Below are 41,620 nucleotides of genomic sequence, written 5' to 3'. Positions count from 1 at the left end.
GATCTCAGGAACGCGGCTGGAGCGCGACCGGGCAACGCGGCAGACTGCTTGGCCAGGCGAGCCGCCGGCCGACACCGTCGAAGACGAGATCATCGGCGACCGCGATGAGGACTTCGTGCAGTTCGTCGTCGACGATGTCGCGCGTCGCCGCGATGCCGAGGCATCGTTCTACTCTCGCGCTGAATCTAGTTGATATCGCCAAGCCTTGGCTCTTGCGAAGGGCGCAAAAGGGATTGCTTCGCTGTCGCAGTTGACGCTCCTGAGCGAGAATGTTCAAAGGGCGGGGTAAACGCGACACCTTCGGGCTCGTAACCCGCAGATCCCAGTATCCGTGCGGACGTGCCCGCTCAGCGTCCGTCTTACGGGCAGCGGATGAGCCCACGCGCGACGGCAGGATGTCTTCAGCAGCGTTGGAGCCGTTGGCACTTGGGAGACGCAAAGATGATCTTGTACTCGTGTCCATTGGACACAGGGTGGTCACACTCGTAGAGTGACAAATGCGCGGCGTGAAGTAGCTGCGCGATCGTGCAGGCTCTCGACGCCGAGACGCACACGACTTGGAGATTGGGGCACCGCATGACTCAGTCACGTGGCCATGCCGGGCTATGGCAAGTACTGGGGGCGGTCCTGGCCTTCCTTGCCAAGGGCGTCGGTGCCGGGCTGTCCTCGATCGCCACCATGACTATTGGAGGCCGAGCTGCCCCAGGCGACCTGCCAACATCGCCGCCGCCGAAAGAGTTTCGACCTTAAACGACCAGCACCGCCTCAGCGGGTTCGGTCTGTGAGATGTCTTCTGAGAATCCGATATGCGGGCCAACCGCTTGCTCGGCAACCAGGACGCTGACGGATAGTTTGTGAACATGACAGAGTACCGACGCCCCACGTTTCCGGTGGAGATCTACCGCGATGAGCAGGGCCGCCCGATTTACTACGGCAATCGATGGGGAGGAGAGTCTCCACCCGAAGACTCGTATTCCCGTCTCAGCAATCCGCAGCGTTTCGCGCCTCTGCACGCCGTCGCCGACGCCCTCATCGATTGGCTGCAGGACACCTTCGACGTGACCGTCGAGCAAACCCCGAGCGCCGCCAGTGATCTTCTGCACATGCCAGATCATGTTGTCCGCGCAGTACGCGTCGTGCCTCGCGACCGGACAGCGGCCCCCCTGACATTTGTCCTCACACCGTTCCCGGGGGTCTACCTTCACGCAGGTGTGCTCCACGACTTCCACTTTCCCGTGTGCGGCTGTGACGCCTGCGATGACGATGTCTTGAATCTGGCGGAAGAGCTTGAATGGACCGTGCGCACCGTCGTTTCAGGCGGCTATTCTGAACGATTCGATCCGGGTCGGGGCGACTGGATTCATAACCCCCCCGAGGAGCCAGAGGCCGGGATGCGAGCCGGATGCAGCCGCACCGCGGACCGGCCCGAGGACCGGGTCAGGTGCGCGCGAAGCGCGCTACCGGCGGCCGGAGAGTGGTCAGCTTGGCCATTGGTGCCGAAGGGCGAAGCCGACGCAGCCGGCTGATCGCGCGAGCTTGCTGTGCCGGTGAGCGTTCCCTTGTGACCGCCCAGGAATTCACGCCGATTTCGTGTGAACGCAGCCAGGCTCCCACCACAAGAGAGTCGCTTCGATCTCCCGGATGTCAAAACGTTCGACGTTGGCGTTTAGAGGATCAAGGGATTCTTTACGAAGGCGGAGCCAGCCGCTGCAGCACCGTCGCCGGCTCGGATTTTACGGCGCGGTCAGGCTCCGCGTAGTGCGCCTTTGTCGTTGACGTCGACGTGTGTCCGAGTACATCGGCCGCAGCCTGCAAACCCAGTTGGTTGGCGAGCAGCGTCGCCCCCGTTCGGCGGAAGGCGTGGGGGGTTATCCCCATGCCTTCGAGGCCAGCGTTCCGGAGAATCTGGCGGAATGTGCGCCGGACGTTGTGCGGCGCGAGTGGCTTGCCGTTCCGCGTGAAGAACAGCAAATGTTCTCCGTCCTCCGCCTCGATCAGTGTTAGACGTCGTCGTATCACCTCTGCCGCGAATTGCGGCACGGCGACGACCCGGTTCGACTCATGCGTTTTGGGATGCGCCTGACGAAGCACGCCGGCGCCACCTTGCACGACGAGCGTGCCGCGGATGTGCACCCAAGGCGGGTCGGCGGTCATATCTATGTCGCACTTTCGAAGCGCAAGCGCCTCGCCGATGCGCGTCGCCGTGCCGAGCATCACCTCGATCAGGTCCCGCACCTGCCCGTCGGGTTTGGGCCCCATCCTGCCCTCCGCTGTGCGCCAGTCGCGGGCCGCGAGGCGGATTGCTGCTACCTGATCCGGCGTGAGCGCTTTCGGGGTGTGCTGGGGCTTCTTCATCCGCGAGGTTTCCTTCACGGGATTGCGCGCGATGATTCCCCGCCGCACCGCAAACCCCAGCACCATGCTGAGGATCGTGCGGGAGTGCTTGGCTCGTGTGTACGAGATCGCGCGCTGCACCTTCAGGAAAAGCTCAATGCGGCCGACGGTCACCTCGCGAACCGTGAAGTGCTCGAAAAAGGGAAGCACGAGCCCGCGCAGCTCGTACTCGTAGACGGTTTTTGTACCGTTCGCGCGGTCGACGTCGAGCATCAGGTCCTCCAGCCAGGCCTCGGCCAGCATTCTGAACGGCGAGCCCGCGTTCACTGAGTCACCGACGTTACCGACGCGCATACGCGCGGCCAGCTCGACCTTGAGCGCGGTGTCCGCCGCGTTGCGACTCGAGCCGGTCGCGGTGACTTGCCTCGACTGACCGTCCCAGTCGCGGAAACGAGCCGTCGCCCGAAAACGCCCTGCACCGACCTCGGTCGTCTTTATCGCGCCGAACGTATTGATGGGCAGTCGTGGTCGGCCGGCCATCAGTGCTGGCCCCCGCGGCCGCCCATAAACGGTACGGGCTCGTGAAGACCATCCAGCCACCGAAGAACATCGGAGACGCGGTAGCGGATCTCCCGTCCGACTCGAATGCCGGATGGGCCGCGGCCATCGGTGCGCAGGTCGTAGATCGCCTGCACGTGCACGCCGAGATACTTGGCGAGCTCGCTCGTCGTGAGTACGGGCTCCAAACCGAGCCCCGAGAGACTTGTAGCATCCATACCCCGTAGGTGCCCAAGGTCACACCAGGTGAATCGAACTGGGTCGCGTACCTTCTCTCCGAGCGCCCACACGGGGCGGGCGCCACGGAATAAGCGTTGAATAAACGTTGAGTGAATCAAGTCTTGCCCCTTCGGTGAGGACAAGAAACCCTGGTCAGACGATTTTTTCGGTGCCCCCGGTAGGAATCGAACCTACGACAATCGGATTAGAAGGCCGGTGCTCTATCCACTGAGCTACGGGGGCGTTACCGCTCAAGGTTACCAACCCCTGCGTTGAACTCCCACCAGCCGATCGGCTGACCGGCCGTCAGCGCCCAGAGCTCAGGTCGGCGAGGTCGTCCATGATGGAATGACCGGGAACGGCGGGCACTGTCGCGCCGTTTTTTACCAAACCTGCGATTTCCCGGCCCAGTTGCTGGGTCGGGAATCCCCTGGCCGGTCCGGCGGTCGACGGTAACTGGGCCAGCAGGTGCACGGCAGCAGCCTCGACCGCCCGGGCAGCGGCGCCGTCACCCAGGTGGGCGAGGCACATGGCCGTGGATAGTACTGCCCCGATCGGGTTGGCCCAGCCGCGCCCAGCAATGTCGGGCGCGGAGCCGTGAATTGCTTCGAACATGCTCGGTCCGGAGCCGTCGAGATTCAGGTTTACACTCGCGGCAACGCCCAGCCCCCCTGAATCAAGGCGCCCAGATCGGTGATGATGTCACCGAACAGGTTGTCGGACACGACCACGTTTAAGCGCTCCGGCGTCGTCGGCAGGTCGAAGCACATGGCGTCAACGTGCACGTCGTCCACGGGAACTGCGGAAAAGCGAGCGCTCAACTCGCCGACCGTGGACTGCCAGAGCGTGCCGGCCTCGACCAGGATGTTCTTTTCGTGGCACAGGGTCAGTGTGCCGCCCCGACGCTCGGCCAGTCGAAACGCGAATTCAACCACCCGCTCCACGCCCGTGCGGGTAGTGACCGATTCCTGCACGGTCACAGCGTGCGGCGTGCCGGCGTGCCCCGTCGATCCACCCCCCCAGGTACGAACCCTCGGTGTTATCCCGAACAATCACGAGGTCGCAACGTTCCGGGGAGAGGCCGGCAGTGGGCGTCGCCACGCCGGGATACAGCTTGACCGGTCGCAGGTTCACGGCCTGGTGAACGGTGCGTCGCATCTCCAGGATGAAGCCGCGTTCCAGAATGCCCGGTGCAACGGCGGGGTCGCCCATGGCGCCGAACAGAATCGCGTCGTGGCAGCGGAGCCGTTCCTGCAGTGCGGGCGTCCAGAGTTCGCCGGTGGCCAGGTAGTGCTGGGCACCGGCCGAAATCTCGGTGAGTTCGGTGCTGAAGCCGAACGCCGACTCCGCCGCAGCCAGCACCTCGATGGGGGCATCGATCACTTCGGGACCGATTCCGTCGCCGCGGATCACGGCCAGCCGGTGGACTCTCACGGTACTCGTCATGGCGCTCTCCCTGGTGGTCGGATGAGCGTCGCGGCAGGTCATTGACCTCACGATCGCCACTCGAGATTCTAGATAGGATACTGGTCAGACCAGTAAAAACAAGAGTATTTCATTCAGTGCCCAGGACAGAAAGCGGTCACCGTGGTTGCGTTCCCGATTCCTTACCCGGCCGGGCTTCCCGTCGGCGAGCGCTGGCTGGACTGCTCGGAGCAGCAGGAGATACTGTTTCCCTTCGACGGCTCCCCGTTGCGATGTCCCCGGTCGGCTCGGTGGCGCACGCCATACTCGCAGTGGATGCGGCCGCCTCGGTACGCGCGGACCTCGCCGGGCTGAGCACGGGCATCCGCCGTACCCTGCTCGTCGGCATCCACGATGCCCTCTTCGAGCGAACCGCCCAATTCGAACAGCTCCTGGTGCTGGAGACTGGCAAGCCGCTCGTCGACTGCCGCACCGAAGTCGCCCGCGCCCTCACGACCTGGTCGGCGAGCGCTGAGGAAGTCGCCCACCAGCACGGCGAAACCGTTCCGCTCGACCTGCAGTAATCCGGCGTGGGAATGATCGGGTATTGGACGCGGCGGCCAGCCGGAATCGTCGTCGGCATCACCGGCTTCAACTACCCCCTACTGCTGGCCAGCCACAAGCTCGCCCCCGCTCTTGCGGCGGGGTGCCCGATCATCATCAAGCCAGCACCGAACACTCCACTCACAACGCTGTGGGCGGTCGACCTGATTCGCGAGGTGCTGCGCGAACACGGAGTGTCGCCCTATACCGTTCAGCTCGTCACGGGAGACAACGCGGTCGGCGAGGCCCTGGTGCGCGATCCGCGCGTGGCCGTGGTCTCCTTCACCGGTTCCGCAGCCGTCGGACACCAGATTGCCCGCGACGCGGCACCGCGCAAGGTGGTGCTCGAACTCGGCGCCAATACCGCCCTGATCGTCGGAAGCGACGCCGACGTTGAATCGGCCGTCGACGCGGTGATTCGCGGCGCTTTCTATGCCAACGGCCAGGCCTGTATCTCGGTTCAGCGCATTCTGGTGCACGATGCGATTGCCGATGAATTCGAGCACATGCTGCTCGCTCGCCTCCCCGAGGTGCTGGTCGGTGATCCCCGCCACGACAGCACCCGGGTGGCCCCTCTCATCACTGAGGCGTCGACGGCGCGCATCCTGGCGTGGATCACCGCCGCCCGGCCAGCGGGGCCCGAGTTCTCACCGGCGGCCATCTGGTCGACCGCAGCATCGCCCCGACCGTGCTGACGGATGTTCCACACGACGCCCTGGTCTGGTGCGAGGAAATCTTTGGACCGGTTGTCGTGTTGCAGCGCGTCTTAGACCTGGCTTCGGCGATCGAGCTGGTCAATCGATCGCGCTACGGCCTGCAGGCCGCAATCTTCTCGGGTTCCCTGCAACGAGCGTTTCGCTCCATCAACGAGCTGGATGTCGGCGGCGTCGTGGTCAACGAGATTCCCGGTTTTCGCTCCGACATCATGCCCTACGGCGGCGTCAAGCACTCCGGCAAGGGCCGGGAAGGGCCCCGGTTCGCCATCGAAGAGTTCACCGTGACCCGCATGGCTATGACCCGCCCGTAGCTGGCAGAGAAAGAAACATCGTGGACTATACCCAACTGTTCCAGTTTTCAAGTCGCCGTGTACTCGTGATGGGCGCCGGCAGCGGCATCGGCCGGGAGAGCGCCCTCGCCCTACACGCCCACGGCGCCACGGTCATCTGCGCCGACCGAGACGCGAACAGCGCTGCAGCCACCGCCGCTCAGCTCGGCGCCGGAGCCAGCTCGCTGCAGCTCGACGTACTCGACCCGGAAGCCGTGCGGGCCGCCGCCCGCGACCTCGATGATTTGGCCGCCCTCGTCTTCACCGCCGCCACTAACGTGAGCAAGCGCATCGCGGACTACACCCTCGACGAGTTCGATCGCGTCGTGAACCTCAACCTGCGGGCGGCCTTCGTGCTCATTCAGGCCTTTGCGCCAACCATGACGGCCAACGGCGGCGGCAGCATCATCGGCTTCGCCTCGATTCGCGCGGTCACGGTCGAACCCGGCCAGGGGGTCTACGCCGCGACCAAGGCCGGTCTGGTGCAGTTGCTGCGCACGGCCGCCGCCGAAAACGGGCCGGCCGGGGTTCGGGTGAACGCGATCTCCCCCGGCGTGGTGGAAACCCCGCTGACGGCCCAGATCAAGAACGACCCCGAGTGGTACAACGCCTACGCAGCCAAGAGTGCACTGGGCCGCTGGTCGACACCGAGCGAACTGGCCGGTGCCGTGGTCTACCTCGCCTCGGACGCGTCGCGGTTCGTCACCGGATCGGTGCTCACCGTCGACGGCGGCTGGACAGCCGTCGACGGCCGCTTCAACCCGCCAAACACCTAGCGCACGAGTCGGTTGGTGCCTCAGCCGATTCGGTCTGGTGCCAGTCGAGCCCGTCAGGGCGTCGTGCGGTCAGTGGGCCGGCTCGTGCACCGGTGAAAGGGCCAGACCGGTTCGGCCGCCGCCGGCCGCGTCTGCTCGTACCAGTGCGTGGCCCGCAGTACCGCCAGATCCTCGAAGCGGCGCCCGGCGATGTGCAGCCCGATAGGGCGCCCGTCGGCGGTGAACCCACAGTTCACCGAGCTGGCCGGCTGCTCAGAGAAGTTGTACGGCGCGGTGAACGCGATGTGATCGAGCGAGGTGGCCGCGTCATCGGTCGGCATCGGCCATTCCGCCGGAAACGCGGCGACCGGCGATACGGGTGAGAGGACCAGGTCGTAGGGTGCGGTGACCGCGACGGTCCTCGCGCGGAGGTCCTGGATGCTCTGATAGCAGCGCACCACCTCGGTACCCGACACCCCTGAACCGGCCAGTACCCAGTCCCGAATGAAGTCGAGCACCATCGCCTGCCGGGCCGGTTCGAGCTGCTCATAGTCGGCGAGGGAGCGCACCCGCAGAAACAGATCGAGATCGGCCAGGTATTTCTCCGTCATCAATGGAGCGATCTCTTCGACGATCGCGCCGGCCGCCTCGAAGAGTTGCACCGCCTGCAGAACGGATGCCGCGATCTCCGGATCGGTCACCATCCCGGCGCCGCCGGCCAGATGAAACCCCACGCGCAGTCCGACCACACCGGCTCCGGCGTAGTGCACGTCGGTCCAGTCCAGGTTCTGCTCTCCCAGGCTGGTGTAGTCGCGCAGATCTGGCCGGGTGAGCACACCCATGAGCAGGGCCGCGTCATCCACTGTTCTGGTGAGTGGCCCGGCCACTCGGCCCATGTAGGGCGGGTCGACGGCGATGCGGCCGAAACTCGGTTTGAGCGTAACGAGCCCGAGCCAGGTGGCCGGCAGCCGCAGGGACCCACCGATGTCGGAGCCGATGTGCAGCGGGCCGATTCCGGCGGCGGCAGCAGCGCCCGCCCCGGCGCTCGACCCGCCGACCGTCCACGCCGGGTTCCACGGGCTGCGGGTGATTCCGTGCAGGCTCGACACGCCGGAGGAGAGCATGCCATAGTCCGGCATGACCGTGACACCGAAGATGACGCCGCCAGCCTCCCGAATGCGGGCAGCGCTCGGCCCGTCGGTGGGCGCGACGGGCGCGTCGAATTTGGCGGCGGTGCCGGAGGGTTGGCCGAAGCCACGAACAGCCACGTTTTCCTTGATGCTGGTCGGCACGCCGTCGATCGTCCCAAGCGGAGTTCCGGCGGTCCAGCGGCGTTCGCTGGCTGCGGCCGCTTCGAGCGCTCCAATCCGGTCGAGGCCCCAGAAACAGTTCAGCTCGGGCTGCAGTTGCTCGGCCTTGTCGAGGACCGCGGCCGTTACATCCACCGGGGAGAGGTCACCACTGGCGTAGCGTGCAACGAGCTCCGTCGCCGGCAGGTATTCGATGGGCACGGTCTCGGTCATGGCGGCAAGTCCAATGGGGCGGGTGCGGTGGGGCGGGCGGCATCAGGCGGTGACGCGACGGGCCAGCTCGTCCAGTGACGGCGTCGCGCTGACCAGCTGGCGCGTATACGGGTGCAGGGGGTGGTCGTAGACGTTGTCGGTGGGTCCGCATTCGACAATGCGTCCGTCGGAGATGACGGCCACGGTGTCGCACAGGTGACGAATGACTCCGAGGTCATGGGAGACAAACACGAGCGTGAGCTGATATTCGTCGACCAGGTCGGCGAGCACGTTCAGCACCTGTGCCCGCACCGACACGTCGAGGGCGCTGACCGCTTCGTCCGCCACCAGAACTCGCGGCCGGGTGATGAGCGCCCGCGCAATCGAGATGCGTTGCCGTTGGCCGCCGGAGAACTGGTGCGGATGCCGGTCCATCACGTCGGCGTCGAGCCCGACGGCGGCCAGCTGCGCTTCAACCCGGGCTCGGGCCTCGGCCCGACTGACGTGACGCAAGGGTTCGGCGACGATGTCGCGCACCGTCATGCGCGGGTCCAGTGACCCCATCGGGTCCTGAAACACGATCTGCACCTGACTGCGAAAATCACGCAATTGCCGTTCCGCGGCGATATCGATTCGTTGACCGAGTACGTCGATCGTGCCGGAACTCGGCTGGTCCAGGGCGCAGAGGATGCGCATGAGCGTGGATTTACCGGAACCGGATTCGCCCACGACGCCGAACCGTTGCCCCTCGGCCACATCGAAGGACACGTCGCGCAGGCCGTGCACGATCGGTGCTGGGGAGAACAGGCCGCCGCCGCGCCGACGGTACTGCCGGCTCAGGTCGCGCACGCGAATGACGGGTGCACCGGCCACCTCGTTAAAAATCACCGGCGGGCCGCCGGGTTCGAGCCGCTGGTGTGCGGCCCGGTGAGCCGGCAGCATCGGCGGCGGCGCATCCGCTTCGACCCGGCGGGGTGCCGCTGCGGCGGCGGGTACGAACGGGGTCGCGACGACGGGCATCGACACGGTGTGAAGCCGGCCACGGTCGTCGACCCAGGAGAGATCGGACGCCGCGATGAGGTTTTTGGTATACGGATGCTGCGGCGCGGTCAACACGCGTCCGACCGGTCCATCCTCGACAATGTTGCCCTGGTACATGACCAGCACCCGCTGGCATACCTCCGCGACCACCGCGATGTCGTGGGTGATCAACATGAGCGCGGTGCCGCGGTCGGCCACGAGGTTTCCGATCAGTTTTAGTACCCCGGCCTGCACGGTGACGTCGAGCGCCGTGGTCGGTTCGTCGCAGAGCAACAGCTGGGGGTCGTTGGCCATCGCCATGGCGAGCATGACACGCTGGCGTTGCCCGCCGGAGAGCTGGTGCGGAAACGCGAGGGCCGCCTCGGTGGGGTTGGGCAGTTTGACCTGCGCCAGCAGGTCGACGGCGCGTTCCCGGGCCTGGCGCCGACCCTTCTCGGTGCGGTGCACCATCATAATTTCGGCCACCTGGGCTCCGACCCGCATGAGCGGATTCAGGGCGGTCATCGGCTCTTGAAACACCATCGCCATGGTGCTGCCACGTAACTGATTCAGGCGACGCTCGGCCGCGGTGAGCAGATCGGTATCGAGACCGTTCAGGCGCACGGTGCCGGTGGCCCTGAGAGTTTCCGGCAGCAGCCCCATGACGGATATCGCGGTGAGCGACTTTCCCGAGCCTGATTCCCCGATCAGGCCGACGCGTTCGCCGGCCGCGATGTCGAAACTGATGCCGTGCAGCAGCTCGACGAAGGGCGAACCGACCCGCAGGTCTCGCACGCTGAGAGTCGATGTTGGTGTGATCGAGGTCATCGTTTCACCTGCATTTTGGGGTCGAAGCGATCGCGGAGGCCGTCACCGAGCAGGTTGAAGCCGAGCACCGCGATGGCAATGGCGATTCCCGGCCACACGATCAGCAGCGGCTCGATGAACAAGTAGCCCTGGGCATCCTGCAGCATGCGCCCCCAGGACGGTGTGGGGGGTGGCGTGCCGAGACCCAAGTATGAGAGGGCGGCCTCGGCCAGGACCGCGATGCCGAACGAGACCGAGGCCTGCACGATGAGCATGCCGCTGATGTTGGGCAGAATGTGCCGCACTCCGATGAACACGCCGCTCTTGCCCGAGGCGCGGGCCGCCTGCACGAATTCACGGCTCATGATCTGCATGGTTCCGCTGCGGGCGATGAGCGCGAATGCGGGTGCCGTTCCGATTCCGAGTGCCACCATCGCGGTGACCGTGCCGGCCCCGAAGATGGCGCCGAAGATGATCGCGAGCAGCAGGGCGGGAAAGGCGAGTGATATGTCGTTGCCGCGCATCATGAACTGGTCCCGTCGGCCCGGGTTCATGCCGGCGACGATGCCGAAGGGCACACCAAGCACGGCCGCGATGCCGACCGCGACGGTTCCCACGAGCAGCGAGATTTGGGCACCGCGCAGGATGGAACTGAACACGTCTCGCCCGAAGCTGTCGGTGCCCAGGAGGTGTTCCGAGCCGGGTGGCCGCAGGATGGAATCTGAGAAGACCCCCTCCGGGTCGAACGGCGTCCACCACAGCGAGACGACGGCAGCCAGCACGACGAGGCCGATGAGTACGAGGCCGGCCCCCAGCGTTGCCCTGCCATTCCCGCGGCTGGCCGTTCGGCGAGGCCGTGGCCCGGTCGCGGCGAGAGCCTGGGGATCGATAGCGCTCATGAGGCACTCCGAAGCCGGGGATCGATCAGCGTGAAGGCGAGATCGACGAGAAAGTTCAGCACCAGCACGAACACGACGAGCACGAGCACGATGCCCTGCACGGCGGGCAGGTCACGCAGGGCGACCTTGTCGAGCAGCAGGCTGCCGAGGCCGGGAATGCTGAACACCCGCTCGATCACGACGGCGCCGACCAGGAGGGTGGCGATCTGCAGACCGAGCACGGTCATCACCGGAACGGCAGCGTTCCGCAGTCCGTGCCGGAACAGCGCCCGTCCCGCGCCGAGGCCCTTGGCCCGGGCGGTGCGGATGAAGTCTTCCCGCATGACTTCCAGGACTGACGATCGCACGTAGCGGCTGAGTACGGCGCCCTGCACGCTGCCGAGGGCGATTGCGGGCAGGATGAGGTGCTCAAGGAATCCCCCGAAGTCGTCACCCGGGTCGACCCAGCCGCCCGCCGGGAGCCAGCGCAGCGTCACGGCGAAGACGGTGACGAGCAGCATACCGGCCAAAAAGCCGGGCACGGCAACACCGATCTGGCTGATGCCCGACAAAATCACGCCGTCGGGCTTTCGATGCCTGACCGCGGTCAGGATTCCGAACGGGATCGCGAAGAGCAGGGCCAGCACGACGCTGGTCAGCACGAGAATCACCGTGATGCCGAGGGCATCCGCTATGTCGGGGCCGATCGCCTGACGCGACACGGTGGAGGTACCGAAGTCACCGACGAGTACGTGCCCAAACCAGTCCAGATAGCGCACGACCGCGGGTCGGTCGAGTCCCATGGCCGTGGCCTGCTCGGCAACATCCGCTTCAGTGGCCTGAACCCCCAGGGCGATGCGTGCAGCGTTGCCGGGCAGGATCGACAGCATCAGGAATGTCACGATCGAGGCCACGACGACCGTGGTGGCGAACACGCCGATGCGTCGTAGAACCACAAGCGCCATAACGGGACTTTCCTCTGACTGATTTACGGTTGGTACGACGCTCGACACTGGCGCGCCAACCGCTTGAACAACAACAACCGTACGCGCGCCGGCTCCGACTTCCCTATCGTGCGATGGTCGACAGATCCAGCGCGAGGCTCGGGGTGTTCTTGGGAACGCCGAGCAGGTCGGCGTCGGCAAGGGAGATGGCCGGCTGAAGGTAGAGCCAATCGGCGGCGGCTTCATCGGCCATGGTGGTCGTGGCCTCCTTCATCAGTTCGATGTAAGCGGTCGGGTCGGCGGCATCCGCTTCAGCGAACGTCGCCATCACCTCGGGAGAGTCGTAACCCGCGTAGTAGGTGGGCGCGGCGAAAGCCGTCACGTCGCGCGGCTCGCTGTGCATGATGAGCGACATGTCGTAGTCGTGGTTGGAGAAGACCTCATCGAGCCAGACAGCTGGAAATTCGAGGGCCGTCACGTTGGCGGTGATGCCCACCTTGGATAACTGGTCCTTGACGACCTGAGCGCCGGCCACGGCGTAGGGAAGGTTGGGTATTTTGAACGACACGGTCAGGTCGCTGACGCCGGCCGCGTCGAGAAGCTCGGTGGCCTTGTCGGGGTCGTGCGGGTAGAGATCGGCCAGGCTGGCGTCGTACCAGGGGTCGGTCGGCGCCACCATGGAGCCGATCAGCAGACCGTAGCCGCTGTTCGCCGTGTCCATCACGGCCTGACGGTCGATCGCGTACATGACGGCCTGCCGCACACGAACGTCGCTGAACGCATCGCTGGCGTTGTTCATCGACAAGGTGACCTCACCGGTGCTGGCGCCCTCCAGCACCTGGAAGTCGGCGTTGGACTTGAACTGGTCGACAAGCTGGAACTGCGAGATACCCGAGATGAGGTTGATATCGCCGCTGAGCAGGGCGTTGGTCTGCGCGGTCGCATCGGTGAAGTAGCGCAGCGTCACATCCGTCATATACGGGGCCTCGCCCCAGTAGTCGGCGTTGGCTGAGAGAACGAGGCTTTCTCCGGTTTTGAAGGAGCTGACCGTATACGGTCCGGTACCGACCGCAGCGGTGGCGAGGTCGGCGATACCGGATTCGGTGAACATGGTGCCGACCGGACCGCTCATGTTGAACAGCCAGCTGTTGCTCGGCTTCGACAGGGTAATGCGAGCCTCGGTGTCACTGACGGCCTCGATAGCGGCAATCGGGTCGAGGTAGGCGGGACCGTTGGCGGTCCAGTTATCCTTGACACGTTCGAGACTGAACTTGACGCTGTCGGCGGTGAACGGTGACCCGTCGGAGAAGGTCACGCCCGCGTTGAGTTGAAAGTCGTAGACCAGCCCGTCGTCGCTGACCGTCCACGACTTGGCGAGCAGGGGAATGACCGTACCGTCGTTGTCGAGTTTCACCAGCCCCTCGTAGACGTTGTAGAGGAGCGCCTGCGGGATCGCGGCACCGGCGGTCGTGGTGTAGTCGAGGTTGCCGGGAGTAGCCAGCAGGCCCACGGTCAACGAGGTGTCGGGTTCTCCCTCGACGTTTGTTGACCCGGTGGAACAGCCGACCAGGGCCATGGATGCAACCATGACCGTGGCGAAGCTGGCGATCATTCTTCGCCGGGTGCGTGCCCTCATAGGAACGTGCCCCTCTGGTTCGGCTGGCCCGACGAAGATCGGCCAGAAATGCTGTCAGAAAGTGTGTGAGAAATACTGCGGAAATGTACTGTCCACACCGATGAAATATATGGTCAGACCAGTACACTCTGTACCAATGTCAGCTTTACATGCAGATCTCAGATCGTCAAGATCGACCCCGATATTGACACTGGGTCGCAACCTCGAGGAAGTGCAGATGACCCACAAAGCCGCATTTACCGCCGTCAAAACCGTGAAAGCCTACGAACGCGTCGTCGAGCAGATCGAAGGCGCCATCAGCACGCGGGAACTGCGCCCCGGCGATCGCCTGCCGAGCGAGCGCGAACTGATGCTGACTTTCGAGGTGAGCCGGTCGACCATTCGTGAGGCCTTGCGCGTTCTCGAGAGCACCGGACTGGTACGCTCGCGCCCTGGAGATCCGCGCGGACCCGAAGTTCTGCAAGCCTCGCCGGCCATCCTGACCAAAACCGTCAACCGTCTCGTGCGCCTGGAAACCATCGCCCTGGAAGAGCTTGTGGAGTTTCGCATCATGTTGGAGGGCGCCGCCTGCACCCTGGCCGCGCAGCACCGCACCGAGGACCAGCTGCAGACGATGCGTGCCGCCGTTGACGCGATGCGGGCTGAAGTGAAGCACGGACCGATCGCGTTTAGCCGAGCGGATGTCGCCTTTCACGTGAGTGTGTGGGAGGCCAGCCACAATCAACTCATTCAGATCTGCGGCGAGGCGGCCCGCGGCGCCCTCATCGACATGGTCGCCGAGGAACTCGATCGTGCGCCCAACTCCCAGGCCAAGATGGAACTGTCTCTGGCCCACGATCGCGAGATCCTGGGCGCGATCTCGGCGGGCGACGGACCAACCGCCGGACGGTTGGCCCGGTCCTTCGTCATCGAGTACTACGGCGACATCATGTCGCTGAAGAACCGGGCTGCGCTGGGTGCCGCTGACGACGTGGCTCTGTCGTAAACCCCGGTTCAGAGCGCTTTGGCGGCGGCGACGAGCACCTGCGTTAAAGTGGGAACGCCGGCCGCACGAAACACTTCGGTGCCGGCACCGTTGGTAATGATGACCGTTGGGGTGTTGCGGATGAGCAGCGCCTCGGCCTGCTCGGGTTCGCCGGCAACGTCGATTTCGCGCACCGTCGCGCCGGGGACTAACCGTTTCGCCTCGGAGAGGACCGCTCGCGTCTGCATGCACGGTTCGCAGAATGCCGAAGAATACAGTGTGAATTCCATCAAAGCCTCACAGGTCGTGCGTTGAAAATGGTCTCCCTCAAGTTTACAGGCCGTGTGGGAGGCCACCGGTAGACTCAACGTATGACGAACAGCACGACTGGTACAGCACCGACGACCGCTCCCACGACCGCCCCCACGATCTCCGCGACGTCGAAGAGTCCCGACCGCCTGGTCTGGATCGACTGCGAAATGACCGGGCTCGACCTGGACCGCGACGAGCTCGTCGAGATCGCTGTCGTCATCACCGACTACGATCTCAATGTGCTCGATCCCGGCCTGGACATCATCATTAAGCCCAACGACTCGGCCCTCGAGAATATGGGCGAATTCGTACGCAATATGCACACGTCCTCGGGTCTGATCACCGAGATCCCGAACGGCGTCAGCGCCGCCGAGGCAGAGTTTCAGGCTCTCGAATACGTACTGAAGTTCATTCCAGCCGAGCAGAAAGCCCCGCTCGCCGGCAACTCCATTGGCACCGATCGTGCCTTCCTCACCCGCTACATGCCGCGCCTCGACAACCAGCTGCACTACCGCAACGTCGACGTGTCATCGATCAAAGAGCTCGCCCGACGCTGGTACCCACGGGTATACTTCAACGCTCCGGCCAAAGACGGTGGACACCGTGCCCTGGCCGACATTCTCGAGTCGATCCGCGAGCTCGCGTACTACCGACAGACCGTCTTCGTGGCGGACCCCGGGCCGACCAGCGACGAAGCCAAGTCGCACGCCGCGGAAGTCGTGCACTTATTCACCTCCGAGGTGTAATAGGATTGCCAAGTTGCCCCGCATTGTAGACGCGGGGATGCATGGTGGGTATAGCTCAGTTGGCAGAGCGCCTGGTTGTGGTCCAGGAGGTCGCGGGTTCAATCCCCGTTACTCACCCCAATGACAGTCCGCGTGTCCGGCTCCGGCCGCCGTCGGGTCGTCGAGAGTAGGCCGCGATGTTAGACCTGGACGCATCCGAATTTGAGCGACTCGTCGTGGGCGAGCTGGATCTGCTGCCCGATGACATGGTCGACGGGCTCGACAATGTGATCTTCGTGGTCGAAGACCGTCCCGACGACGGCACCCTCGATATTCTGGGCCTGTATGACGGCGTCGCACTCACCGAGCGCGGTCAATACGGCTTTGGCGAGATGCCCGATCGCATTGTGCTGTATCGGGAGCCGCTACTGGCCATCTGTACTAGTCTCGACGACCTGCACGATGAAATTCACATCACCCTGGTTCATGAAATCGCCCATTTCTACGGCATTGATGACGACAGGCTGCACGAACTCGGCTGGAGCTGACCTCGAGCGGTCTAGCCTTGGAGCATGAGTTCCTTCCGTCCCGGCCGTTTCGTCGGCATCCTGGTCGGAACCGTGGTGATTCTCGGAATCGGCGTGTACGGCCCCGCGACATTGCTGGGGCCCCTGCCTGCCGTCACCACCACGACGGTCACTCCCGCCGCGAGTGCCGCCGCACCCACTCCCCCGGCGCTCTCGGCACATGGCGCGAGCGCCATCGCCGTACTCGCTGTCACGACGAGCGATGCTTCCGGCACGACCTCAAACGGCACGACCGGCTCGTCTTCAGCCAGCACGGATTCAACCAGCACCGCGGTTCCGGCGCCGATCGCGGTGGCTGGCACCGCCGAGGCGCTGCCGATGGCATCCATTGCCAAGGTCGTGACCGCACTCGTTGTCCTCGATGCGAAACCAATTGTGGCGGGCGAGACCGGCCCGATTGTCACCCTCACTGCGGCCGATTTTCAGAGCTATCTCGACTATGACAAGGTCGGTGCCCGCTCGGTTGCGGTCTTTGCCGACGAGCAGTGGACTGAGCTGGAGCTGTTGCAGGCGCTATTGCTCGGGTCGAGCAACAATCACGCCGACAGTGTGGCCCGTTGGGCGTTTGGCTCGGTCGACGCCTACGTTGTCGCCGCCAACGCCTGGCTGGCCGACAACGGGCTGACCGGCACCGCTGTCGTTGACGCCACCGGGCTCCACGATGCGAGCGCCGGCACTGCAACGGACCTGGCTCACCTCGCGGGCCTCGCCGCGACCAACCCGGTCGTGTCTGCGATGCTGAGCAGTCCCGCATCCGCTTTGGCAGACCGTCGTGGCGTCGAGAACACCACCTCGTATCTGCCGGAGGAAGGCGTCACGGGCATTTCGCGCAGTTACACGGATGCCGCCGGTATCTGTTTTCTGTTCACCGCGGAGGTCAGTGACGGCGCCTCGAGCTTCACGTTCTCTGGCGCCTTTATCGGTGAACCGACCTACGACGCGCTCACGGCCGACCTGACCGCCCTCATGGCAAGCGCGCGGGCCGGGGTCGGCCCGCTTCCGGTGCTCGCTGCCGGCGATGCCTACGCGACCTTTAAATCAGCGTGGGGTGATGAGGCTACGGCCGTTGTCGGAGTGTCGCGCACTCGTTATGGTTGGCAGGCCGCCGCCCCGGAGGCCGCGACGGTGACACTGAAGAGTTTCACCACGGCCCGCAAGGGCGCAAACGTCGGCCAGGTGCAGCTCACCGTCACTGGCGAGAAGCTCTCGGCCGCACTGAAACTTGACGGGGGCATCGCCGACCCTGGCCCGGGCTGGCGACTGTTGCATCCGATTGTCATGATCACAGCCCTGTTCAGGCAGTAACTCCGACTACAGCGGCTCGACCTCGGTGTCGATCGGGTCGCTCTCACCCTGGTCGAAGGCGTAGCGCACGCGGCGTTGCCCGTTCATGTCTCGTTGGTCTACCTCGTCGTACCAGAAGACTGATTCCAGACCGGCGACGGCCGCCACCATACTAATGCGGGGCGCGTGTTTTCCGCCCACGAGCACCCGGGAATCGATCTGACCCTCCAGGGGTCCGTCAATGAACTCGGCAATATATGTCTCGTTTGCCGAGTCGGCCCCGGTCTGGTCTGCACTTGTCATGCCAACAAACCTAGTCCTCTCCCACGCCTTTTCACGGCAGGTGCGGAACGCAATAGGGCCGCGGCACATTGACGAACCCGCGCTGACGGGCCACGATGGCTCCGTCTGCGGGCAGTATCCCGGCTGCCGCGATGTCGGCAAACAAATTGGAGATCACTGATGCTCTCGCACTTCTCAGTACCCGCAGGAGCGTCTCGCCCACCACGGCTGCGATCGCTCGTCGTTGCTGCGAGCACCGCCGCACTCGTCGTCGCGTCTCTCGCTGGCACTGCTGGCGTGGCCTCGGCTGCGCCTCCGCCGAGCAGCGCGCACAGCGCTGTGACGTCCAACCCTGATTTCACGGCCAACACCGGTTTTGTGCGGCAGCTGTCCACCAGGTCCGGTGACTCGGCCCAGCGCCAGATTCCCGTCGGGCCGACGACTACGAAGATTGAAATCTCGGTGGCACAGATGCCCCCCGCGAACGTCACCTGCAGTTTCCGTGCAGACGGAAGCTCACTCGCCCGACGCACCTGGACACCGGCACAGTGGTCAGCATCCGGAACACGCTCCCTCACGTTTGCGGCCGGATCAGTGAGCATGTCTTCTGGGGCACCCTACTACTTGGTCTGCAACTCTGGCTCGGTCGAGTCGACGTATGGGCGTGCGGAATGGTCGTTCACGGCGACAGCCGGTGCCCCCCCGACTGTTCGGGTGAGCAACGCCGACCGGACGCTCGTGGCCGCGACCGTCACTCGTCTCTACGATGCTGATGAAAGTGCGGGGACCACCGTGCAGGCTGGACTGCGCTTTCGTGTGATCGGTGCGCCGGGAACGTGGCCGGTTCCGAGCGGGTCAGAAACCGTTGTCTCCTTCGTCAGTCTCACCAGCAGCGATCTGCGCGCCGATTCCGCGTTCGTCGGCTCGGCGACGGTATCGTCGAACGGTTCGTCACTGAGCTTCGTCATTCCGACCGACCTCGGCGCGCTGTTCTACGACGGTGAAGATGTGCTGGTCCGGGTGTCGGCCGACCGAACCTCGCCAGGCTCGTTAACGACTCCCGAGCGCACCATCGCGTCCGAGTGGCGCACGACGGTCAAGATCACGTCGACCGGCGTGAACACGACGACGCGCGTGAACCTCAGCAGCAGCGTCGCGCTTTCGACCCAGCGGGTCAGGGCCACGGCCACCGTGGTCACCACGGTTCCCATTGCGCCAGAAGTCCCATTGGCCGAAGTCACGTTCAAGGTCGATGGTCGAGCGGTCGGCACCAAGTCGTTCGTGATCGGGGGTACCAAACCCTCTATCCTGCTACCCCTACTCGCCCCTGGTCCACATCGAGTGACCGCAGAATACTCCGGTGGTTTCAACTCGAAACCCTCTACCAGCCCGGCCGTCACGCTGGTCGTCAAGTAAGCGCCGGATCGGCCCCCAGGTGAATGGTTGTCCACTGTCTGGGGGTCTCCCGCACGACATAGGCCTTCCACTGCTCCTGCCATTCGTCCCAGTGCGGTCGATACATTTCGCCGTCCCGGTCGAGGGCACGACGTTTACGCAGCGTGTCGTCGGCGTCGATCCAGACGCTCACATCACTCATGGCCTCATGGGCGGAAGCCAGCGCGCCGCAGCCTTCCACGATGAGCGGACCCTCCGGCTCGACCCGGTTCCACTCGGCCGACTCGCGTTCGTCTCACTGACTCCAGAACCGGATCTGGCTTCTTGGTATTTATTGCGCCATAGTGGGGCCACCGAGCTCTTCCGTGCTCGCCATCGATCGGCGTGTGATGCAACGACGCAACATGATCTTTGTCTTGTCCACAGCTGTTGCGGTCGCGCTGACTGTCGAGTGCGGCCGAGGCCTGTAGGCCGGGTAACGGATGACCGTCACGGAGATCATAGCCAGCCTCGGCCCCCTTATCCTATTCGTCCTCATCGTATTTCTTGGCGTCGACTTATCGAAGCAATTTCCTAAGAAAAAGGGGCGCAGACCGGAACGGTGGCGAGTGCTCTTGCTGGTGTGCTTGGTTGTCGCGACGGTGCCTGTACTTGCAAGTCTTATGGGCTAGGGATCTTGCATCGTGAGTCTCAGAAGAATGCCGGGCCAACGCAGCAGTTCCGGCACATTCCAGAACTTTCCACTGGAACTGATTGGTGAGAACGTGGGTGGCCCCAGCCGGGCCTTCACCCGCACCCCGGATGGGCAAGCCCTCAGCACCCGGCTCAGCGGCGGGTCCCGATACTATTACGCCCAGGACAGCCTCGGCTCGGTCGTGGGCGTGTTCGACAGAACCGGCGTGTATCTCGGCGGCTACTCCGACAGCCCCTACGGAGAAACCCGAGCCGTCAGCACCGGAAGCGCCCTGACCACCAACCATCTCCGCTACATCAGCGGCTACGACGACACCGGATCAGGACTCTACAAACTCGGAGCCCGCTACTACGACCCCAGCATCGGCCGATTCACCCAATACGACCCCTCCGGACAAGAAGCCAACCCCTACGCCTACGCCGGCTGCTACCCCATCAACGCCAAAGATCCGTCCGGGCTAGCCTGCGCTGACAATGCTCTGGCCGCGGGGCCGTCTTTGGGAACATCGCGTATGTAGCGGGTGGTATGGGACTCGTTGCCGGAGGGGTCGCTACCGCCTTTACGGGAGGGGCCAGTCTCGCGGCCGGAATCTTCGGAGCAGCAGGGGTAGTGGCTTTTGCCGCGGGGGCGCCTGCGCTACTGATCAGCAACCTATGCCCCTAGGGGCAGGAGAAGGTGAAGCATGCCTCGGAGGCAACTGTTCTTCTATTTCATTGCCCTCGGTGGTGTCGTCTTTGCAGTTTTCATTTCATCCCTCCTGCGCAGGATTCGCGGGTTTCAGCAGCCGGGGGCCGACTGGTCACTCGTGCTCGGGGCTGCGGTGGTCTTACTGGCTGCGGTGATAATCATCCGAAACCGACCGTCAAAGTGGTGACAATTTATTCGGGACGGATGGCAAATTTGATGAGCGCGATCTCCTACTCCTCACACGGTGAAGCCCGATCCACCGGCACCGACCACCTACTCACCGCCGCCGGATGCGAACCCATGAATGCGTCGGACAGTAGGGGGGATAGCGCGTGGCCCTAAACCGAACTTTGTAGGAGGATGAGGATGATTTGGAAGATCTTGTCCGTGGCGGTGTCTGCGGCCATGTCACTCTTGGGCCTATTTATCGGCATCACATCATCGGACGCTGGAAACATCCGCTACGGTTACGTCATCGCGATCATCGGGGGTATTAGTACTCTGCTCTATTCGGTTCAACTTGTCCAGGCCCGGAGAAGGGCAAAGAATAATACTCCAAAGGCCTGATGGCGACGGCGACGCGGTCAGCACACGATTCGCGGGCGGGTCGAAGTACTACTACGCGCTCGACTTCTACGATGGGACGTGCTCATGAATCTGGGACTTTCAAGTATTGGATTTGTAGTGATGCTTGCGGGAACCGTGATGTTTTTGATTGGACAGAGACATCGAAGACGCGAGACAAATCTTAATGTTCTGAGCGCATTTGGAATTATCCTGTTTGTATTAGGGATAGCAACTCTCCAGTTAGGGTTTATCGGACGAAAGTGATTCGGCCGGGACACGCTGGTATAACCCAGCCACGGGGAGCTTGGACCCAACAAGACTTGGCTGCCACGGGGATTACGGACAGCGCTGGTGCAATTGACGCGTGCTCTGGAAGTAGTGGCATTCGTGGGACTCGCGACCCTCTTTCTTACGGTGATCGCAATGACCACGACAATCGGCCGAGAATGACGCTCTAGATTTTTCAATCCGATTCTGATTGTGGGTTTGATTAGCGCCTTAGCGGTGGTATTTTAGATTTTCAGCTGCTGCGTCAATAAAAGGTGCCGTCTAATGAAACAGGAAAATGTATGGATCTGGATTATCAGTATTGCTTTGTTCATACTGGTCGCCGCCGCTGGATTCTTGGGCAAGAATTTGGTCCTAGGAATATTGGCACTCGTCATAGGCGCAGGGTGGTCGATCTACTGGTTCAGAACAAGATTAACAAAGCACTGACCTTTGCCCTGTGTGGTATGAATTGCGGTGCTAAAGCGTCAACCTTTCGTGACCCTCCAGGTGATAGCGTCCAGCTCGGTCACGCGGTGAGGAGAATGGTTGCCCATCGGCGGGGGGTCTCCCGCACGACATAGGCCTTCCACTGCTCCTGCCATTCGTCCCAGTGCGGTCGATACATTTCGCCATCCCGGTCGAGGGCACGGCGTTTGCGGAGCGTGTCGTCGGCGTCGATCCACACGCGCACATCACTCACGGCCTCATGGGCGGAAGCCAGCGCGCCGCAGCCTTCCACGATGAGCGGACGCTCCGGCTCGACCCGGTTCCACTCGGCCGACTCCCCGCGGGCCCAGTCGTAGCGCTGCCACTGCCCGGGTTGGCCGGCGTGACGCGGCACCAGCAGCCGGGCGTGCACCTGCTCGATGGCGGCATCCAACCCCTGCCAGCCCGGGTAGATGTCGTCGAGGCGCACCAGCGTCGGGCGCTGCGGGCCCGGCCAGGTGGCGACGAGCTCGTCAGCAAGCGTACTCTTGCCGGCACCGCTCGGGCCGTCGATGAGTACCACCGCATTCGGTCCGGCAGCAACTACCTCCTGCAGCACGGGTGTCAGCAGGACCGTGACGTGTGGTGCTGGCCCTGCATCGGGGTTCGGCACGACTCGCTGCTGCAGGTTGCTATTAGGCAAGAATGAATCTCCAGGTCTCGGCCCACACTGCGACGCCGATGGCAGTGCCGGCAATCAAGAATCCGATGCCGACGAGAACGGCATCGGCCGCTCGAACCCGGGACGGCCGGGCCCAGGTGCGCGGTTCCTCGCTGCCGAAGCCACGCGCTTCCATGGCCGTGGCGAGTTTGCTGCCTCGACGCACCGAGATCACGAGCAGGGAGAAGGCCGGGCCAAAGAACCGCCGCGTGGCACCGCGCACCCCGCCACCATCGCCGACCCCTCGGGCTCGTCGTGCGAGGGTGAGCGAATGCCAGTCTTCGATGAACATGCCCACGAGCCGCAGCCCGGCCAGGCCGCCGAGCACGAACCTACTCGGCAGGCGGAGCACCTGGGCGAGGCCGTCGGCGAGGTCGGTCGGATCGGTCGTGGCAAGTAGCACGATGCCAGGCAGGCCGATGGCGAGCACCCGCAGCCCGATAGCCAGACCCAGCTGGACTGAACCTTCGGTGACACTGATGAATCCGAATTGCCAGAGCAAGGTGCCGGAGTCTTCGCCGTACAGGATCGTTGTGATCGATGCCATCGGTGCGGCGATCCAGACCGGTGCGGTGCGCAGCCAGAACTGTCGGGCGCTCAGGCCGCACCAGAGCAGTAGCACGGCCTCGAGCAGCAGGGCGACGCCCGCCGACACCCAGTCGATCGAGAGCAGCAGCGCGCAACTCACGATGAGGGCAACGGCGAGCTTGGCCACCGGGTTGAGGCGGCCGACGACGCTCGGGCGGATCGTCGGGGTCAGGAGGCTCACAGTGCTCCCGCCTCGAGCCTGATCGGGTCGGGCGTGCCGAGTCGGTATTCCTCGTCGGCGAGGGCGCTGACGAACTGGGCGTCGTGGGTCACCGCGACGAGGGCGGTTCCCTCGTCGAGGAGCTCGGCCAGAAAAGTCACGAGTTCCTGCCAGGTGCGGGAATCCTGTCCGAAGGTCGGCTCGTCGAGCACGAGCAGGCGGGGGCGGGTTGCGAGCACGGTGGCTACGGACATCCGTCGTTTCTCCCCACCCGACAGGGTGAACGGGTTGGCGTCGGCGAGATGATCCAGTCGCAGCCGGTGCATCAGCTCATCGACGCGGATGTTCTGCTCCGCGACACTCAGACCGAGGGCGCGCGGGCCGATGAGCAGGTCGTCGCGCACGCTAGCGGCCAGGAATTGGTGTTCCGGGTCCTGAAAGACGGTTCCAATTCGGGTGAGCAACTGCTTCGAACGCCACCGGTGCGGCGCGGGTTTGATGCCCGCCGCAAAGCTGTCGCTCGCGCGCAGTGTTCCCCCGGCCGGGGCGAGCAACCCCGCCAGCGTCAGAGCGAGGGTGGATTTGCCGGCTCCGTTTGGCCCGGTCACGACGGTGGCCGTGCCGGCGCACACGTCGAGGGTGATGCCCTCGGCGACAACGGATGCCGTGCGCCGGCCGAACGGAACACGGCCGACCGCGAGCGCCTCGGCCGAGAGCAGCGCCTGCCGATGACTGATCGGGTGGCGCGTCGGAAACCGTGGCGGCAGCGCCGGCACCCAGACACCGGCCTGCGCCAAGCGTTCACCCTGGCTGGACAGGATTTCGCGGGTCGCACCGTCAGCCAGTACGCCGCCAGCCGGATCGAGCACGATGACGCGATCCACGACGTCTTGCCAGACCTCGACTCGGTGCTCGATGACCACAAACGTTGCCCCGGAGTGGTCGAGGGAACGCACGACGGCGTCGCGCACATCGATGACGCCGCCCGGGTCGAGGTTGGCCGTTGGTTCGTCGAGCAGCAGCAGCCCCGGCTGCATAGCGAGCACGCCGGCGAGGGCCAGGCGCTGTTTCTGGCCGCCGCTCAGGCCCGAGGTGGGATGGTCGAGCGGCAGGTTCAGGCCCACCTCGGCCAAGGCGCGTCGCACGCGCGGCCAGATCTCGGCACGCGGTACGGCGAGGTTCTCGCAGCCGAACGCCACGTCGTCTCCGACCCGGGCGAGCACAACCTGAGAATCCGGGTCTTGCAGCACCAAACCGACCCGCCCACGTGCCTCGGCGGCGCGTCGCCCGTCAACGAGTAGACAACCCGTCTCGTCCCCGTCTTCAGCGTCGCCGAGCACCCCGGCCAGCGCGTGTACCAGGGTGCTCTTTCCGGCACCGCTGGCCCCGAGCAGCAGTACCCGCTCGCCGGGCTCAATCTGCAGGTCGAGCCTCGATACCGCCTGGTTATGGCGCCCGGCGTGGCGCCAGCCCCAGTTGCGGGCGCGGATCTGCACGGCTCGGATCTGCGGGCGGCGAGCGGGCGTGAACGAAGAGGGGGGAGGCATCCGCTAGCTGAGCGCGTTGGAGGGCGCTGGCGAACCTTCCCGCCCGGAGGCGAACCGGCCGAGTGCGCCGGTGCGGGCCAGGCCGCGCACGGTGAGCCAGGACAGCAACCCGGCCAGAACGGTGCCCGACACCACAGCGGATACGAAATAGACGGCCTTGTAGCCAAAGTCCAGCGCCGCATAGCTCGTGAAGGTCGTGTCGAGCAGTCCAACGGCCACGCCCGCTCCGGCGCCCGCGAGCAGGGCTACGCCCAGGCGCCAGTTGGCGTACAGGAACAGGGCCAGCACGATCTCCGCGCCGAGACCCTCCACGATGCCCCAGATGAGTGTGGAGAACCCCCACTGGGTGCCGATCAGCATCGACACAACGGCCGCGATGACCTCGGTGTAGAGCGCTGCGCCGGGCTTGCGAATGATGAGGCCGCCGAGCACTCCGGCAAACAGCCAGCCGCCGGCCAGCAGGCCTTCCAGTCCGGGCGTGAACGCGAGGATCGCGCTGAGCGGCGACCAGGCGAGGCCCCAGGCCCAGAAGATGACACCGCTCGCGACGCCGATGACGCTCGCGACGACGATGTCGACGACGCGCCAGCGAAAGTTGCGCGGCGTGCGCTCAGACGTGGGCTGGCCCAGATGTGTGGTTGTAGCGTGCACTGTTCGTGCCCTTTCCGTAGGTGAATACAGGGCACGGGATTGAGAAGCCTCCCTGCGCTGGCATGATCCAGATCAGGTTCGACGGTCGAAGCCTATGCAGCTTCCTCTCAGCCCGGTATACCGGACTCCCGTGATCGCTTCAATACTAGTGCCCCGCCTAGACTGACGGAATGGGGAGCACACTATGAGCGTCGGTATTTTGCTCGTGTTGGCGGCCCTGTATCTTGTGCTCATGCGCCGGTTCATTCTGCGGCGCCGTCGAATCGCGCAGGGCTTGCCCGTGAACGGCCCGTGGCACTGGCCGGCCTGGTTGCGGCCGCGCGTGCCGCACTGGTTGCGGCGTCGTTTCGCGCGCCGCCCGCGCTGGCCGCTGCGCATCCGGCGCGAGCGCAGGCCGCGCCGTACTCGTCTGGGCCCACCTTAGGAAGGCGGGCCCAGGTTCTCTCATGGGCCCACGTTCCGGGCCGGGCCCGGAAACAGCGAAGGGCCCGGTGCAGAGAAGAGCTACTTCTTGAGGGCTCGGATCACTCGCGCGAGGGCGCGACCGGCCACGATCAGGAACGGTACGCCGACGGCGAGCAGCGCGATGACGTTGGGCTCGAAGCGGGCGGTTCCGCCAGACTTCACGTACGCACCGATCGGCACGGTCACTCCGCCGCCGCCACCGCCCGAACCGGCACCATCTTCACCGGCGTCGCCGCCACCGAAGCCGTAGTAGGCAAGCGCCACGGGAACGAGGGTGACGCCGTCGATTTGCACGGGGTCACCGTAGGCCGATTTCACACCGGCGGCACGAAACGTTTCTGCGAGTTTTTCCGGGAGGCTGGTCATTCCAACAGGTTAGCGCGCCCAGGGCTTGAAGAACGAGGCCGGCCGCACGGTTCCCGCCCCGAATCGTTCGGTCACGGAATCAACCGCCAGCTCGGCACTCCGCCAGTCTTCGTCCGGATCCCACAGTCCCACCGATCCCGACGCCGTCCCGAGTTGCTCGGCGCGCACCCCGATCAGGCGCACGCGAATGCCCGAGGCGGCCAGCAGGTCGAAGGCGACGACCGCTTCCTCGTAAATTCGGCGGCCAACGTTGCTGGGTTCGGCGAGAGTGCGCGACCGGGTGACCGTACTGAAGTCGGTGTAACGCAGTTTGAGGGCCACGCGACGCGCCACGAGATCGCTCCGCCGCAGCCGCGCGGCCACGAGGTCGCATTGCCGCAACAATTCGCTGCGCAGCTGGTCGATATCGGTCACATCGTGTTCAAAGGTCACCTCGTGGCCAACGCTCTTCTCCTGGCGCTCGAGGGTCACCGCGCGCGGGTCACGCCCCCACGACAGCTCCAGCAGCTTCTGACCGGATGCCTCCCCCAGCGTCTTCTGCAACACCATGAGCGGGGTGTGCGCAATATCGCCGATGAGCTTCAAGCCCAGGCGGGTCAGCGCCTGCTCGGTGGCCGCTCCCACGCCCCAGAGGGCGGTCACGGGCAGCGGATGCAGAAACGCGATCGTCTCCTCGGCCGGAACGACGAGCAGACCGTTGGGTTTGGCCAGGCCCGAGGCAAGTTTGGCGATGAACTTGGTGGACGCCGCGCCGACCGAGCAGACCAGCCCGGTTTCGGCGAACACCCGTGCGCGAATGAGCTCCCCGATCACGGCCGGTGAACCAAACAGATGCGTCGCGCCAGCCACGTCAAGGAAGGCCTCGTCGATGCCGAGCCGTTCGACGAGCGGAGTGACGTCGTCGAAGATGCTCATGACCCGCGCAGAAAAGTCGCGATACAGCCCCATGTGTGGCTCGAGCACGATCGCGTTCGGGCACTGCCTCAGCGCGAGTGCCATCGGCATGGCTGAGTTCACGCCGTAGCGCCGGGCGATGTAGTTGGCCGCCGTCACAACCGAACGGCCACCACGGTGGCCGACGATCACCGGCTGGTCGACGAATTCGGGGTGGGACAGCAACTCGACCGACACGAAGAATGCGTCGAGGTCGACGTGCAGCACGGTCGCCGAACGGTCATCGACGTCATCCGCCGAGATCTGCCGCCCGCTGCCGTCCTGTCTGCCCACCGAAAAACCCTAACCCGATCCCACGCCTGGGCACTACCGCAGTTACGAAAAGCTAGCGCACGACTTTTTCTGCGCCGGCGATGCGCTGCGCGAAGTAGATGGGAATGATCGAGACGAGCACAAGCACAACGGCGATGACGTTGACGACCGGCGCCTGGTTGGGCCGGAACAGGTTGTCCAGAATCCACAGCGGCAGCGTCTTCACGCTCGACCCAGCCGTGAACGTCGTCACGATGATCTCGTCGAAGCTCAGGGCGAAGGCGAGCAGGCCGCCGGCGAACAGCGCCGACCGCAATTGCGGAAAGGTCACCAGGCGAAACGTTGTCCAGATGCCGGCGCCGAGGTCGGAGGAGGCATCTTCGAGACTCGTACCGAGCCGCCGCAGCCGGGCGATCACGTTGTTGAACACGGTCACGATGCAGAACGTCGCGTGGGCGATGATGAGTGTCAGAATCGACAGCTGCACGCCGAGACCGGTGCGAAAGGCGTTGTTCAGGGCGATGCCGGTCACAATGCCGGGCAACGCGATCGGCAGAATGACCAGCAGGCTGATGGCATCCCGCCCGAAGAATTCGAAGCGTTGCAGCCCGAGCGAGATGAGGGTGCCGAGAACGAGCGCCACCGCCGTCGACGCGAGCGCCACCTGCAGGCTGGTTAGCACCGCGTCGAGGGCTCCGTCGCTCTGGAACGCCTTCGCCCACCATCCGAGGGTGAAGCCCGGTGGCGGCCAGGTGAGGTTCTGGCTGGTGCTGAACGAGTTCACGAACACCACGAGCAGCGGCAGGTAGATCAGGGCCAACACCACGGCCGTGATCGCCGCGAGCAGGCCTCGGGCCGAGCGACTCAAACGCATAACAGACTCCTACAGGTTGTTGAGCGCGCCCGTGCGCCGCACGGCGGCGAGGTAGGCGAAGATGATCAGAATGGGAACAAGCGCAATCGCGGCCGCGAGTGGCAGGTTGTTCGCCGCCCCGACATTGGTATAAACGAGGTTGCCGAGCATCTGGTTGGCCCCGCCGACGATATTGACGGTGATGTAGTCGCCAAGGGAGAGCGAGAAGCTGAAGATCGACCCGGCGATGATGGCCGGCCAGATCATCGGCAACACCACCAGGCGCAGGGTCGACCAGGTGCCACCACCAAGATCACCGGATGCCTCCAGCAACGAATCCGGCACCCGCTCCAGTCCCGCGTAGATCGGCAGAATGACATACGGTAACCACAGGTATGACAGCGTGATGATCGTTGCCGGCAGGCCGTAGCCGGGACTGTGACCGCCGAACGGTGACACGAGCCATTCAAAGATTCCGCCCTGGGAGAGCACCGAGCGCCAGGCGTACGCCTTGACGAGATAGCTCGCCCAGAGCGGCATCAGAATCGCGATGACGAGTATGCGCTGGGCCCGCGGGCTGGCAACCTTCGCCATGTAGAACGCGATCGGCAGGGCAATCACGATGTCGATGATGGTGACCAGAAGCGCGACGCCCAGCGTACGCAGCGTCACGGTTTGGTAGAGCGAACCCGTCAACACCGCCACGATGTTGTCGACGGTCCAGGTCTGCGAAATCTGCCCGGTGAACGAGTCGACCGTCCACAGGGCGGTGATCAGCAGCGCGGCGAGGGCTGCGATATAGACCAGGCCCAGCCAAAACAGAGGTGCGCCAAGCAGCAGCGACAGCCGCAGGCGCGGGTGCCGGCTGAGAAAAACCGAGCCCCGCCGGGCGATGGTGCCCTGCCGTAGAGGCACCACCGCCCGGCGAGTGGGTGGCGCAGACGCGTCAACCATCATGTTTTATCCTTCTGCCTGACTCGAGCAGGCGGTTCAGCCCTTGATCTCCTGCCAGGCCGTGGTCCAGTCGGAGTAGTCGGTGCACGTGACATCGGTGCGACCGTCGAGGCACTTCGCGATCGGTGTCGACCAGTACCAGATCTGGGCCGCGTAGTCGGCGTCGCCGGCGTGGAAGCTGGCACAGTGGTCAGGGTTGACCGTGAAGTCGCAGGCTCCGGCGTTGGAGGGCGCCTCACCGAAGTACTCGGTGGCTTGGGCGTTGGCCTCGGGGCTCGCGATGTAGTCCAGCCAGGCGTAGGCGCAGTTGGGGCTCTTCGCGTTGGCGGCGATCATCCAGGTGTCCGACCAGCCGGTCGCACCCTCGTCGGGCAGGACGACCTCGGCCGGGGTGCCCTCGGCGAGGCTGTTGCGGATGACCTGCCAGGTGGTGCCGACGACGGTGTCGCCGGTTTCGAAGGCCTGCACCGCCTTGAGGTAGTCCGACCAGTACTCGCCGATGTTGATCCGCTGGTTCTTGAACAGGTCGACGGATGCCGCCAGTTGCGTTTTGTCGAGCGCATACGGGTTCGTGATACCCAACTCGGGCTGGTGCGCCATGAGATACACCGCCGCATCCGCTATCGAAATCGGCGAATCGTAGGCGGTCACCGCGCCCTTGTAGTCGGACGACTTATCGAAGACAACATTCCACGACGTGGGTGCCGGGGTGACGACCTCCGTGTTGTACATGAGCAGGTTGGCACCGTAGCCGTGCGGAATTCCGTAGGAGACACCGTCGACGCTGTTCCAGGACTGCATCTTCAGAAAGTCGAAGATGCCGTCGTAGTTGGGAATGAGGTCGGTGTTGACCGGGGCCACGTCACCGGCGGCGACGAGCCGCAGCGAGGCGTCGCCGGAGGCAGCGACAACGTCGTAATCACCGGTCTTCATCAGACTGAATGCTTCGTCGGAGGTGCCGTAGGTCTTGCTGGTGACGGTGCAGCCCGTCTGCTCTTCGAAGGCGCTGACCCAGTCCACGGTGGGGTCATTGCTGCCGTCTTCGACGTAGCCGGGCCAGGCCAGCAGCGAGACGCTGCCTTCCATATCGCCCAGTTCGGTCTGCGCCGTCGTCGGTGCAGCCGTGCCGCCGCCCTGGCTGGTGCCGCAGGCGGTGAGCAGGAGGGCAACCGACGCGATCGCGACGCCGGTGAGGGCGACGGATGTTGGGCGTGCAGAAATACGTTTCATGACTTTCTCCATTCGTGAAATCGGTCAGGGGTGCGGAGCCAAGATTGCGGGTGCGGGTGCGGGTGCGGACAGGGTGACGATGTCGGAGTTGTTCCAGCCGATAGTGACGCGCACGCCGCGTTCGGTGGTCGCCACGCGGTGCGCATCGTTCTGTTCGAGCACCACGACGCGTGTTCCGGCATCCAGATCGACGATGAGCTGGGTACTGCTGCCGACGTAGATGACCTCGGCGAGCGTGCCGGCCGCGGTGCAATCAGCGGCGAGGGGCCGGTTCTCGGTGGTGACGCTGACCTTTTCGGGACGTACCGAGTGGGTGCCAGCCCGGCCGAGGAGTGCGTGCGACACGGTGTCGTCGAAGATGTTGGAGGTGCCCACGAACGCGGCCACGAACGGTGAGGAGGGTCGTTCGTAGATTTCAGCCGGGGTGCCGAGCTGTTCGATCTTTCCCTCGTTGAAGACCGCGATACGGTCACTGAGGGTGAGGGCTTCCTGCTGGTCGTGGGTGACGAAGATGAACGTGATGCCGAGATTGCGCTGCAGTTCTTTGAGTTCGACCTGCATCTGTTCGCGCAGCTTGAGGTCGAGGGCGCCGAGCGGTTCATCGAGCAGCAATACCTTGGGTTGCACGACCGTGGCGCGGGCCAGGGCGACCCGCTGGCGTTGACCGCCGGAGAGCTGGCTCGGCTTGCGATCGACGAAACTGCCCAGGCGCACGGTGTCGAGGGCTTGCCGAGCTTGTTCGTACCTGGCCCGTTTGGAGACGCCGCGCACCCGCAGCCCGTAGGCAACGTTGTCGAGCACACTCATGTGCGGAAACAGGGCGTAGTCCTGAAACACGGTGTTGACGTCGCGGTCGAACGGCGCCCGGTCGGTGACGTCCTGGCCGAGCAGCGAAATCGTTCCGCTGGTTGGTTTCTCGAAGCCGGCGATCAGGCGCAACACCGTGGTCTTGCCCGATCCGGACGGGCCGAGCATGGAGAAGAACTCCCCCTCGACAATGTCGAGGTCGACGCCATCGACGGCATTGACGTTGCCGAAACTCTTGGTCAGGCCGGTCAAACGGATGGCGGGCTGCGCACCGGTCACAATCTCTCCCTGCTCATTGGGCTGGCCTGCTCATTCAACGGCTCCCTGCTCATTCAACGGCTCCCTGCTCACTCACAGGCTCCCTGCTCACTCACAGGCTAATCATATGGAGTTAGATGTCATGAAGGTATGCCGAGATGTTACGGTCGTGTCACAACCTGAAAAGAGCCGCCCATGCCGCAGTCCATCCGCGTCGGATCGGGAACGCGCGCGGCTATTTTCGCTCCACTCGACGGTGTGGGCCGCGCCGAACTGGTATTGCAGCGCCTGACCGACGCGATCGTGCTCGGGGTGCTGCACGATGGCGAACGGCTGCCGAGCGAGGCCGAACTGGCCCGTCAGCTCGGCGTTGCCACCGTTACCGCGCGTGAAGCCCTCGAGATTCTGCGCCGTAACAAGCTCGTGCACACCAAGCGCGGGCGCGATGGCGGCAGTTTTGTCACCTTCGCCGGCCGGGGCGTGAACGACCTGCAGGACGAACGCCTGTTGGCCTGGTCCCGGGTGCAGGTGCGCGATCTGGGCGTTCATTATTCCGCGATCGCCGGCCTGGCCGCCGAACTTGCCGCCGACCGGGCCAGTGCGGCGGACATGGATAATCTCGAGCGCATCCTCGACCGCACCGACGCCGCCACAGCGGCTGCCGCGCGCCGCGGACAGGGCACCTTTCGTCTCGAAGTGGCCGCGCTCAGCCAGTCTGCCCGACTCGTGCGCGAAGAGTTGCGATTGCAGGCCGAATTCGGTTCCCTGCTGTGGCTCAGCCTGCGCGAACCGCTTCGACGGGAACGCTGCCGGGCGGTACAGCGCGAGACGGTCGCCGCGCTGGCCGCCGAGGACGGCGCCCGGGCTCGCCAACTCACCGTCACGCAGATCACCGAGTCCATCGAGTGGCTCATCGAAGCGAAATCACTTTTGGAACAGAAGGGCATGTCAACGATGACAGGCATCACGACGACAGCGAACATCATCGCGCCGCTACCCACGGGCGCGCACGCATGAGCCCGGAGACGATCACTCCCGATCAGAAGATACCCCCCACCAACGCCTGCGCCCTGTCCATTGCCGCTGTCTTCGACCCGGTCTTCACTCGTTTAGAACGCTGCGCAGATCTGGTGGAACGCTACGCCGCGCGTCCCAACAGCGTCGCCGACCGCGCCGAACTCGATTCCGTGGTGGAAACGGAGGTGCGCCGCCAGTTCGCCGACTCCACTGGCATGGTCATCGGGGCCGGTTTTGTGTCCGCGCCGCACTTTCTGGGCTGGCATCTGGCCTGGTGGCTGAGTGGGCAGAACCCGGCGTCGTCGGAGCTGCCGGCGACCGGCATCCGTCATCTGGAAACGGTCGAAGACCCCCGCGATGAGAGTTTTCGCGATTACACGGCTCTGGAATGGTGGCGGGTTCCCGTACAGACCGGGCGCCGGCACATTACCGGCCCCTACGTCGACTACTTGTGCACCGATGAGTACACGCTGACGCTCACCCTGCCGGTGTATCGAGACGGTACCGACCTGATCGGGGTCGTCGGAATCGACCTCTCGGTCGATGAGATCGAACGGGGCCTCGTGCCACGCCTGTGCGCCGGCGGTGTTCCAGTGACGATCATCAACGCCAGTGGTCGGGTGGTCGTCTCGACCGACACCCACCTCGCGACCGGCGCGCTGCTCCGCCTGCCCGGTTTGTCCGAGCGCCTGAGCGAGGTCGCGACATCCGCGCCGGTCCTGCTGGTCAATGGGGCACACACGTTCCAGTGGTGCGGCCAGACCGGTCTCGCCGTCGTCGCCGGACTGTCTCCAACGGGCGACTAGCCGATCGTGGTACCGAAGACCAGCCCGAGCAGGTAGGTGACTGCGGCCGCGCCAAGACCGATAACAAGTTGCCGCACGGCGCGCTTCAGCGGTGGGCCTCCGGAGAGCAGGCCCACGACAGCACCGGTGGCGAGCAGCGCGACACCCACCAGAACGGTTGCAACGATGATGGCCGCATAGCCGCTCATACCGAACAGGTAGGGCAGCACCGGCAGCAGCGCGCCCGACGCGAAGAAGCAGAAGCTCGACAGTGCGGCGCCGGTTCCGGTGCCGATGGCCTCGTGCTCGTCGGGCTCCGGAGCCTGCTTGCTGACCGCGAAGATCGGTCCGGTCGCCGCGTAGGCGGTGGCCAGTACCCCGCGGGCGTAGGTCTCTGCCTCGGCTTCGGACATGCCGCGGGCCCGATAGACCAGGGTCAATTCGTTGGCGGCGAGGTCGAGGTGCGAGAGCACGCTCTTGGCCGGGGCAGCTGGCGTGGAGGCTTCGAGTAGTTCGCGCTGGGAGCGCACCGAGACGTATTCTCCGGCGCCCATGGAGAGCGCTCCGGCCAGCAGCCCGGCGATGCCGGTGAACAGAATCGTCGCGGCCGGCACCCCGGTCGCGCCGATCCCGAGTACGAGGGCGAGATTGCTCACGAGCCCGTCGTTGACACCGAACACGGCGGCCCGAAAGGTGCCGGACAAGCGTTTGCGGCCGCGCGCTGCGAGGCCGCGCACGACCTCTTCGTGCACGGTTTCGTCGGCGGCCATGGCGTTGGTCGCGTCGGCATCCCCGTCGTAGGGCGAGCGCCCCTCAGCCCGCTGGGCGAGGGCGAGCACGAACACCGAACCGAAGCGGCGGGCGAGCAGTCCAAGAAATCGGGTGCGCAGGGCGCCGCGTCTGGCTGCGCCGATGTCGCTGCCCAGCAGTTGGCGCCAGTGTTCTTCGTGACGGCCTTCGGCGTCGGCGAGGGCGAGCAAGATCTGGCGCTCTTCACCGGCACGACGATTCGCGAGATCGCGATACACCGCGGCTTCGGCCTGTTCGTCGGCCAGGTACTGCCGCCACCGACGGATGTCGCGCGTCGACGGGGCGCGCCCGTCGCGCTCCGGAGTGATCGCGTTCACGCCTCCGGCGCCGCTTCCAGAAAGCTTTGCGGAATACGGGCGGAGTCGTGCGGGCCGGATCCGTCGAGACCTAAAAACGGTTCCTCGAACCGAACGATCCAGAACTTCTGCCGCACCGCGGTCGGCGCGTAGAGCCCCGCCCCCTCCGACTCGCCCGCCGCCACGATCACGCCGATCGGGTCATCGATCAGCGACTGGGGAAAACGGGTGCGGTCGAGGTGCACGATCACCTGCACGCCCACCCCGAATGCTGCGCCCTGAGTTGTCACTGCGCTACTCGATCGTCGCGGCACGTTCGAGCACGAGTTCGCGCACGCGCGCAGCATCCGCTTGCCCGCGCATGGCTTTCATGACCGCGCCGATGACGGCTCCGGCGGCTTGCACCTTGCCGTCGCGAATCTTGGCGAGCACGTCGGGCTGGCCGAGCAGCGCGGCGTCAATGGCCGCGATGAGCGCGCCGTCGTCGGAGACCACGGCAAGGCCCCGGCTGTCGACGACTTCGGCGGGGGTGCCCTCGCCGGCTATGACGCCCTCGAGCACCTGGCGGGCCAGGCGGTCGGTGAGGGTTCCGGCCTCGACCAGTTCGATCAGCGCGGCGAGCTGCACCGGTGTCACGAGCGAGTCGGCGACAACGCCGGCCGCGTTGGCGAGCCGGGCGATTTCGCCGGTCCACCATTTGCGCGCGGCCTGGGCGGATGCCCCGGCGGCGACGGTCGCTTCGACGGCGTCGAGCAGGTCGGAATTCACGACGTCCTGGAACTCGAGGTTCACAAATCCCCACACCGCCTGCAGGCGTTTGCGGCGAGCCGCGGGCGCCTCGGGTAGGGTCAGGCGCAGCTCGTCGACCCATTCGCGCGACGGCGCCATGGGCAGCAGGTCGGGCTCAGGAAAGTAGCGGTAGTCGTCGGCGTCGCTCTTGGGTCGACCGGCACTGGTCATGCCGGTGTCTTCGTGCCAGTGCCGCGTCTCCTGCGTGATGGTGCCACCGGCGTGCAGCACGGCCGCCTGACGCTGGATCTCGTAGCGCACCGCACGCTCCACCGAGCGCAGGGAGTTCACGTTCTTGGTCTCGGTGCGGGTGCCGAGCACGTTCGACCCGCGCACACGCAGGGAGACGTTGGCGTCGCAGCGCACGTTGCCCTCTTCCATGCGGGCGTTGGAGACGCCGAGCGCCTTGGCGATCTCGCGAATGGCCGCGACGTAGGTCTTGCCGATCTCGGGGGCGTCGTGTTCGGCGCCCTCGATCATCTGGGTGACGATCTCGACCAACGGCACACCGCCGCGGTTGTAGTCGACGAGTGAGTAGTCGGCGCCCTGGATGCGTCCGGTGGCGCCACCCATGTGAGTGAGCTTTCCAGCGTCGTCTTCCATGTGGGCGCGTTCAATCTCAACGGTGACCAGACGGCCGCTTTCGAGTTCGATCGTGATCGAACCGTCGTGGCAGATCGGGTCGTCGTACTGGCTGGTCTGAAAGTTCTTCGCCGTGTCGGGGTAGAAGTAGTTCTTGCGGGCGAATCGCGAGTGTTCCGCGATTTCACAGCCCAAAGCCAGCCCCAAGCGGATGCTGGATTCGATCGCCTTCTTGTTCACCTGCGGCAGACCGCCGGGCAGACCAAGGCAGGTCGGGCAGGTGTTCGTGTTGGCGCCGGAGCCGAACTCGTTGGCGCAGCCGCAGAACATTTTGGTTTTGGTGTTGAGCTCGACGTGCACCTCGAAACCGAGCACCGGCTCGAACAGTTCGAGTGCTTCGTCGAAGTCCATCAATTCGGCCCTGGCCATCAGACGGCTCCCTCTTCGCTGGCAAACATTTCGGTCGGTGTCAGTGCTGGGGCCTGGCTGAGCATGGTGTGCCCCCACCTCGCTTCGAGCAGCTGCTCGATGGCGGCGCCGACGGTGTACAGGCGGGCATCCGCTTTGGCGGGGGCCATGATCTGCAGGCCGACCGGCAGTCCGTCTTCGGGCGCCAATCCGATCGGGATGCTCATGCCGGGCACTCCGGCGAGGTTCGCCGGAATGGTGGTCACGTCGTTGATGTACATGGCCATCGGGTCGGCGAGCTTCTCACCGAATTTGAACGCGGTGGTCGGTGCGCTCGGTGAGACGAGTACGTCGACTTGGCTGAACGCGGTGGCGAAGTCGCGCTGAATGAGTGTGCGCACCTTCTGGGCGCTGCCGTAGTAGGCGTCGTAGTAGCCGGCGCTCAGGGCGTACGTGCCGAGGATGATGCGGCGCTTGACCTCGGCGCCGAAACCGGCCTCGCGCGTGGCGCTCATCACGTGCTCGCTCGTGAGCGAGCCGCTCTCCGGGTTCACCCGGATGCCGAACCGCACCGAGTCGAAGCGCGCCAGGTTACTCGACGCTTCCGCTGGCAGAATCAGGTAGTAGGCCGCGACGGCGTACTCGAAGTTCGGGGCGGAGACCTCGGTGATCTCGGCGCCGGCGGCGACGAGCAGGGCGAGGGTCTCCGTGAAGCGTTGGGTGACGCCGGCCTGGAATCCGTCGCCGGAGAGTTCCTTGATGACGCCGACGCGCACGCCCTTGAGGGCGCCGTCGGTGAGCCCGGCCTGCGCGGCGGCGGCCATCGAGGGCCAGCTGTCGGTCAGCGACGTGGAGTCGAGCGGGTCGTGACCGCCGATGACGTCGTGCAGCAAAGCGGCGTCGTAGACCGTGCGAGAGACCGGGCCGACCTGATCGAGGCTCGAGGCGAGGGCGATGGCACCGTAGCGGGAGACTCCGCCGTAGGTGGGCTTGACGCCGACCGATCCAGTGACGGCGGCGGGCTGGCGGATAGACCCGCCGGTATCACTGCCGAGGGCGAGCGGCGCCTGAAAGGAGGCGACGGCCGCGGCCGCGCCGCCGCCGGAGCCGCCGGGGATACGGCCGCGGTCCCAGGGGTTGCGGGTGACGCCGTAGGCGGAGTGCTCGGTCGACGAGCCCATGGCGAATTCGTCCATGTTGGTCTTGCCGAGCGGCACGAGGCCGGCCGAACGCAGGCGGGCAACGACGGTCGCGTCATACGGCGGAACCCAGCCTTCGAGAATTTTCGAACCGGCGGTGGTGGGCATGTCGTGGGTGGCGAGCACGTCTTTGATCGCGATCGGAACACCGGCGAGCGGGTTGAGCGTTTCGCCCGCAGCACGGCGGGCGTCGATCCGGGCGGCGGCCTGGAGGGCGGCGTCGCCGGCGACGTGCAGAAAAGCGTGCAGATCGGTGTCGACGGCCGTGATGTGGTCGAGGTGGGCGCGGGTCGCTTCGACCGCGCTGACCTCTTTGGCAACCAGCAGTTCGCTCAGGGCGGCGGCGGAGAGTTTGGTGAGATAGGTCATGGTCACTCCTCGTCCAAAATGGCGGGCACCCGGAATTTGTCGCCGGCGCGGTCGGGCGCGCCGGACAGTGCCTGCTCGACCGTCAGCGACGGAACGACGACGTCCTCACGGAAGACGTTGGTCAGCGGCATCGGGTGGCTCGTGGCCGGGGTGTCAGCGGTGGCTACCTCGGAGACTTTGGCGATCGAATCGACGATCTGGCCGAGGTCGTGGGTGAGATTGGTGATCTCGAGGGGGCTGAGGTCGATCCGGGCGAGGTATGCCAAATGGGCAACCTGCTCGGCCGTGATTTCAGACATGGTGCTCCGATACGCATTGGGGTGGACTGTTCAATCCTATTCGCCAGCCGCCGAGAACCAGATCCGCCTGACTGCCGCCCCCTTCGCACCCACCGCCTCAAGCCACGGTTGCAGTCAGTGTCCATTACCCAGCACAGGAGCCGGCAGCGGTGGGACCCTTTCGCCCTGGTCGAGGGAAACGTGGCGCCGCCGATAGTGAGAGTGGAGTCTTCCCGGATCATTCATTTACTGGGAAGTGACCTCAAGCCGGGCGAAACGGTGCTCATTCATGCGGCTGCCTCCTCGTTGGGGCTTCAGTGCGTACAGCTGGCAAGATACCTGGGCGCTGGGCTCGTTATTGCTTCCGTTCGAACGGACCGGGCCACCGACCCGCTCCGTACCGTAATCGACACCGCCGTAATGGGTGGCGACGGCGCCTCGCAACAAGCACCCGCTCGATATTCTGCGACGTCGTCTGCCCTTTATGAAGGGCACCTCTGGCCAGGTCGAGTTCGATCGTGATAAACCTGAACTATTCACATTTTCCGCACAGCCCGAGACTGTCCGGATATTCATCCTCAGTAAATCTCCGCAAGTGGATACGGATCTTCCGTCGTTCACTGTTATAAAATTCAGGGAGTGAAGAGAAATGAAGGCAGTCGTTTATAAGGGCCCCAACTCGGTCAGCGTTGAAGACGTTCCGGATGCCAAGATCGAACGTCCCACTGACGTTCTTGTACGCATTACCGCGACAAATATTTGCGGTTCAGATTTGCACATGTACGAGGGACGCACCGATTTCGAGGTGGGACGCACGTTTGGTCACGAGAACATGGGCGAGGTCATCGAGGTCGGTAACGGCGTCGACGCGGTTAAGGTCGGTGATCGGGTGGTGCTGCCGTTCAATATTTCCTGCGGGTTCTGCAAGAATTGTGAGCGCGGTTTTACCAGCTATTGCCTGACCACTCAACCGAACCCGGCCGCCGCGGGTGCCGCCTACGGCTTCGCTGGCATGGGTCCGTATCCCGGCGGACAGGCCCAAATGCTGCGGGTACCCTACGGCGACAACAATTGCCTGCGCTTGGGTGAAGACGCAATCGAAAAGCAAAACGACTACGTCATGCTTTCGGATATCTTTCCTACCGGCTACCACGCTACCGAGATGGCCGGCGTGCTCCCCGGAGACTCGGTGGTGATTTACGGTGCAGGTCCGGTCGGGCTCATGGCCGCCCTGTCGGCCACGATCAAGGGCGCGAGTACGGTCATGATCGTGGATCGACGGCCCGACAGGCTGCGCCTCGCCGAGCACATCGGTGTCATTCCGATTGATGATTCGAAGACGGACCCGGTTCAGTTCGTGCTGGACCAGACACAGGGTGTGGGCGCGGACCGGGGTTGTGAATGCGTGGGCTATCAGGCCCACGACCCCCAGGGCACCGAAGATCCCGCCGCGACTCTGAATCAGCTGATTCAGTCCGTACGCTTCACCGGGGGAATCGGCGTTGTCGGTGTCTTCCTGCCGGCAGATCCCGGCGGCTTCGACGAGAACGCCAAGCAGGGCAAGATTGCAATTGACTATGGTCTGCAGTGGCTCAAGGGCCAGAGCATGGGCAGCGGCCAGTGCCCAGTGAAAAAATACAATCGGCAATTGCGCGATTTGATTGCCGTGGGCAAGGCCAAGCCATCATGGATCGTTTCCCATGAGATCCCACTCAGCAAAGCCGCGGACGCCTACAAGAACTTCGACGACCGCACCAACGGTTGGACCAAGGTCATCCTCAAGCCCGAGTAGGCCAATGCCGCACGAATTCGCCGCGGCGCAATCACCGCCCGGACTCGACCGTTGAGGCGGCGAATTCGACGTTCTCGAGTAAGTCAATTTCCAGAAGCGCAACCGTCACGGGCACCGAGGGGTCAATTGCGTCGCGCTTGCCAGCGATGGCAGCGTAGGTTCTGTGCTGACTGCGTGGTGCACAAATGCTCCGTCGGACGACGTCCGCGGAGCATTCATCGTGGTGGTCGTTGACCGCGCTGACGCCGGATCATTCAGGTGTAACGGGTCAGAGGACGCACAGCCGATGGAGTTTCGCGGCACGTCAAGGAAGAGGTCAGTCCGGCGGCGGGGCGAAGGACTCGGGGGCGCTCGAAAGCCCGGCTGGCCCCTCAGCGAGCAGAAGGCGAAACTCGTCGGCGTCGAGAATGCGAATGCGAAGGGTTTCGGCCTTACCGAGCTTGGAGCCGGCGCCCGGCCCGGCGGCGACGAAGTCGGTGTTCTTCGACACGCTGGACGCGCTCTTGCCGCCGGCGGCGATGATCGCCTCCTGGGCACCCTCGCGGGTGAAGCCTTCGAGCGAGCCGGTGGCGACGACGGTGACCCCGGCCAGCACTCCCCCGGCGGCCTCGGCGGCGCCCGGTCCGGGGTGCCCCGGGGTGGCGAACTGCACTCCGGCCGCGGCCCACTGGGTCACGATATCGAGGTGCCAGTCCACCAGGAACCAGTCGAGCACCGCATCGGCGATGATGCCGCCGACACCGTCTACCTCGGCGAGTTGGCCGCGGGTGGCGCCACGAATGGCGTCGAGTGAGCCGAAGTGGTTGGCCAGGGCGCGGGCGGCGACCGGACCGACGTGACGGATGTTCAGGCTCACCAGTATTCGCCACAGCGGCTTGGTCTTGGCCTTATCGATCTCGACGAGCAGCTTGAGCGCACTCGAGGACGGCTGCGGGGCCGTCAGACCCTGCTTCTTTTCGGCGGCGGTTGGATTGCGCTGGAACGGCATCCGCTGCCGAACGGTGCCGTCGTCGTCTTCTTTCGGTAGCCCGGTTTCGGCGTCGCGCACGATCACCTGGATCGGCAGCAGGTCGCCAAGTTCGAGGTCGAACAGGCCGGCCTCGGTCGGCAATGGCGGATCGACCGGCACGGTCGGCTGGGTGAGCGCGGAGGCCGCGACCTCGCCGAGCACCTCGATGTCGAGGCCGCCGCGGCTGCCGATGTGTTCGACCCGGCCGCGCACCTGGGCGGGGCAGCTGCGCGCGTTCGGGCAGCGCAGGTCGATGTCGCCCTCCTTGGCTGCGCCCAGCGGGGTGCCGCATTCCGGGCAGTTGCGGGGCATGACGAATTCGCGTTCAGTGCCGTCGCGCATCTCAACGACCGGGCCGAGCACCTCGGGAATGACGTCGCCGGCCTTGCGCAGCACGATCGTGTCGCCGATCAGCACGCCCTTGGCCTTGACAACATCCTGATTGTGCAGGGTCGCCTGACGTACCTCGCTGCCGGCCACGAGCACCTTCTGCATGACGGCGAAGGGGGTGGCTCGGCCGGTGCGGCCAACGCTCACGACGATGTCGAGCAGTTTCGTGTTGACCTGCTCCGGCGGGTACTT

At 64.9% G+C, this 41,620-nt stretch carries 39 protein-coding genes, 2 tRNA genes, 3 pseudogenes and 1 riboswitch (1 of these 45 running past the window's edge); of the genes and pseudogenes, 15 read left to right on the top strand and 29 right to left on the bottom strand.

Annotated features, from left to right (window positions below; genetic code table 11):
- Together LH475_RS12660 and LH475_RS12655 are read left to right on the top strand one after the other, a co-directional pair.
- A pseudogene (locus LH475_RS12660) lies at positions 1-193 on the top strand (hypothetical protein); the annotation flags it as partial.
- A gap of 667 nt (positions 194-860) precedes the next feature.
- The gene (locus tag LH475_RS12655) at positions 861-1,526 is read left to right on the top strand and encodes a DUF6226 family protein (protein ID WP_297414395.1); all 666 of its coding nucleotides are present in this window, start codon (positions 861-863) and stop codon (positions 1,524-1,526) included.
- A gap of 160 nt (positions 1,527-1,686) precedes the next feature.
- Here the strand turns inward: LH475_RS12655 and LH475_RS12650 are convergent, their stop codons facing one another.
- The 5 genes and pseudogenes from LH475_RS12650 to LH475_RS12630 form a co-directional block, all read right to left on the bottom strand.
- Positions 1,687-2,874 (bottom strand): site-specific integrase, encoded by a 1,188-nt coding sequence (locus LH475_RS12650; protein ID WP_297414393.1) that lies wholly within the window; start codon positions 2,872-2,874, stop codon positions 1,687-1,689.
- On the bottom strand, positions 2,874-3,110 hold the full coding sequence (locus LH475_RS12645; protein WP_297414391.1) for a helix-turn-helix domain-containing protein: 237 nt from the start codon (positions 3,108-3,110) through the stop codon (positions 2,874-2,876). Before LH475_RS12645 ends, LH475_RS12650 begins: the two co-directional genes overlap by 1 nt.
- A gap of 171 nt (positions 3,111-3,281) precedes the next feature.
- A tRNA-Arg gene (locus LH475_RS12640) sits at positions 3,282-3,354 on the bottom strand.
- A 63-nt stretch (positions 3,355-3,417) separates the two neighbouring features.
- Positions 3,418-4,046 (bottom strand): annotated as a pseudogene (locus tag LH475_RS12635) (isocitrate/isopropylmalate family dehydrogenase).
- Positions 4,039-4,557 carry an isocitrate/isopropylmalate family dehydrogenase gene (locus tag LH475_RS12630; protein WP_297414389.1) on the bottom strand — a complete coding sequence of 173 codons (519 nt, stop codon included), beginning with the start codon at positions 4,555-4,557 and terminating at the stop codon, positions 4,039-4,041. Before LH475_RS12630 ends, LH475_RS12635 begins: the two are co-directional and overlap by 8 nt.
- A gap of 251 nt (positions 4,558-4,808) precedes the next feature.
- Here LH475_RS12630 and LH475_RS12625 point away from each other — a divergent pair.
- A pseudogene (locus LH475_RS12625) lies at positions 4,809-6,145 on the top strand (aldehyde dehydrogenase family protein).
- 20 nt (positions 6,146-6,165) lie between these two features.
- On the top strand, positions 6,166-6,939 hold the full coding sequence (locus LH475_RS12615) for an SDR family oxidoreductase (protein WP_297414386.1): 774 nt from the start codon (positions 6,166-6,168) through the stop codon (positions 6,937-6,939).
- Between the two features lie 53 nt (positions 6,940-6,992).
- Here the strand turns inward: LH475_RS12615 and LH475_RS12610 are convergent, their stop codons facing one another.
- The 5 genes from LH475_RS12610 to LH475_RS12590 all read right to left on the bottom strand — a co-directional run bounded on the left by LH475_RS12610 (position 6,993) and on the right by LH475_RS12590 (position 13,705).
- Entirely contained in the window at positions 6,993-8,441 is a 1,449-nt protein-coding gene (locus LH475_RS12610; protein WP_297414384.1) for an amidase, read from the bottom strand.
- A gap of 42 nt (positions 8,442-8,483) precedes the next feature.
- Positions 8,484-10,268 (bottom strand): ABC transporter ATP-binding protein, encoded by a 1,785-nt coding sequence (locus LH475_RS12605; protein WP_297414378.1) that lies wholly within the window; start codon positions 10,266-10,268, stop codon positions 8,484-8,486.
- On the bottom strand, positions 10,265-11,146 hold the full coding sequence (locus tag LH475_RS12600) for an ABC transporter permease (RefSeq protein WP_297414376.1): 882 nt from the start codon (positions 11,144-11,146) through the stop codon (positions 10,265-10,267). The genes LH475_RS12605 and LH475_RS12600 overlap by 4 nt, the downstream gene beginning before the upstream one ends.
- The gene (locus tag LH475_RS12595; protein ID WP_297414374.1) at positions 11,143-12,090 is read right to left on the bottom strand and encodes an ABC transporter permease; all 948 of its coding nucleotides are present in this window, start codon (positions 12,088-12,090) and stop codon (positions 11,143-11,145) included. Before LH475_RS12595 ends, LH475_RS12600 begins: the two co-directional genes overlap by 4 nt.
- Before the next feature lie 103 nt (positions 12,091-12,193).
- A complete protein-coding gene (locus LH475_RS12590) occupies positions 12,194-13,705 on the bottom strand; it encodes an ABC transporter substrate-binding protein (protein ID WP_297414372.1) in 1,512 nt (503 codons plus the stop codon).
- A 217-nt stretch (positions 13,706-13,922) separates the two neighbouring features.
- On the opposite strand from LH475_RS12590, the gene LH475_RS12585 reads away from it, so the two are divergent.
- Positions 13,923-14,690: a FadR/GntR family transcriptional regulator gene (locus tag LH475_RS12585; RefSeq protein WP_297414370.1), complete on the top strand. Its 768-nt coding sequence runs from the start codon at positions 13,923-13,925 to the stop codon at positions 14,688-14,690.
- An 8-nt stretch (positions 14,691-14,698) separates the two neighbouring features.
- Here LH475_RS12585 and LH475_RS12580 read toward each other — a convergent pair whose 3' ends face one another.
- Positions 14,699-14,917 carry a thioredoxin gene (locus LH475_RS12580; protein ID WP_297414368.1) on the bottom strand — a complete coding sequence of 73 codons (219 nt, stop codon included), beginning with the start codon at positions 14,915-14,917 and terminating at the stop codon, positions 14,699-14,701.
- A gap of 123 nt (positions 14,918-15,040) precedes the next feature.
- Between LH475_RS12580 and orn the strand changes: the two genes are divergently transcribed.
- The 4 genes from orn (at position 15,041) to LH475_RS12560 (ending at position 17,598) form a co-directional block, all read left to right on the top strand.
- Positions 15,041-15,727 (top strand): oligoribonuclease, encoded by a 687-nt coding sequence (orn, locus tag LH475_RS12575; RefSeq protein ID WP_297414366.1) that lies wholly within the window; start codon positions 15,041-15,043, stop codon positions 15,725-15,727.
- 44 nt (positions 15,728-15,771) lie between these two features.
- Positions 15,772-15,847, top strand: a tRNA-His gene (locus LH475_RS12570).
- A gap of 56 nt (positions 15,848-15,903) precedes the next feature.
- Positions 15,904-16,254, top strand: a complete 351-nt coding sequence (locus LH475_RS12565) for a metallopeptidase family protein (protein ID WP_196842727.1) — start codon at positions 15,904-15,906, stop codon at positions 16,252-16,254.
- Between the two features lie 24 nt (positions 16,255-16,278).
- Entirely contained in the window at positions 16,279-17,598 is a 1,320-nt protein-coding gene (locus tag LH475_RS12560) for a hypothetical protein (protein WP_196842726.1), read from the top strand.
- 6 nt (positions 17,599-17,604) lie between these two features.
- On the opposite strand, the gene LH475_RS12555 is transcribed toward LH475_RS12560, so the two are convergent.
- Positions 17,605-17,880 carry a hypothetical protein gene (locus LH475_RS12555; protein ID WP_196842725.1) on the bottom strand — a complete coding sequence of 92 codons (276 nt, stop codon included), beginning with the start codon at positions 17,878-17,880 and terminating at the stop codon, positions 17,605-17,607.
- A 693-nt stretch (positions 17,881-18,573) separates the two neighbouring features.
- On the opposite strand from LH475_RS12555, the gene LH475_RS12550 reads away from it, so the two are divergent.
- Positions 18,574-19,275: an Ig-like domain-containing protein gene (locus LH475_RS12550; protein WP_196842724.1), complete on the top strand. Its 702-nt coding sequence runs from the start codon at positions 18,574-18,576 to the stop codon at positions 19,273-19,275.
- On the opposite strand, the gene LH475_RS12545 is transcribed toward LH475_RS12550, so the two are convergent.
- A complete protein-coding gene (locus tag LH475_RS12545; RefSeq protein ID WP_196842723.1) occupies positions 19,268-19,456 on the bottom strand; it encodes a hypothetical protein in 189 nt (62 codons plus the stop codon). The genes LH475_RS12550 and LH475_RS12545 overlap by 8 nt on opposite strands.
- Positions 19,457-19,937: 481 nt before the next feature.
- On the opposite strand from LH475_RS12545, the gene LH475_RS12540 reads away from it, so the two are divergent.
- Positions 19,938-20,465 carry an RHS repeat-associated core domain-containing protein gene (locus LH475_RS12540; RefSeq protein WP_297414361.1) on the top strand — a complete coding sequence of 176 codons (528 nt, stop codon included), beginning with the start codon at positions 19,938-19,940 and terminating at the stop codon, positions 20,463-20,465.
- A 1,533-nt stretch (positions 20,466-21,998) separates the two neighbouring features.
- Here LH475_RS12540 and LH475_RS12535 read toward each other — a convergent pair.
- From LH475_RS12535 to LH475_RS12520, 4 genes are read right to left on the bottom strand one after another with little or no spacing between them, the layout of a single operon-like run.
- On the bottom strand, positions 21,999-22,601 hold the full coding sequence (locus LH475_RS12535) for an AAA family ATPase (RefSeq protein WP_297414359.1): 603 nt from the start codon (positions 22,599-22,601) through the stop codon (positions 21,999-22,001).
- Positions 22,594-23,388, bottom strand: a complete 795-nt coding sequence (locus tag LH475_RS12530; protein WP_196842721.1) for an energy-coupling factor transporter transmembrane component T — start codon at positions 23,386-23,388, stop codon at positions 22,594-22,596. The genes LH475_RS12535 and LH475_RS12530 overlap by 8 nt, the downstream gene beginning before the upstream one ends.
- Entirely contained in the window at positions 23,385-24,863 is a 1,479-nt protein-coding gene (locus tag LH475_RS12525; protein ID WP_297414357.1) for an ATP-binding cassette domain-containing protein, read from the bottom strand. The genes LH475_RS12530 and LH475_RS12525 overlap by 4 nt, the downstream gene beginning before the upstream one ends.
- A gap of 54 nt (positions 24,864-24,917) precedes the next feature.
- Entirely contained in the window at positions 24,918-25,565 is a 648-nt protein-coding gene (locus LH475_RS12520) for an ECF transporter S component (RefSeq protein ID WP_297414355.1), read from the bottom strand.
- A 32-nt stretch (positions 25,566-25,597) separates the two neighbouring features.
- Positions 25,598-25,707, bottom strand: a riboswitch (TPP riboswitch).
- 42 nt (positions 25,708-25,749) lie between these two features.
- Here LH475_RS12520 and LH475_RS12515 point away from each other — a divergent pair.
- Positions 25,750-25,989, top strand: coding sequence for a hypothetical protein (locus LH475_RS12515; RefSeq protein WP_196842718.1), 240 nt, complete (start codon positions 25,750-25,752; stop codon positions 25,987-25,989).
- A gap of 80 nt (positions 25,990-26,069) precedes the next feature.
- On the opposite strand, the gene LH475_RS12510 is transcribed toward LH475_RS12515, so the two are convergent.
- The 6 genes from LH475_RS12510 to LH475_RS12485 are packed head-to-tail and all read right to left on the bottom strand — an operon-like array spanning position 26,070 to position 31,725.
- Positions 26,070-26,396 carry a hypothetical protein gene (locus tag LH475_RS12510; RefSeq protein WP_297414353.1) on the bottom strand — a complete coding sequence of 109 codons (327 nt, stop codon included), beginning with the start codon at positions 26,394-26,396 and terminating at the stop codon, positions 26,070-26,072.
- A 9-nt stretch (positions 26,397-26,405) separates the two neighbouring features.
- The gene (gene dinB, locus LH475_RS12505) at positions 26,406-27,623 is read right to left on the bottom strand and encodes a DNA polymerase IV (protein WP_196842716.1); all 1,218 of its coding nucleotides are present in this window, start codon (positions 27,621-27,623) and stop codon (positions 26,406-26,408) included.
- A gap of 52 nt (positions 27,624-27,675) precedes the next feature.
- Complete coding sequence (locus tag LH475_RS12500) at positions 27,676-28,476, bottom strand: ABC transporter permease (RefSeq protein ID WP_196842715.1); 801 nt, start codon at positions 28,474-28,476, stop codon at positions 27,676-27,678.
- A 9-nt stretch (positions 28,477-28,485) separates the two neighbouring features.
- Entirely contained in the window at positions 28,486-29,412 is a 927-nt protein-coding gene (locus LH475_RS12495) for an ABC transporter permease (protein WP_297414351.1), read from the bottom strand.
- Between the two features lie 33 nt (positions 29,413-29,445).
- Entirely contained in the window at positions 29,446-30,639 is a 1,194-nt protein-coding gene (locus tag LH475_RS12490) for an ABC transporter substrate-binding protein (RefSeq protein ID WP_196842714.1), read from the bottom strand.
- A gap of 24 nt (positions 30,640-30,663) precedes the next feature.
- Positions 30,664-31,725, bottom strand: coding sequence for an ABC transporter ATP-binding protein (locus LH475_RS12485; protein ID WP_297414348.1), 1,062 nt, complete (start codon positions 31,723-31,725; stop codon positions 30,664-30,666).
- Between the two features lie 174 nt (positions 31,726-31,899).
- Between LH475_RS12485 and LH475_RS12480 the strand changes: the two genes are divergently transcribed.
- Together LH475_RS12480 and LH475_RS12475 are read left to right on the top strand one after the other, a co-directional pair.
- Complete coding sequence (locus LH475_RS12480) at positions 31,900-32,721, top strand: GntR family transcriptional regulator (protein WP_196842712.1); 822 nt, start codon at positions 31,900-31,902, stop codon at positions 32,719-32,721.
- A complete protein-coding gene (locus LH475_RS12475) occupies positions 32,718-33,527 on the top strand; it encodes a cache domain-containing protein (protein ID WP_297414346.1) in 810 nt (269 codons plus the stop codon). Before LH475_RS12480 ends, LH475_RS12475 begins: the two co-directional genes overlap by 4 nt.
- On the opposite strand, the gene LH475_RS12470 is transcribed toward LH475_RS12475, so the two are convergent.
- The 5 genes from LH475_RS12470 to gatC are packed head-to-tail and all read right to left on the bottom strand — an operon-like array spanning position 33,524 to position 38,258.
- On the bottom strand, positions 33,524-34,633 hold the full coding sequence (locus LH475_RS12470; protein WP_297414345.1) for a VIT1/CCC1 transporter family protein: 1,110 nt from the start codon (positions 34,631-34,633) through the stop codon (positions 33,524-33,526). The genes LH475_RS12475 and LH475_RS12470 overlap by 4 nt on opposite strands.
- Positions 34,630-34,902, bottom strand: a complete 273-nt coding sequence (locus LH475_RS12465; protein WP_196842710.1) for a hypothetical protein — start codon at positions 34,900-34,902, stop codon at positions 34,630-34,632. The genes LH475_RS12470 and LH475_RS12465 overlap by 4 nt, the downstream gene beginning before the upstream one ends.
- 4 nt (positions 34,903-34,906) lie before the next feature.
- On the bottom strand, positions 34,907-36,412 hold the full coding sequence (gene gatB / locus LH475_RS12460) for an Asp-tRNA(Asn)/Glu-tRNA(Gln) amidotransferase subunit GatB (RefSeq protein ID WP_196842709.1): 1,506 nt from the start codon (positions 36,410-36,412) through the stop codon (positions 34,907-34,909).
- A complete protein-coding gene (gatA, locus tag LH475_RS12455) occupies positions 36,412-37,959 on the bottom strand; it encodes an Asp-tRNA(Asn)/Glu-tRNA(Gln) amidotransferase subunit GatA (RefSeq protein ID WP_297414342.1) in 1,548 nt (515 codons plus the stop codon). Before gatA ends, gatB begins: the two co-directional genes overlap by 1 nt.
- Positions 37,960-37,961: 2 nt before the next feature.
- Positions 37,962-38,258: an Asp-tRNA(Asn)/Glu-tRNA(Gln) amidotransferase subunit GatC gene (gene gatC / locus LH475_RS12450; RefSeq protein ID WP_196842707.1), complete on the bottom strand. Its 297-nt coding sequence runs from the start codon at positions 38,256-38,258 to the stop codon at positions 37,962-37,964.
- Between the two features lie 628 nt (positions 38,259-38,886).
- Between gatC and LH475_RS12445 the strand changes: the two genes are divergently transcribed.
- Positions 38,887-40,029: a glutathione-independent formaldehyde dehydrogenase gene (locus tag LH475_RS12445; RefSeq protein WP_196842706.1), complete on the top strand. Its 1,143-nt coding sequence runs from the start codon at positions 38,887-38,889 to the stop codon at positions 40,027-40,029.
- 316 nt (positions 40,030-40,345) lie between these two features.
- Here the strand turns inward: LH475_RS12445 and ligA are convergent, their stop codons facing one another.
- Positions 40,346-41,620, bottom strand: the 3' portion of a protein-coding gene (gene ligA / locus LH475_RS12440) for an NAD-dependent DNA ligase LigA (protein ID WP_297414339.1). 996 nt of this gene lie beyond the right edge of the window; 1,275 of the gene's 2,271 nt are visible here — the last part of the coding sequence; the start codon falls outside the window, past its right edge — the gene reads right to left on this strand; the stop codon is at positions 40,346-40,348.

This window comes from Cryobacterium sp. (assembly GCF_026786305.1).
Classification (GTDB): Bacteria; Actinomycetota; Actinomycetes; order Actinomycetales; family Microbacteriaceae; genus Cryobacterium.
Note: the sequence above shows the minus strand (reverse complement) of the source record. Positions and strands in the feature narration are given on the sequence as shown.

Coding starts and splice junctions, on each gene's coding strand:
- LH475_RS12580 (WP_297414368.1), bottom strand. CDS start 14,917: ATGCAGACGCGAGCGGTCCTCTCCGAGGCGAAACGGTTAGTCCCCGGC.
- LH475_RS12510 (WP_297414353.1), bottom strand. CDS start 26,396: ATGACCAGCCTCCCGGAAAAACTCGCAGAAACGTTTCGTGCCGCCGGT.
- LH475_RS12655 (WP_297414395.1), top strand. CDS start 861: ATGACAGAGTACCGACGCCCCACGTTTCCGGTGGAGATCTACCGCGAT.
- LH475_RS12490 (WP_196842714.1), bottom strand. CDS start 30,639: ATGAAACGTATTTCTGCACGCCCAACATCCGTCGCCCTCACCGGCGTC.
- LH475_RS12495 (WP_297414351.1), bottom strand. CDS start 29,412: ATGATGGTTGACGCGTCTGCGCCACCCACTCGCCGGGCGGTGGTGCCT.
- LH475_RS12565 (WP_196842727.1), top strand. CDS start 15,904: ATGTTAGACCTGGACGCATCCGAATTTGAGCGACTCGTCGTGGGCGAG.
- LH475_RS12560 (WP_196842726.1), top strand. CDS start 16,279: ATGAGTTCCTTCCGTCCCGGCCGTTTCGTCGGCATCCTGGTCGGAACC.
- LH475_RS12545 (WP_196842723.1), bottom strand. CDS start 19,456: ATGAGTGATGTGAGCGTCTGGATCGACGCCGACGACACGCTGCGTAAA.
- LH475_RS12515 (WP_196842718.1), top strand. CDS start 25,750: ATGAGCGTCGGTATTTTGCTCGTGTTGGCGGCCCTGTATCTTGTGCTC.
- LH475_RS12650 (WP_297414393.1), bottom strand. CDS start 2,874: ATGGCCGGCCGACCACGACTGCCCATCAATACGTTCGGCGCGATAAAG.
- LH475_RS12595 (WP_297414374.1), bottom strand. CDS start 12,090: ATGGCGCTTGTGGTTCTACGACGCATCGGCGTGTTCGCCACCACGGTC.
- LH475_RS12600 (WP_297414376.1), bottom strand. CDS start 11,146: ATGAGCGCTATCGATCCCCAGGCTCTCGCCGCGACCGGGCCACGGCCT.
- LH475_RS12555 (WP_196842725.1), bottom strand. CDS start 17,880: ATGACAAGTGCAGACCAGACCGGGGCCGACTCGGCAAACGAGACATAT.
- LH475_RS12605 (WP_297414378.1), bottom strand. CDS start 10,268: ATGACCTCGATCACACCAACATCGACTCTCAGCGTGCGAGACCTGCGG.
- gatB (WP_196842709.1), bottom strand. CDS start 36,412: ATGGCCAGGGCCGAATTGATGGACTTCGACGAAGCACTCGAACTGTTC.
- LH475_RS12645 (WP_297414391.1), bottom strand. CDS start 3,110: ATGGATGCTACAAGTCTCTCGGGGCTCGGTTTGGAGCCCGTACTCACG.
- orn (WP_297414366.1), top strand. CDS start 15,041: ATGACGAACAGCACGACTGGTACAGCACCGACGACCGCTCCCACGACC.
- LH475_RS12585 (WP_297414370.1), top strand. CDS start 13,923: ATGACCCACAAAGCCGCATTTACCGCCGTCAAAACCGTGAAAGCCTAC.
- LH475_RS12610 (WP_297414384.1), bottom strand. CDS start 8,441: ATGACCGAGACCGTGCCCATCGAATACCTGCCGGCGACGGAGCTCGTT.
- LH475_RS12630 (WP_297414389.1), bottom strand. CDS start 4,557: ATGACGAGTACCGTGAGAGTCCACCGGCTGGCCGTGATCCGCGGCGAC.
- LH475_RS12590 (WP_297414372.1), bottom strand. CDS start 13,705: ATGAGGGCACGCACCCGGCGAAGAATGATCGCCAGCTTCGCCACGGTC.
- gatC (WP_196842707.1), bottom strand. CDS start 38,258: ATGTCTGAAATCACGGCCGAGCAGGTTGCCCATTTGGCATACCTCGCC.
- LH475_RS12480 (WP_196842712.1), top strand. CDS start 31,900: ATGCCGCAGTCCATCCGCGTCGGATCGGGAACGCGCGCGGCTATTTTC.
- gatA (WP_297414342.1), bottom strand. CDS start 37,959: ATGACCTATCTCACCAAACTCTCCGCCGCCGCCCTGAGCGAACTGCTG.
- LH475_RS12500 (WP_196842715.1), bottom strand. CDS start 28,476: ATGCGTTTGAGTCGCTCGGCCCGAGGCCTGCTCGCGGCGATCACGGCC.
- LH475_RS12445 (WP_196842706.1), top strand. CDS start 38,887: ATGAAGGCAGTCGTTTATAAGGGCCCCAACTCGGTCAGCGTTGAAGAC.
- LH475_RS12475 (WP_297414346.1), top strand. CDS start 32,718: ATGAGCCCGGAGACGATCACTCCCGATCAGAAGATACCCCCCACCAAC.